Raw genomic sequence first — 56,721 nt, forward strand, 5'->3', positions numbered from 1 at the left:
CAGCCCGAGCCGGCGATGTTCATCGACGACGCCCACATCTTGCGAGCCTCGTCCTCAACGGTCTGGGCGTGCACCTCGAAGCGGCCCGCCATCGCCCGCATCTCGTGCGGGTCGGTCATAAAACGTGTTGCCATGTCGGCTGTTCTCCTTGCTGCGTGGTTACTGGGTGATGTGGTGAAGACGGTGGCCGGATCGTTTACGCGTTACGCAACCGCCGAGCCGAATGAATAGAAATGACCCCCCCTTCCCGTCAGCCGGCGGCCACCGGGTGCTGTCACGGTGAGACGGACGTCAAACCCGAACCGCGGCGTTTGAGTTGACGGAGTGCGTACTGCTTTCCGGGGCCCCGGGTGGGCAAAATCCTGCGACCCCGGGACCATCCCCTGCTGGGCGGCGTTGCTGTAACCCATGGCGGTGACGATCTATAAGCCCCGAAACGCCAGTCCGATCTACAGAGCGGCAGCTGCGTTAGCTGCCTCAGTGGCAGCGTACGAACCGGAGCTGGTGGACAGGGTGTTCACGAACATCTCGTGGATCGCGGCCGCTTGGGCGCTCACCGCTTGGTACATCTGCGCGTGCGCGGCGAACTGAGCCGCGGTCAGTGCCGACACCTCGTCGGCAGCGGCGGGTACCACCCCCGTCGTTGGGGCTGCAGCGGCTGCGTTCTGGGCGCTCAAGGTCGACCCGATAGCCTGCAGGTTCCCGGCCGCCGCGGCCAAAGCCTCCGGCTGAGTGGTCACGAACGACATGTTGTTCCCTCCTAGTTACATCCCCGACGCTGTGAGACTAGATGACTGCGGCCCCCGAGGTCGGCGCGGAAGCCCGGTGTTTGCAATTGTTCACTTAGCGGTACGGCAAATTCACTTTTGGTAACGACACAGTAACAGCGCCTGACCTCGACCGCTGCCCCTCGCGCGAGGGTCACAGCAAACGGTACCAGCCCCGGGTCGGAATAGTTGCTGGTAATCGTCGCCCGGGTTGCTATGGTCGGGTTGCCCGGCATAAAAATCTGATTGCCGATTAACTCGTCGCACAGAACGAATGCGATGACCCTTGCCGGTGGCGGGCCGCGGCGACCTCCTTTCGCCCATCTCAGCCGTTCGATCGCCCCGCTGGCTGCCCAAGGCAGATCCCGGGAGCGATCGTGAAGATTCGAGGCGCATCATTCTCCGCACACGGGTGATGGAGTGGCCATTTTCGGCTTCGATACCTCTGGGATGCGGCGCTCAGCCGGCAAACGGTGGCCGGGCCATCACGGTGGGCCGGAATCCGTACCTGGGACCGGCGACTCCGTGCCCGGCCGCGCCCGCACCGGCCAGCGGCATGCCACCGAGCAGGTTGCCGGGTCCGCCCGCCGTTTCCGGGGCGGCGCTGATGCTGCTGACCGGAATCGCACGCCCCAATGCCGGCGCGACCGGCGCTCCCGACCAAGCCACGGGCACGGACAACTTGCCACCGACCGATGCCGCGCTGCCCAGCGCCGCCACCGGATGTGCGGCGGCGGCGCCACCGCCGAGCATGCCGCCCAGTCCGCCGAGTCCGGGCAGGGCCTTGGCCGCGGCCGGAGCCGCACCACCGATGACACCCAGCGACTTGGCGATCTGCACGAAGTTGTTGCCCATACCGATGCTGAAGTACGGCAAACCCTCGGTGTTATAGAACAAACCCGCAAACGGGCTGTAGCCGTTGACGAGCGTCCCGAGGTTGGTGGGAAACGTGGTTTGCCCGGTCAACAGAAACCAGATTTCCGACAGCGGGTCCGTTGCCGTCGTGGCTTGGGTAGTCGCGTTGGTGGTCGTGGTCGCCGCGGGCTGCGCCAGCGACTGCAGGGTCTTCGAGGTGTTGGTCGCCGTCGAGTTCGCGCTGGCGTTGGTGACCGCATTGGCCTGGTTGACCTGACCCGACGGGTTGGTTACCTCGGGCGCCTTCTGGAACGGCGTCTACTTGGTCGCCGTCGCCGATTGCCCCGCATAGCTGTACATGGCGCCGGCATCCTGGGCCCAGTACTCGCCGTATTGCGCTTCCAGCTGCGCGATCAGCGGGGTGTTCTGCCCGAGGACGTTCGTCGACTGCAGCTGGGTCACCTGGATGCGGTTGGCAGCGATCAGCGGGGGCGGCACCGAGGAGGCCAGCGCGGTCTCGTAGGCCGCCGCGGCCGAACGCGCCTGCGTCGCAGCCTCTTCGGCCTGAGCGGCCGTCGCGGTCAGCCAGGCCACGTACGGTTGGGCCCCTTGCGCCATCGCCGTGGAGGCCGTGCCCAACCATTCCTCGCTATTCAGCGCCGTGATGACGTTGTCATAGCTCAGCGCGGCCGAGTTGAGTTCGGCCGCCAGCGCGCTCCACGCCGATGCCGCAGCCACAAACGAACCCGACCCCGGACCCGAGTAGATCCGCGCCGAATTGAACTCCGGTGGGAACGCCCCATAATCCACCACGAATGTGCCCCTTAACCTGTGATTTTCGAATCGAAGAGTCGAGTAGTAAAAGACGTTAATGCGCTGGTGGCCACGGCCATGCCGGTCAGCGGAGTAACGGCCTTGTGACGCGCCATTGCGCCAGCAGCCAGGGCCAGCCGTTCGGCACTGGCCGGCTGCCCGAAGTTCGGGCTCGATTGCGGATGTGAGCTGCCGGTATAGCCAGAGCCGAGTACTTTTCGGTTGCGCCCGACGCGGTGGTATTGCGGCGTAGCCGGGCGCAGGCGTGTCGAGGCCGGGGATAAAATCCGGCCGCGGCTAAAGGTGCGGGAGTTCATGCTCCGATTCCGCGTCTTATCCGGCCGATGGCGGGCGGGTCAACACGCTGTAGCGGAACCCGTATTTGTTGACGTAGCCGGAGGCGGCGCTGCGCCGGCCCAGCGAGCCGGCGGGCATCCCGCGCAGCAGCCCGTTGGCCCCCGCGCCGGGTGTTCCCGTCGCGCCGACGGCCTGGACCGGAGCCGCCTCCAGGTCGGACACCGTTGCCGGGCTGACCGCCGAGGTCAGCGTCGCCCAATGCTGCGGCACCGAGAGCATCCCCACCCGGGCGGCCTGCCCGGCACCCGCGGAGACCGCACCCACGTGCCCGACTCCGCCACCCAGGTTGCCCAGACCCAGGCTGGCAAACTGCGGGGTCGGGAACCAGGCGCCGCTCGCGCCCGCCGTGCTACCACCAGGGCCAAAGGTCAACTGCTGGGCGATCGACGAACTGAAGCTCGCCATACCATTCGAGAAATAGCCAAGGCCGGTGGTCTGTTTGAGAATGGCGCCGTACATGCTGCTGGTCAGCCCGGCGTAATTGTTGGTCGGGGTGGGCAGCCCGGAGGTCAAGAATCCATTGATCAAGTTGTCCAGCCAGGTGAACGGACCCGGCTCCGTGGCGGTCGTGGTCGATGCTTGCGTCACCGCCTGAGAGGTGGTGGCCGACAACACTTGTGGGGTCGCCAGCTGTGAGGTCGCGTTGGCGGTGCCCTGCGCGATGTTGCCCGCCGGCTCGGCGGCCGCCTGCTCGACCGCGGCGGCCTGATTGGAAACCGCTTCCGGGGTGGCGGTGCGGGGCGGTGACGTGAATGGAGTCAGCTCCCAGGCGGCCGCCGACGAGCCGGCGTAGCCGTACATAGCGGCCGTATCCTGGGCCCACATCTCCAGATACTGCGCCTCGGTGGCCGCGATCGCCGGAGTGTTCTGCCCGAAGAAATTGGTCGCCACCAGGTTCGCCAGCAAAATCCGGTTGGCGGCGATCACCGGCGGTGGCACCGTCATCGCGAACGCCGCCTCAAAGGCCGCCGCGGCCGCCCTGGCCTGTCCGGCGGTCTCCTCGGCCTGCGCGGCCAGGACGCTGAGCCAGCTCACGTACGGCGTGACCGCCGACAACATCGCCGCCGAGGCCGGACCCACCCAGGGCGCATGGGTCAACTCCGAAATCACCGAGGTGTAACCGTTGGCCGCCGAGCCGAGCTCGGCACCGAGTCCGTCCCAGGCCCCCGCCGCGGCCATGATCGGGCCCGACCCCGGACCCGCGTACATGCGACCGGAGTTGATCTCCGGCGGTAATGCCCCGAAGTCCATGGTTACGAAGCACCGGGCTCGAACGACATGTATCCCCTCGCAGGTGATCTCTCAGCGATGACCTTCAGAATTTGCTTGCCGAAAGGCTAAATGGCCGCACCGTCTGATCGCAGCGTCGCGATGCGGCCGCTGGTGCGGCGGTGCCGATTTGCGACAGCGCTGTTCCGGCGGAGCGCGCAATCGGGGTGGGGTCGGGCCGGTCTCGCCGCCACGGTCACTACCTGCAGGAACACCCTGATGAGGCCGTCCGCCACGCGTGCACTATCTCGTCATCGCGGGTCGTGTCGGGGGGACGGCACCTGCGCGAAAACCCCAGCGCGGGGTAAAAATCCGGCCGCAGATAAAGCCCACACGAGGCTCGTGCGAGGCCCCGGATGCGACTCGGCGCGAGCGCCCCTGGACTCGCCTATTCCACGACCGATGACCGGTCGGCGGTGCCGCTCGCATGAACGCGCGAAAACCCGCCCTGCCGCCGGTGTTTCGGAGACAGGGCGCGTCGCAAATCGCGCCGGCGTTGCGGCCGGCCTGGGACTATCCCGCGAAGGGCGGCCGGGCCATGACGGTGGGCCGGAATCCGTACTTGGGACCGGCGACTCCGTGCCCTGCGGCGCCCGCACCGGCCAGCGGCATGCCACCGAGCAGGTTGCCCGGTCCGCCCGCCGCTTCCGGGGCGGCACTGATAGCGCTGACCGGAATCGCACGCCCCAGCGTGGGCGCGGCCGACGGCGCCCCCGACCAAGCGACCGGCACCGACAACTTGCCACCCACCGACGCCGCGCTGCCCAGCGCCGCCACCGGATGCGCGGCAGCGGCACCGCCACCCAACATGCCGCCCAGCCCGCCGAGCCCGGGCAGGGCCTTGGCCGCGGCCGGAGCCGCACCGCCGATCACACCCAGCGACTTGGCGATCTGCACGAAGTTGTTACCCATACCGATGCTGAAGTACGGCAAACCCTCGGTGTTATAAAACAAACCCGCAAACGGGGCGTAGCCGTTGACGGCAGTCCCAAGGTTGCTGGGCAACACGCTCTGGCCGGTCAGCAGGAACCAGAGCTCGGTCAACGGATCAGTGGCCGCCTGAGTGGCCTGGGTCGTCGCGTTGGTCGTCGCGTTCGTTGCGGGCTGAGCCAGCGACTGCAGGGTCTTCGACGTATTGGTCGCCGTCGAGTTCGCCGTGGCGTTGGTGACCGCATTGGCCTGGTTGGCCTCCCCCGACTGGTTGGTTGTCTCGGGCGCCTTCTGGAACGGCGTCTGCTTGGTCGCCGTCGCGGATTGCCCCGCATAGCTGTACATCGCGCCGGCATCCTGGGCCCACATCTCGCCGTACTGGGCCTCCAGCTGCGCGATCAGCGGGGTGTTCTGCCCCAAGACATTTGTGGCCTGCAGCTGTTGCGATTGCACCCGGTTGGCAGCGATCAGCGGTGGCGGCACCGAGGAGGCCAGCGCGGTCTCGTAGGCCGCCGCGGCCGAACGCGCCTGCATGGCAGTCTCTTCGGCCTGCGCGGCCGTCGTGGTCATCCACGCGATGTAAGGAGCCGCCGCCTGCGCCATCGTCGCCGACGCGGTCCCGGTCCACTCCTCGCTGCTCAGCGCGGTGACCACGTTTTCATAGCTCAGCGCGGCCGAGTTGAGTTCGGCCGCCAGCGCGCTCCACGCCGACGCCGCGCCCACCAAGGACCCCGACCCCGGACCCGAGTAGATCCGCGCTGAATTGAACTCCGGCGGAAACGCCCCAAAATCCAACATCATTGACTCCTAACCAGTCGCGGCCGCGTTGGCCGCCTCAGTCACCGCGTACGACCCGGAGCTGGTGCTCAGGGTGTTGACAAACATCTCGTGGATCGCCGCCGCCTGAGCGCCGACGGTCTGATACATCTGCGCGTGCGCAGCGAACTGCGCCGCCGTCAATGCCGACACTTCGTCCGCAGCAGCCGGCACCACCCCCGTCGTCGGGGCCGCTGCCGCGGCGTTCTGAGCGCTCAGCGTTGAGCCGATGGTTTGCAGATTGCCCGCCGCGGCGGCCAGCGCCTCGGGCTGCGTGGTCACAAAAGACATCTAGATCTCTTCCCTTCCGTGGGCCCGGTGACATTCCGGGAATGGCTTGCTGGTCTTCTGGCGTCCATTGGCTCTCCGTTATCCGGCCGACGGCGGGCGTGTCAGCACGCTGTAGCGGAACCCGTACTTGTTGACGTAGCCGGCAGCGGCGCCGCGCCGTCCCATGCCCCCCACCGGCATCCCCCGCAGCAAACCATTGGCCGGTGAACCGGGCGACCCTGCCGCGCCGGCGGCCTGGATCGGAATGGCCTCCATCTCGGAGACCGACGCCGGGCTGACCGCCGAGGTCAGCGTCGCCCAGTGCTGCGGCACCGAGAGCATCCCCACCCGGGCGGCCTGCCCGGCACCCGCGGAGACCGCCCCCACGTGGCCCACGCCGCCGAGGTTGCCCAGACCCAGGTTCGCGAACTGCGGCGTGGGGAACCAGGCACCTCCGGCACCGGCCGTGCTACCGCCGGGACCGAACACCAACTGCTGAGCGATCGATGTACTGAACTGCGCCATTCCGTTCGAGAAGTAACCCAGACCCGACATCCGTTTGAAGATCGTGTCGTAGAAAGTGGGGGTCAACCCCAGCCAGTTGTTGGTGGGGGTCGGCAGCCCGGACTGCAGGAAGTTCTGGAGTGTGCTCGTGAGCAACCCCGGATCCGACGCGTTCGTTGCCGCCGCGGGCGCTTGTACCGCTTGAGTTGCGCTGAGCGACAACGCTTGTGGCGATGCTACCTGTGAAGCGGCGTTGGCTGTGGTCTGTGCGGTGTTGCCCGCCGGCTCGGCGATTGCCTGCTCGACCGCGGCGGCCTGGTTGGAACCCGCTTCCACGGCGGTGGTGTTGGGCGGTATCGCGAACGGAACCAGCACCGAAGCGGTCGCCGACGATACGGCGTAACCGGTCATCGCGCCGGCGTCTTGTGCCCACATCTCCATGTACTGCGCCTCGGTGGCCGCGATCGCCGGAGTGTTCTGCCCGAAGAAGTTCGTCGCGACCAGGGTCGCCAGCAGCATTCGATTGGCCACGATCACCGGCGGCGGCACCGTCATCGCAAACGCCGCCTCGAAGGCCGCCGCGGCGGCCCGGCCCTGCCCGGCCGTTTCCTCGGCCTGCGTGGCCATCGCATTCAGCCAGCTCACGAACGGGGTGATCGCCGAAACCATCGACATCGACGCCGGCCCCACCCATGGCCCGCTGGTGAGCTCGGTAACCACCGAGCTGTAGCCGCTGGCCGCTACACCCAATTCCGCCGCAATCTCATCCCAGGCGGCGGCGGCGGCCATCATCGGCCCCGACCCCGGACCCGCGTACATGCGACCGGAATTGATTTCGGGCGGTAACGCCGCGAAGTCAAACACCGTGTCCTCCTCAGTCGGCCGGAAACGCGATCTCGGCTGTCACATAGGAATCAGTGGTGGTCGTGGTCACGGCTCTGTAGACGACGCCACCGGTCGGCCGCTGCGCCCACGGGAGTCACCAACGGAGCCTCTTCGCCCCGCAACCCCATCAGCCGGGCTCCCCGGCGCATGTTGACCAGTTGGCTGTGTCCGCAAAGGCGGTCTGCCACCGCGCTTCTCGGACGTCTGGTCAGAAACGACATGCACCTTCTGCCTCGGCTAATCTCCCGCTATCAGCAACCGAGCGACAGCTCGCGAGTGCCCGAACTGCCGCCCGGCACTGAGATTAGTTCGTTACGAGGCAAACACCGACACCCAAAGCCACCTGTTCATTAATGGCCAGCCACTGTTCATTCCCGGTCGGCGGGAGTTCATAAAAGACAACGAATTGTTCATTAACCGTTTGCTTTCCGCCCGCTGCGGTAGTGCCGGCTGCGCAGTCAGTCCTCTTCGAGAATCAGCGCCATTTCGGGACAGGACGCGACGCCGTCGCGGGTGGATTGCTCCTCCCCGGGCCGGACCTCATGCTCCTCGAGAATCGAATAGCCCGACTCGTCAATGGGGAAGAGGTCTGGGTCGACGGCGTAGCACTGGGCGTGGCCCACACACTTCGACTGTTCCAGACGAACCCTCACGAGGCTTCCTCCCTAGACGGCCCGGCACGGCCGTAGACGGCTTCGCAATCGGACGGGGCTTGCACTTCACGGTTCGGTACCCAGACTAGTCGGTCGGTAAAGTGTCCAAGATGTTTGCCAATCGCTTACCGGCACCGGAAACCCCGGATTAGCGTGGGCAGGCACACCGTGTTCCCTTGCAGCGCATGCAATATTGATGTGCCGCCATGTGTGGGTATCGACGAAGTCCGACAGACAACCGGAGACCGAAGCGCATGAGCGACGGCCAACAAGGCTCGTTCTACCTACCCCGGCTTGATTTCGCCACGCTACCGATGACCGAAGACCGGGGCCTGGGGTGGAAGGCGCTGCGCGACGCCGGACCGGTCGTGTTCATGAACGGCCACTACTACATCACCCGGCGCGAAGATGTCCTGGCCGCACTGCGCAATACCAAGGTCTTCTCATCGACGGTGCTGCAGCCCCCCGGCCACCCATTGCCGGTGCTGCCATTGGCTTTTGATCCGCCGCAACACACCCGCTACCGCCAAATCCTGCAGCCGTACTTCAGCCCGCACGCGTTGAGCAAGTCGCGTCCGGTGCTGGTGCGTCACGCCAGTGACATGATTGCGGCGCTGGCCGGCCGGGGCGGGTGCGAAGTGATGGCGGATTTCGCCCACCTATACCCGTTCCAGGTATTCGTGGACCTTTACGGTCTGCCGTTGAAAGACCGTGATCGTCTCATCGATTGGAAAGACGCCGTTGTCCGCGACAAGCCGACCATCACGCGGACCGACATCGAGAAGTCCGAGCAGCTGCTGGCGTACCTGGCCGACGCCATCGCGCAGCGCCGGCAGAACCCGGGGTCGGACATGTTGTCGCAGGTGATGACCGGCAAGGGTAACTTCACCGACGTCGAACTGCTGGGCATGAGTCACCTGCTGATCCTGGCCGGCCTGGACACGGTGACCGCGGCCATCGGATTCTCGCTGTACGAATTGGCGCGCAGGTCGCAGCTGCGCAAGGAACTGCGCGACAACCCAAAGCAGATCAGGGTTTTCATCGAGGAGATCGTCCGGCTCGAACCGTCGGCGCCGGTGGCGCCACGGATAACCACCGAATTCGTCGAGGTCGGCGGCATGACGCTGCCGCCGGGCACCTCGGTGCGGCTGTGCATGGCCGCGGTCAACCGCGACGACAGCGACCCGATGTCCACAAATGAGCTAAATATGGACGGAAAAGTCCACCGGCACTGGGGGTTCGGCGGTGGGCCCCACCGCTGCCTGGGTTCTCATCTGGCGCGCATTGAACTGACGGTGGTCGTCGCGGAATGGCTGACTCAAATTCCGGATTTCGAATTGCCGGAGGACTACTCCCCAGTGATCAATTATCCCTCAAAGAGTTTCGCGCTCAAGGAATTGCCGCTGCGCTGGGGCTGAGTCTCGGTCTGACGCGGTCAGCCCAACGCAGCGGCGCGACCTTACGTGCGCAATGCGGTCGCCGCGACCTGAACGAACACACCGGTGTCCTCGGCCATCAGCAGGCCTCGACCGTGAGGCAGCGGACCACCCTTCATCTTTCCGCGGATGAATCCTTCGTCGGGGTCGGCGTCCATCACCAGCAGCGGTGCGTTCGCCTGCGCCAGTGCCCGCAACATCGGGTCGCTGCCGGCCGAAGACCAGCCACCGAACGTGCGCGTGACGAGCACGTGCAGGCCGACGTCGGCAGCCCGGGTCACCCAGGGCGCGGCCTTGTGTAGCGGCGAGTCGAATCCTGCCGGCAACTGCTGGATGTCGTCGACGATCAAGAAGATCTCCGGCCCGCTCCACCAGTTCCGCGACAGCAGCTCCGCGGCGGACAACCCGGGCGGCGGCTCGCGTCCGGCCAGCACCGCGGCCAGTTCGCCCATCATCGCCTGCACACCATCGAGGTTGTAGGCGAACTTCTCCACGTAATCGGAGCCAAGCGTGGTCAGCAGCTGACGACGCGGATCCACCAGCCACACCTGGGCCGAAGGCTGCCCCGGCGGCGGTGTCGGTGCGCTGGTCGCACCAGGCGCGTACAACCGCCCGATCTCGGACATGATCGTGGCCAGTGTCGTGGTACGCCCACATTCGCGCCGGCCGGTCACCATCAGGTGCGCGTTCTCGGCGAAGTTCAGATAGACCGGTGACAGGTCCAATTCCGAGATCGCCCAAGCGATTCCGCCCGCACCGACACCCTGGCGGGTGTCCTGCGCGGCGAGCTCGCGAAGCTGTTCCACCCCGAACGTCGCCGGCAGCCGGCGCACCGGCGGAGCCTGACCGCTCGTGATGCGGCTGACGGCTTCGACGATGCTATTGGACTCGAACCGGTTGTCAGGCGTGCCGGCCAGCGCGGGACGCGCCACCAAGGTGTGCAGACCGGACTGGGGGTCGGCATCGAGGCGGACGTAGTTGACCGCGACCATGCCGCGACCCGGCTTGACCGGAACGTCCTTGGCGAACCGGGAACGCACCAGCTTGGCGTCTTCCACGGCGGCCAGCCGCAGCTCGACCCGGGAGCCGAAACCGCTGCGCACCGGTGGCCGCAGCTCCGATTCGCGATCGGCGGTGACCACCACGTGCACCCCGAACGAGGGGCCCTGGTTAATGATCACGTTCACCTGCTCGATCAGCACCTCGTTTTCCTCGGCCAGTGCCCGGTAATTGTCGACCACCAGGTAGACGTCACCGAACCCATCGTTGGGAACCGGACCGGGCTCGTTGCCGAACTTGCGCCGGCGGAACACGTCCATCGAGGCGATCCCATACTCGAGGAAGCTGCGCTTGCGCTCCCGCACCAGGGCCAGCAGTTCGGCCACCGTGCGGCGAACGCCGTAGGGGTCGGTAGGACCGGCCACCTCCCCGACGTGGGGCAGGCGGGCGACCGTGGTCAGCGCTGTGCTGCTGTAGGCCAGGCAATAGAACTGGATCTGCTCGGGAGTGTGGGTCAGCGCCGCCGAACAGATCAGGGTCTGCAGCGCGGTGGTCTTACCGGAACCACCGGCACCCAGAATCAGCACGTTGGCACCGGGCCCCGATGTGTCGACGGTCCATGGCGGCTGGTCGTGCTTGAAGGGACGGTCGATGATTCCGATCGGGAAGACGAGATCCCGCGCGGTGCCGTAGTCCTGCTGCCAGGGGCGGCCGAGGAACCGGTTCACCAGTTCGTCGATGGCGACGGGCTGGCTCAGCGGCGGCTGCCACAGCCGGTACGGCTGGAAGTCGATCTTGCGCAGCTGGTCGATGATGACCGTGCCGACCTTGGGCGTCCGGATCCCTTCGGCGTCGTCGTCGGCGCTCTCGGCCTCGAGCAATTCGCCGTCGGCGGGGATGGCGGGAACGGTGACATCGGGCCCCCCGACACTGACTTCCAGCGGGGTGAACGAGGTGGTGAACAGTTGCGGACGGACGTAATCGATGCTGTGCACCAGCGCCGGCGCTTCGTCTCCGTCGTCGGTGAGGCCGCGCGGAAAGTAGTCCCGCCAGAGGAATTCGGCCTGGAACCGGGTGATGTCTTCCAGGCTGCGGCGGAAGTAGCCCAGACCGGCTTGGGCGGGCAGGTTCACCGCGTTCGGCACACCGGCCGCCTGCGCCGCACCGGCGGTGCGTGCCTTGAGCACCAACCGGTAACCCATGTTCTCCATGAGCTTTTCGGCGCGGCTCTCGATGGTCTGCGACGCCATCATCAGGTGGATCCAGTACGCGCGGCCCTGACGGCCGATCGAGTCGAGGACGTCGACCGCCGTCGGCATGATGCGGAACCATTCGTAGAACTCGTCGATGACGACCACGAGCATCGGCAGCGGTGCCATGTCCTGGCCACGCGCCCGCATCCGGCTGCGCACCGTGTTGTATTCCTTGGCGTCGTCGACACCGGCGCTGTCGCAGATCGCCTTACGACGGGCGATCTCACCCCACAACGCGTCCAGGAAGCGCTCCATCAACGCCTGGTCTTCTTCCAGGTCGGTGATGATCCGGGACACGTGCGGCACCCCGGCGAACGGCTTGACCGCCGACCCACCCTTGAGGTCGGCCAGCACGAACTGCAGCTCATCCGGGGGGTGGCTGAGCATCAGCGATTCGATCACCGTCCGCACCAGGGTCGATTTACCCGAACCCGTCGTACCGGACATGACGCCGTGCGGACCGTCGCCGCCTTCGTCCAGCGACTTCATGTCCAAGAACAGCAGCTCGCCATTGTCGGAGCGAACACCGAACGGTGCCCGCAACCGCGACCTGCCCATCGAGTCGTTGCGGCTACCCCACAGCGACTCGAAATCGATGCGGCCCGGATCGTCAATTCCGTAGTAGGCCATGATGTCTCGGGCGCCGATGTGCGCCACCCGCTGGCCGATCTCCTCGTATGCCTCGGCGAGCCGCCAGCGCGCCAGCTTCTGCGAGAACTCTTCGGCCTCGGCCGTGCCGATGTGGTCGGTGAGGGCAAAGAACCAGGGCTTCTCGTCGATGACCATCCAGGTGTCGCGGTCGCGGGGCAGCGCCTCGATCACACCCAACTTGTCGAACCGCAGCGTGCGCTCCGGGACGGCGGTCCACATCGCCGAGCCGGTGAGGTCGAAGAACGTCACCCCGTCGACGCCTTCGCCGCTGATCACGTACTCCCATTGCGGGTCAACGACATCGGCGATGATCACGGTGTGCGGCGTCGGGGTCTGAGCAGACGAACTGGCGTGCCGGGGCGTGAAAGATCCACGGCCGGCGAACAATTCGGCCTGCTCGGCGGCGAACTCGCGCACCGAGCTGTAGACCATCCGCGCGTTTCCCGCGGCGTCCTGGCGGCGCGGGTCACCGAAGTGCGGCAGCCACTTCACCCAGTCCCATTCGTCCAGGTTCGAACTGACCACGATCATGCGCATGTGGTCGGGCCCGTGCGAGAACGCCAGCTGGCAGACGATCGCCCGCATCAGTCCCGCCGCCTGCTCACGATCTCCGGCCAGCGAGTACCAGGGCTCGACCAGAACCGAGATCATCTTCGGCAGGTTGTAAACGACGCTTTGATAACGACCGAATTCCTGAAGCGCCTTACCGGTCACCGGCTCGAGCTCGATGTCGGTCGGCATGTTCTGGGGCTCACCCCAGGTCACCTCGGGACGCGTCATGCCGACGCCGACGCGGACCACGCCGAAGTTCAAGTCCTTGCCGTCGGGCTTGCGTTCCCACATCCGCGACGACCCGACCGCGGCAGCCAGCGTGGTGGGCGCCGGGTGGAACCACCGGTAGTTGGCGTCCATGCTGTCGGCCGACTCGTGGGCGGTCTCCCGCAGCATGTCCAGCATCAGCATGAACTGGGCGCGCATCGAGTCCAGCTTGGGCCGGCTCATCTGCTGCTGGCCGCCGAACCGGCCGCCGAACATCATCATCGCGACGCCACCGATCATGAAGATCGGGAAGATCGAGCCGGCGCCGCCGAACACGTGCGAACCGCTGGCGAAGGTCATGGCGACCATGCCGATCAGCAGGCCGACCACCACGACGCCGACCACGATCAGCCACCAGGGCTTGCCTTCGGGCGGCGGGATGCTCAGCGGCGTCGGAAGGACGATGTTTTCCGGCTTGATTACCGGAGGTTTTTCCGGCGTCGGCCGCGCAAATCCACGTTTCACTTCGGTACCGCCAACTCTCCTGGGGACATATCCATCGGTAGCGTGTCGTGCTCCACCAGCGCATCGGATCGCGACAACGTCGGTCCCTGCGGGAGCAGCCGCAGCGCCACCCACGGCGCCAGGCCCGGTTTTGTCTTCAGGCCCAACGCTTCTCGCACCTCGCGGGTGTCGTCGACCCCGAAGCGGGCACCCGCATCCGTGAGCCACCACAGCGATTCGGTGGTCTTGGCGCCGGGGTCGTTTCCGGTGACGGCCACGAAGTTCGCATAGTCGGGTCCGAAGAAGACCTGGTCCGCTTCGCGTCCGGTGGCGTCCGCCTTGACCAGCGACACCACCCTGTTGACGTCCTTCGACTCGACCGGAAGGGTCGCGCCGGAGATGACCTGGACGCGGGCACGGTTTTCACCGGAGGTCTTCTGCCACCACCAGCAGGTCGCCGGGTTCTCGCGGATGTCCATAACATTCAGGGGCGCGTCCGGGTAGGACGACAGATCCAGCTTATTGACCACCGGCATCTTGGCCAGCGCGGACGGTTCGACGGTCACCGGCTTGGTGTTGCCCGGTCCGGCGTTCTGCAGGATCTGGGCCACCAGCGGCGGCAGCGTCTGCACACCGTCGGCCAACACCAATGAATACTGTTGCGGCCCACTGATTTGCGGGGTGACGATCACCGTGCCGATAGGGCCGGGCGCGTTCGGAAACGATGCCCCGGTGCCGGCATTCTGGATCTGCGGCACCGTCAGTTCCGGACCCACCGGCAACGCGTCGTACAGGGCGCGGCTCATCGGCTTCGCCATGCTGACCTGCTCCGGGGTGAGTCCCAGCGGCAGCAGCACCGATCGGTTCGACCCGTCGATGCGTGAGCGGCGTCCGTCCCGGATCACCCAGGCGTCTCCGCCGTAGTTCAGCACCACCGCGTCCGACCCGGTCAGCACCCGCCGGTGGTTGCCCAGATCGGGATTGCCGTCGATCACCGTCACCGTCACACCCGACGGTCCCCCGGCGCCGGTCGAGTTCGCCACGGTGTCGCAGACCAACCAGGACGACGCGGCCGGGCTGGTCGGGTGGAAGCTCGACGGTGCGCCCGGGATGCCCACCATCGGACCGCGCGGCAGGGTGGCGATCTGGTTGGACTTGACCAGGTGCGGGTTGTCAGGGCGACCGGCGATGAGGCGGGCCGACGCCAGGTTCAGGGCCGGGTACAACTTCTCGCCAACGCGGACGTAGAGCGCGCCCGAGTCGCGGTCGGCGATGATCGGCGACTCGTTGATCTGGCCGGCCGGGCTGATGAAGGAGTAAAGCAACGCGCCCAGGCAGATCACTAGCGCGGCGGAGATCGATGCCACCACGGCCAGGTTCTGACGCCGGCCGGGCTCGACCTCCATGCGGACGCGCCACCGGGTCAGTGCCATCGCGGTCCGGCGCGCAAGGAACTGGTAGCCGGTCACCTGGGTCCGGGTCGACAACCCGAGGCCGTACCCCGACCCGCGCTGCCCGCGACTCTCTTCCGCCACTTAATTCACCATCCGGTCTGCCGATGCGTCTGGATATCGTCCTGATGAACTGATCCAGCGCGAATTACCTGACAACGTTAAGGCACCTGCACGGACCTCGCCACGCGGCGCCAAAGCCATTCACTTTCACATCTCTTTATGCACCCGAATCCGGCCGCGTCCACCGCGCCGGAACCGCCGGTGACGGCGGCGGCGACATGCGCCACTGAGCTGGCAGTTTCGTTTCCCCCACGGGTGAGCGCACCGGATCCTTTTCGTCTCCTGGAAGCATCGTAATGGCCGCGCGGCCTCCCGTCCTGTCGAGCGCAAAGCGCCGTTGCCTACAGACGACATACATGAATGGCAGGCCACCGCCCAGCAAAGAATGCGCTAACTTGCGCCGGGTCCGAGTCGCCGGCCCGCGAATCCTGGCAGCAAGATGGCCGTATGACAGAACTCGCGCCGTCGCTGATCGAACTCGCCCGGAGATACGGCATCGCGACGGATTACGAGGACTGGACGGGCCGGCGGGTGCGGGTGTCCGAGGCCACGTTGAAGACCGTGTTGGATTCCCTCGGCGTCGCGGCCGACACCGAGCAGGAGCGCAACATCGCGCTGACCGCCAAGCTGCGGTCGCACTGGGCGCGCCGGCTGCCGGCGACCATCGTCGGGCGTACCGGCGAGCCGATCCGGTTCTGGGCGCATGTCCCCCACGGCGATCCCGCCGAGGTGTGGTTGCAGCTCGAGGACGGCACGGTGCGTACCGGCGTCGAACAGGTCGACAACTTCACCCCGCCATTCGACTTGGACGGCCGCTGGGTCGGCGAGGCCAGCTTTCTGCTGCCCACCGATCTGCCGCTGGGCTATCACCGGGTGCACCTGCGCTCCAGTGAATCCGAGACCAGCACAGCGCTGATCGTGACGCCGGACTGGCTCGGGCTACCGGAGCGGCTCGGCGCCCGGCGCGGGTGGGGCCTGGCCGCTCAGCTCTATAGCGTGCGGTCACGGCAGTCGTGGGGGGTCGGCGATCTGACCGATCTGACCGACCTGGCGGTGTGGTCGGCATCGCGCCACGGCGCCGACTATCTCTTGGTCAATCCTCTGCACGCGGCGGCCCCGACCAAGCCGATGGAGCCTTCGCCGTACCTGCCGACATCGCGGCGCTTCGTCAACCCGATTTATCTTCACGTCGAGGCGATACCCGAATTCGCCGACCTGACCAAGCGCAGCCGGGTCCGCCGGCTGCGCTCCGAGGTCCAGCAGCACGCCGCCCACGTCGACGCCATCGACCGCGACCGCTCATGGGCTGCGAAGCGGGCAGCGCTCAAGCTGCTGCACTCAGAACCGCGGTCGGCGGGAAGGGAGCTGTCCTACACCGCGTTCCGCGACCGGGAGGGCCGCGCGCTGGACGACTTCGCCGCCTGGTGCGCGCTGGCCGAGAAGCACGGCGCCGATTGGCATTGCTGGCCCGAGGCACTACAGCACCCGGACGCGTCCGGGGTCGCGGACTTCGTCAAAAAGCATTCGGACACAGTCGATTTCCACCGCTGGCTGCAGTGGCAACTCGACGAGCAGCTTGCCGCGGCGCAGTCACAGGCGATCCGGGCCGGCATGTCGTTGGGCATCATGGGAGACCTGGCCGTCGGCGTGCACCCCAATGGCGCCGACGCCTGGGCGCTGCAGGACGTGATGGCGCTGGGCGTGACCGCGGGCGCGCCACCGGACGAGTTCAACCAGCTCGGTCAGGACTGGTCCCAACCGCCCTGGCGCCCAGACCGGTTGGACGAGCACGAATATCGACCCTTTCGCGCGCTGATCCGTGCGGTGTTGCGGCATGCCGGTGGGGTGCGCATCGACCACATCATCGGGTTGTTCCGGCTCTGGTGGATCCCGCGGGGTAGCCCACCCACCGACGGCACCTACGTTCGGTACGACCACGAAGCCATGATCGGCATCGTCGCGCTGGAAGCGCACCGCGCCGGCGCGGTCGTCGTCGGCGAGGATCTCGGCACGGTCGAGCCGTGGGTACGTGACTACCTCTTGTTACGGGGGTTGCTGGGCACCTCGATCCTCTGGTTCGAATTGGACCGCGACGACCCAAGTGCCAGCGGAGTTCCGCTCCGTGCCGAGCGGTGGCGCGAGTACTGCCTATCCTCGGTCACCACCCACGATCTGCCTCCGACCGCCGGCTATCTGGCGGGTGATCATGTGCGACTGCGCGATTCGTTGGGTCTGCTGACCCGTCCCGTCGAAAGGGAGCTCGAGTCCGACCGGACCGAGCTGGCGGCGTGGATGGCCGAGCTGCGGCGGGTCGGGTTGCTCGAGGACGGCGAAGAAGAACCCGAGCAGATCGTGGTGGCCCTGTACCGCTATCTGGGCAGGACGCCGTCACGGCTGTTGGGCGTGGCGCTGACCGACGCCGTCGGTGACCGCCGGACCCAGAATCAGCCCGGCACCACCGACGAATACCCCAACTGGCGGGTGCCGCTGACCGGTCCCGACGGGCGCGCGGTGATGCTCGAGGACGTGTTCACCGATCGCCGCACCGCCACGCTCGCCGAAGCCGTGCGTGCCGCGATCGCGCCCGTCGCCGCGGAAAGCGCGGCCCGCTAGTCGTCCCGGCTCGGGCCTTGTTAGCTTCAAAAACCATGAAGGTCTCAGTCGTGGCCCCGGTCGGCGACGGTGTCACTGCGGACCCCGACTGGATGGTGGCCTTCGCGCGCCACCTCGAAGCGTGCGGGTTCGAATCGATCGTCGCTGTCGAGCACACCGTGTTGCTCACCCACTACGACAGCGTCTATCCCTACGACAATTCGGGACGCGTCGGCCTGGCGCCGGACTGCCCCATCCCGGACCCGCTTGACCTGCTCGCTTTTCTAGCCGCCCACACCAGCCGCCTGGGGCTGGCCACCGGCGTGTTGGTCCTGCCCAACCACCACCCGGTGGTGCTGGCCAAGCGGGCCGCCACCGTCGACGCCCTGTCGGGCGGCAGACTGCGCCTGTGTGTGGGTGTGGGTTGGCTGAAGGAGGAGCTGGCCGCCTGTGATGTGGACTTCGAGAGCCGGGGGCGGCGCGCGGACGAGCAGCTGGCTGTCCTGCGGGAGTTGTGGGCGCCGCGGCCCGATGGCGCGTGCTTCACTGGCGAGTTCTTCGACTTTGACAACATCATGTGCTACCCGAAACCCGTTGCGGCGGAGCGCCTGCCGATTCACATCGGCGGGCACAGTCGAGCCGCGGCGCGCCGCGCCGGGCGCCTTGGCGACGGCTTCCAGCCGTTGGGGGTGACGGGGTCCCGGCTCGCGGCGCTCATCGCGCTCATGCGTGACGAGGCATCGTCGGCGGACCGTGATCCGTCGGCGCTCGAGGTGTCATTGGGCCACGCGGTCACCAAGATCGATGCCGAGCGCGCGGCCGCCCTCGTCGATCAGGGCGCCGACCGTCTGGTGCTGGCCATGCCGCCGACCACCGATATCGAGCACGCGAAGGACCTGTTGTCGGCGTGTGCGCAACGGCTGTCCCTGAGCTCATGAGGCTTTCGGCCGAACAGCGGGCCGCGCTGAGCGATCTGGTGCACCGGTACGCCGCCTACGTCGATGACCGCGAATTCACAGCTGTTGCAGGGCTTTTCACTGTCGATGCCGAGCTGGTGGTGCCCGCACCACCGGCCGAGCTGCGGCCAATCCAGTCGCATCGCGGCCAGCAATCCATCACCACCGGGATCGCGGCCGTCGCCGCCGTCGCCCGCACCGAGCACGCGATCATCGGTGAGGTGTACGACGCGGCCGCGCAACCCGGCACCGCCCGCGGACGGATCGCGGCCGTCGCGCACCACTGGAGCGAGCGCGATGGTGAGCTGGTGGACGTGGCGTGGCACCTGCGCTACGACGACGAATATCTGCTGACCGACGCGGGCTGGCGGATCAGCCGCAGGGCATTGACGGTCAACGCCATCGAGACCCGCCCGGTTCGCCGGCTGCTGCCGCATGACCCCGCCTAGCGTGTTGGCAGTAAATTATGCGCACACTCACAGCAAAACTCATCGGTTCTTATCTGCGGCGCAAATCGCGGTTTTCCTTGGGTAAGTGCGGCTAACGCTGCCGAGAGCCCGCCGGATTTTGCGCGCTCTGCGCGCTCCCCGGCCATTCCTGCCCGCACGGGCGCCACGACCACAGCGTTGGTTCCCGACTGGCTCCAATTAATCCAGGTGCATTCGTGTAATTTCGGCCCCGTGACGAACACCGTTGATTCCGCGGGGACCGGTGGAGGGCGAGCAGCGCAGCATGGCTCGGTATCGACGCTGGCAGTGGGCACGCCGCTGACGTCCAATCCGGACTACCGCGACGAGATACACACCGCCGAAGACATTATCGATGTGGAGCACTACGGCGGCGGCTTCGATCTCACCCGGCGGGCCACCGCCCCGAAGCTGCGCATCGGCCGCGACCGCTGGTTCAACCTGCTGTGGCTGATCCCGATCGGCTTTGCCGTGCTGATCGCCGGGATCGCCGTTGGCAAAGGCCTGCACAACGTGGCGGCGGTGCAGTCGTTCATCCACCGCTACCCGGGGTCGGACAATGCCGGCATACCCCCCGGCCTGCCGGCGTGGATCGGCTGGACGCACTTCTTCAACCTCTTCATGATGATGTTCATCATCAGGACGGGGATCCAGATTCTCTGCGACCATCCCCGGCTGTACTTCAGCCGCAACGCCACCCCCGGTAAGGACGAGTGGCTGCGGGTGGGCCCACCGGTCCCGGACGACGATCTGTGGACCGCCAACGCCGATACCGTCGCCCTGCCACCGCAGCTGGGGTTGCCCGGCTTCCGGCACTCCATCGGGCTGGCCCGGTGGTGGCATCTGGGCGTTGACGTATTGTGGCTCGTCAACGGGGCGGTCTTTTACGTGCTGTTGTTCGCCACCGGTCAATGGCGCCACATCGTGCCGATGAGCTGGGACGTCTTCCCCAACGCGGCGTCGGTGGCCATTCAGTACCTGTCACTGGACTGGCCAACCGACAACGGCTGGGTCGCTTACAACGGACTGCAGCTGTTGTCCTACTTCACCACGGTCTTCATCGCCGCCCCGGCCGCGCTGATCACCGGCCTTGGGATGTCGCCGGCGCTGTCGCAGCGCGTGCACTGGCTGAGCAAACGCCTGAGCATTCAGCACGCGCGCTCGCTGCACTTCGTGGTGCTGGTGTACTTCCTCTTCTTCATCCTGGTGCACGTGACGATGGTTTTGACCACCGAGGCCCTGCGGAATCTCAACCACATGTTCGCCTCCCGGGACGACAACAGCTGGGTCGGTTTCGGCATCTTCGCCGCGGCCATGGTGCTGACCGCGATCGCGTGGGTGTGGGCCACTCCCTTCACCATCAAGCACCCCCGGGTGGTTCAGCGGGTCGGGTACGCCCTCGTTGGACCGTTCCAGCGGGTGCTCGAGCGGCTGGACCCCAAACCCGGCGCCTTCACGGAAAAGGACATCTCGCCGCACCACTGGCGCAACGGCCGCCTGCCGGAGACCGTCGAGTACAAGGAACTCGAGCGTGACGACTTCAAAGACTGGCGGCTGAAGGTCTATGGCCTGGTCGAGAACCCGATGGAGTTCTCACTCGAGGACTTGATGGCGTTGCCCTACCACGAGCAGATCAGCCAGCACTTCTGCATCCAGGCGTGGTCAGGCGTCGCCAAATGGGGTGGCGTGCAAATGCAAACCATCATGGACATCGTCAAACCGCTTCCCGAAGCGAAATGGGCGGTCTTCTATTCGATGGGTCTGGGCGCCACGGGCGGCATCTACTACAACGCCCATCACATCGGCCAGATGGATCACCACATGACGATGCTGGCTTACAACATGAACGACCAGCAGCTCCCCTACATGCACGGCAGACCGCTGCGGCTGCGCAACGAATTGCAGCACGGCTTCAAATTGGTGAAGTGGATCAAAGGCATTGAATTCGTCGCCGACTACCACGACATCGGCAGCGGTTATGGCGGTTACAGCGAAGACCACAAGTACTTCGGGCGCCACCAAACACTCTGAGCCGCAGCCGCGCGTCACCTCCGCCAAGTCGTTTGTCCGAACGGCCTTTTGGGTAGCTCCAACACATCGGCGAAACGGATGTGACAGCGGAGGAGACGCCCATGAGGCATGGTCCTGTCGACCACGATCGGACCGCTGACCGGTACACGCATGAATGGACAGCGGCGCGAACTCCCGGGCTGCTCGTGGTAGTGGTTGCCGCGCTGGCGTTCGCGGTCTGCGTGACCAATTTCGCCCTTGGCGAGGCCGGCGCAGGTGTTGTTTCCGCCATCATCTCCATGCTGGCGTTCGGGGCCGGCCTGTCCTGGCTTGCGATGGACGGCAGGCGAATTCGCGATGCCGAGCGGGAATGGGTGCTCCGCCGACCGGTTCGATAACGCGGCCTGCAGCGGCTATCGCAGGGCCGCGAGGTTGTTCACAGACTTCTGCACATCGGAGCGCAGAACCCGGGCGACCAATCCCCCGACCGGTCCGCTGAGTACGCCGCCACCGAGATCGGCGGTGAGGTGGAACGTTGATCCAGGGTGATCATCGGTGACGGTCATCGCCACCGTGAGGCGGATACCGCCGCGCCCGCGTCCCTGCAGCTCAATCGATTTGGGCTCGTCGTATCGGGTGACCTGCCAGTGGATGACATTGCGGAAGCCCTTGACCTTGACGCACGACGAGACACAGGTGCCCTTCTCAATGGTGTCGGGAACCGGCCCCCGCCAACCGGCGAAAATCGTCATCCACTCGTCGAACCGATCCAGGTCGGATGCCAGCTTCCAAGCCGCTTCCGGTTCTACCTGCGACGACACCGCGACATCTACGGTTGCCAATGTCTTCCTCCCTGGCGATCAGAAACGCCGTCACCCGGCGCACGGGAGACAAACGCACAACCATGGCGGGGTACCCCGACACCGCCGCGCGTATTCGTGGGGCTGCCCACTCAGGGCCAGACCTGTTCCAGCTGCTGGGACACGTCGATGATCTGCGCGGCCTGCGACTGGGGCGCGTCGATCTCGGTGGCGACATATTGCGCGATGAATCGCCTTATCTCACCGTCGACACCGGCCAGGATTCGCAGCACCTCGCCACGGATCGACTTGGACGAGACGTTGACGGTGATGTCGGAAGGCCGCGGTTTGGCGACGTCGACGATCAGCAACAACGGTTCGGCAGCTCGCGCGGTCGCGCGCAATTGAATGTCCCCGGAGACCATGAAACGCTGCTTGTCGAGCCATAGGTCGACCAGCAGGTCGATCGAGAGCGGAATGTGGATGACGAAGGTGATGCTGTCGCCCAGCCGGCGCGTGACCCGGGGCTCTTGAATTTTGACGTTGGCACTGACTTTGGCGATTCTGCCGGGCCCCTGAGCGATCGGCTCCATGGCGAACTCGCTGCCGGCGATGTCGGCCAGCGCGGCAGCGACCCGCTCCGGAGTGACAGCGACCTCGAAGAACCTGCGGCCAAACTCTTCGTAGGTGACATAATCGTGATTCGTCATAGGCTTATACCGTCTCATGTCGCCTGCCGGAACGGTCGCTGATCTGCTCGCGTCGCACGAATCCCGCGTCAGACCCCTCTTCGTTAAACCAGCAAATCCGATCGATGCCCGGGGCGATCCGCGTCGATCCCGCGAATTTGTGAAGCGCATCACAGACGCGGCGCTTCGATTCGATGTGTCGGGCGGTCGCCTGCGAGGCTTGATGTTGGAGGTGTTTTCAGTCTCATGGCCCAGGAAGTAACTGAACAGCGCACGGGCCTGGCCCACGTGTCGGGGGTGCTCATCTGGCTCGGTGGCGGACACCGGCGCGAGCTGGGTGAACGCCACGAACGGTCAACGCACGCTGTCGCCGGCGCGGTCGCGTTGTTGGGCGCGGTGCTGGCCTGGCTGGTCGCGATCCTGGCGATCAGCGGGTCGGCTCGCTGGCCGCTGCCGGCCGTCGCGCCGCTCACCCTCGTCTTCGGCCTACTGGTCGGCGCCGTCACCCGCGGCACCATCCCCGGGCCGAAACGGAGCCGCCCCGGTGTGATGGGCCGCGCCGCGGTGGCGGCGGCGGTGGGCGTGGTCGTCGGTGAACTCGCGGCACTGGTCATTCTTTCCAGCTCGATCGACCATCGTCTCGATGAGCGAGCGTTGCGCAACGCCGAATCGGTCCCCGCAGTCGCGCAGGCATCGGCGTCCCTGCAGCAATCCAGGGCTGCGCGCTCCGCGCTCGACGGCGCGGTCGCGCAGGCCCGTGACCGCCAGGACAAGGCCTTGGTCGTCGCCCGCTGCGAATACCATCCCACGCCCGGCTGCCCGCAGACCCGGATCACCGGTGATCCCGGTGCCGGGCCGGAAACACGCACGGCCAACGAGCTTCTCGCCGATGCGCAGCATGAATTGGACACCGCGCTGGCGACGCGGGACAGCCGCGCACCAGACCTGGACGCCAGGATTTCACGAGAAGAGCTAGCGCTGCGCGACGCCCGGGACGGTGTCGTGGCTGATGCAGGCCGCGGCGTGGGCGCACGTTGGGTCGCGATGAACGAGTTCACTTCCGCCGATGCCGGGGCAATGACCCTGCGGCTGGTGACGATCGCTCTGTGCGTGCTGCTCTACCTGACGCCCCTGATCCTGGGTTTGTGGCGCGGTGAGACAACCCACGATCGCCGTGCCACCTCCCGCGTCGAGCGCGAACGCGCCGAACTCGACGCGGACACCGCCATCGCCGTCAAGCGCGCCGAGGTGCGCCGCGAGGCCGAAATCCTCTGGGCCGAGCACCAACTGACGCAGGCGCGGTTTGCCATTGAGGCGCAGACCGAGATCGACCGCGAGCAACAACGCCGCCGGGTTTCCGAAGCTCTGGACACTGCGGTGCACGCGCCGTCGCAGCGGGCCTTCGAGCCGCGCGACGACGACGTGTATCTGCCGATCGCCGCCGAAGCCGAGGCGGCCAGCCGGGCGATCACCCAACTGCCTGCCCCGGAACCGGCCGCCGGCTTGGGCATTGCCCAGGCCTCCGACGTTCCGGAGAACCTGCCCGCTCCCCTGTCGCCGGCCGGCGAGGTCGAAGCTCACGACGAACGGGATGCCCCCTTGATCCCGTCGATCCCGGACGCCACCAAGGCCGCGGCCCGCTGGATTCGCCCGCTGGTGCCGCCGTTCGTGGCGAAGGTGATCGACACCACCACTGCGCCACTGCGCACCGCCCGCCAGGTGTTCGAAGGCGTCCTCGAAGAAACCGAAGAGATCACGTTCACGCTCAAGCGCACCCGCAAGGTGGCGGTCAATTCCGAGGCCTCAGAAACCCAGTTGTCTGGACGCCCCGCGAGCGCCGAAACCAGCTCGCCAAGCACGGACTTCGTCACCTCATCGCGGCAACAACCCGACCGCCGTGCACGCCGACAGGTTGCGGGTCGCGATTCCCACCCGCCCTTGCGGCGGTCCGGAGATGATGCGGGCCGGTTGTCCGTGGAATCGGCGGGCGGCGGCGGTCGGCGTGCGCTGACGAAGCGCGACGGGCCGCCCGAATTGGGTCCGCCCGACGGCCCGCGCCAGCTGCCGCCGCCGAAATAGCCTGCCGTTATTCGAAATCGAAGACTTCGGAGAGTTTCGGCAGAATGCCCGCCAGGTGGTCATGCCGGTGCGGTCCGACAGGCGGTTGCCGCCGTCGTCGGCAACCGCAGCCCGAAAGCGCTACCGTCCGAACGCGCTTTCGGGTTGATGTTGTAGACGATGTCGTTGGAGTTGGAGTTGGAGGCGGCCGGGTTACCCCTCGAAAGCTCGGCCGCCCCAACGTCTTGGCGCGCCCTCAGCAGGTCAGAGCGGCGGATTGGAACAGCGGACCCCACTCGCGGCGGGCGGCAGACTGCGCGTCGACGAAGCTGGGAGTCTTCTCGCCGTCACCCGCCAAGTGGACCAGTGCCCATGCCATGGCGAATACCGGTACCTTGTGCCGTATCGCCGCGTTGTGCAATTCGTCCAAAGCGGCGTCGGAAGGACACCGGCGAAGGCCGATGAGAATTCCCCGCGCGGTGTCAAGAATGCGACCGGAGTTCGGGCCATATGAAGTTTGGGCGGGGACCCAGTTCGTCGTCATGCTGTGTGATACCTCCTGCTGCGCCCTTGCGAAACCGCTACCCGAACAGCGGCAGGAATCCGTGCGTTACGCTTCGTCGCGGTCGCAGTCCCCAAAAGGCGCCCTGTGCAATGATTTGCGGATCCGCCGCGTTGTGCCAGTCCACCATTGACATTGATACACGGCCGTGACCGTTTTGGAATCGGCTGCTCATCAAGAAAATTCGCGACACGTGGTATCGAAAAGGGCTGTGAAACAGCGCAATTAATTGCTGACCGTGTTCACCGGGCGCCCTAGAGAATGGCCTTGGCCGCCTTCGCCTTTGCGATGTCGTCCCAGTCGATGTCGAGTTCCAGCAGGATCTCTTCGGTGTGTTGGCCGTGTTCCGGGGCGCGCGCGGGGGTCGGTGGAGTCTCGTTGAATTGCACTGGCGCGGCGACGATTCGGTATTTTTCGCCGTGGTCGTCGACGTTGGTGACCACGTATCCGTTTGGTTCGACTTGCGGGTCGTTGAGGGTTTCCCGTGGCGTCGCCAGCGCACCCCACACGCCCGGCTCGTCCTCGAGCACCGCCTGCCAATGTGCGAGGTCGTGACGTGCGAAAGTATTCGCCAGCAGCGCGGTCGCCGCTGCAGCATTGGCGATCAAGTTGCCGGACGGGACGAATCGCTCATCGTCGGCCAGTTCCGCCAGGCCCATGCGCTGGCAGAAGCCCACCCAGAATTTGTCGGGCTGTAAGAACACCAGCTGGATCCACCTGCCGTCTTTGGTCTTGTACCGGTTGACGAGCGGATTGATGGCCAGGCCCGGCGGTGCGCCCGGGATCCCATCGATATCGAAGAAGTCGGCGGCCGAGATCGACGGCGCTATCGACCACATCGCCTGCGCCAGCAGCGAAGAGTCGACGATGGTCGGTTCGCCGGTGCGTTCGCGGTGAAATAGCGCGGCGCATACGCCGCCGGCCAGCGTTGCCCCACCCTGCAGGTCACCGAAGCCGGGCCCCTGGACCGCGGGCGTCTCGCTGCCGAACGGCGTGAGGGTGTAGGCGACCCCCCCGCGCGCCAGATACGTCGCGGCATCGAATCCGCCGCGATCGCGATCGGGACCGCGGACCCCCAGGCCGGTACCGCGCGCGATGATGATCTTCGGGTTGAACGAGCGGATGTCCTCGACGGTCAATCGGGCCCGTTCGAGTGCGCGGGGCAGCCAATTGGTCAAGAACACATCCGCGCTGGCCAACAGCCGGCCGAACAGCTCGCGACCCGTTTCCGACTTGATGTCGATGGCGATGCTGCGCTTGCCGCGATTGCCCAGCTCGAGAATGAAGTCGGCATCCGGGCGAGCCGCTTGCCGGGTGAACCCACCGACGACCAGCGCGCGCCCGGGATCGCCCGTGGCGACGCCTTCCACCTTGATGACGTCGGCACCCCAGTCCGACAGGGCGGCACCGGCAGAGGGCACGTAGGTCCACGACGCCAATTCGACAACCCGCACACCTTGAAGCACTCCGCCGTGCACGCCAGACATCGCCAACCCCCTCGCCGCGAGCATTCCTTGCTATTTTAGATATTCTAGCTAGTCTTGGGCGTAGTGATAGCCCATCTGCAGGTCAGCGCAGTTTTTCGTGGAAGAGATGCGATGGAGCCGATCGAAGGTCTCATTTCGACGCCCGCCGCGATGACCGCGTGCCGTAATCCGGCGCGGACGGGCGAGGATTCGATTCAGTTCCGCTGCAACATCAGTCGCCGCAGCGAATGGCGTTGGGCCCCAATGCGGGTCGTGATGTAGACACACGAACGAAGGACGGGCGATGGGCAGGGTAACGGGCAAGGTGGCCGTGATCAGTGGCGCCGCGCGGGGTCAGGGCCGTTCGCATGCGCGAATGCTGGCCGCCGAAGGGGCGGACATCATTGCCGTAGACCTCTGCACAGACATCGACACCAATGAGTACCCCCTGGCCCGCCCCGAGGACCTGGACGAAACGGCGCGGCTGGTGGAAAAGGAGGGACAGCGCGCGTACACCGCGATCGCCGACGTTCGCGACCGCGTCGCCCTGTCCGCGGCCATCGACGAGGGCGTCGCCGAATTCGGCCACCTCGACGTCGTGGTGGCCAACGCCGGCATCTGCCCACTGACCGCGGGCCTGCCACCGAAGGCTTTCGCCGACGCGGTCGACGTTGACCTGGTCGGCGTGCTCAACCTGGTCCATGCCAGCCTGAAACACCTGGAGGCCGGCGCGTCGATCGTGGTGATCGGTTCCAACGCCGCATTCATGTCGTCGATGAACACCACCGGCATCGACGGCGGCCCCGGCGGAGCCGGCTATGCCTTCGCGAAACTGGCTGCCGCGCACTACGTCAACGACTTCGCCTTAGCGCTGGCCCCGTTCTCCATCCGGATGAACGCGGTGCATCCGACGAACGTCAACACCGACATGTTGCACAGCCCGCCGATGTACCGGGCCTTCCGGCCCGACCTCAAGGAGCCGACTCGCGAGGACGCCGAACCCATCTTCCCGTTCGTCCAGGCGATGCCGATCCCCTACGTCGAGCCCGAGGACATCAGCGAGGCGGTGCTGTTCCTCGCATCCGACGCGGCCCGCTATATCACCGGCCAGCAACTGCGCGTGGACGGCGGCGGTTTCCTCAAGGTCAAGCCATGGTCGGGCGCGTGACGGCAGTGACACCAATCGGGTTGAACCACAACGGGACTACGCGATGACCGACGACCGCTCCATGCAACAGCGCCTGTACGCGCTCATGGTGCTGATGAAGGCGGCCGACGACCGGCTGTCCAAGGGGATCGGCACCGGGGAGTTCATGTGCGTGTACTGGCCGTCGCGCGGTCAGGAGGCGATCGCCGCCGCGATGGGTGTCGTGCTGCGCCCCGACGATCAGCTGGTGACCACCTACCGCGGATTGCACGACCTCATCGGCAAGGGAGTGCCGCTCGAGGAGATCTACGGCGAGATGATGGGCCGGACGGTCGGCGCGAGCCGCGGCAAGGGCGGCACCATGCACATCGCCAAACCCGAGGCCGGCGTGATGCTTTCGACCGGCATCGTCGGGGCCGGGCCACCGGTGGCCGTGGGGTTGGCGATGGCCGCCAAGCGCAAAGGGCTCGATCGCGTCACCGTGGTCAGCTTCGGTGACGGTGCCACCAACACCGGCTCCTTCCACGAGGCGGCCAACATGGCCGCGCTCTGGGACCTGCCCATGGTGTTCGTCTGCCAGAACAACCTGTACGCCGAGATGACCCCGACCGGCGACACCATGAAGCTCGAGCGGGTGGCCGACCGGGCCGCCGGCTACGGGATGCCGGGCGTTCGCGTCGACGGCAACGACCCGCTGGCGGTGAAAGCCGCGCTCGATGCCGCGCTGCAGCGTGCCCGCGGCGGTGCCGGCCCCACCTTCATCGAGTGCGTGACCTTCCGCTTCCGCGGCCACTATTTCGGCGACCGGATGCCCTACATACCCGCCGAACAACTCGAAGCGGCGATGGCTGCCGACCCGGTGCCCCGCTTCCGCGAGCATCTTGCCGACGCCGGCATCTGCGGCGAAGACGAACTCGCCCGCATCGACGACGATGCTCTCGCAACGGTGGAATCCGCGCTGCAGACCGTGATGAACGCGGATTCCCCGGCGGTCGACGAACTCGACCGGGACGTGTACGCAACTCCGATCAAATTCCCGGTGTAAAGGCATGGACGACAAAGAGATGACGATGCGCGAGGCACTGAATCTCGCGCTGGATCAGGCGCTCGCGGCCGACGAGCGGGTGTTTCTGCTCGGCGAAGACATCGCCGACCCCGGTGCATCCGGTCCGACCGCGGGGCTGTCGACTAAGTACGGGCACGAACGCGTCCTCGACACCCCGATCTCGGAGGCCGCGATCCTGGGCGCGGCTATCGGCGCCGCCATCGATGGGCTGTTGCCCGTAGCCGAGATCATGATCATGGATTTCATCGGCATCGCCGCCGACCAGCTGATCAACAACGCCGCCAAACTCCGGTTCATGACGGCTGGGCGCACGTCGGCGCCGATCACCGTCCGCACCCAGGTGTACGCCGGGCTGGCCACCGGTGCGACGCATTCGCAGAGCCTGGAGGCGTGGTTCATGCACATCCCCGGGATGAAGGTGATCGTGCCGTCCACGCCGCGCGACGGGAAAGGACTGCTGACGTCGGCGATCTTCGATCCCGATCCCTGCCTGTTCGTCGAAACCATCCGGTTGCAGAGCAGGAAGGGGCCCGTCCCCGTCGATCCCGGCTTCTCGATTCCGCTGGGGCAGGCCGACATCAAACGGCCAGGCACCGATGTGAGCGTGATCGGCTACGGACGCTGCGTGCACGACGCGCTCGCCGCCGCAGCGACGCTGGCCGAGCGGGGCGTCAGCGCCGAGGTCATCGACCTGCGCACGCTGGTGCCACTGGACGTCGAGACCATCGTCGAATCCGTCCGGCGCACTCGCCGAGCCGTCATCGTGCACGACGCGGTCCAATTCGCGGGTCCAGGAGCCGAAGTCGCCGCGATCCTGTCCACCGAGTTGTTCGGTGAACTTGCCGCGCCCATTGAGCGGGTCGCCGCGCGGTTCGTGCCCAACCCGGCCGCGGCGACGCTCGAAGCACAGGTGTATCCGTCGCCGGCGCGCATCGTGGAAGCGGCGCAGCGCACGTGCAAAAAGGCGAATGCGCATGGCTGACTTCATCATTCGCATTCCCCGGGTGTCGGTGGCGGTCGCCGAAGCCGAACTCACCGGGCTGCTCGTCGGCGCCGGTGAGCACGTCGAGGCGGGGACGCCGATCTACGTGATCGCGACTGAGAAGGTGGAACAGGAAATCGAAGCGGGAGCGTCCGGCACCGTGAGCTGGACCGGCCAGGTCGGGACCACCTACGACATCGGCGCCGAAATCGGCGTCATCACGTCATAACCAAGAAAGGTAAGTTCCATGGATCTCAACGAGACCCGCGAGAGAATCGTCTACGAAAAAGAGGGCCCGATCGCCCGCGTCACGTTGAACTGGCCGGAGAAGGCCAACGCCCAGGACCAGAAGCTGGCCGAGGAGGTCGACGCCGCGCTGCTGGACGCCGACCGCGACTACGACATCAAAGTGCTGATCATGAAGGCCAACGGCAAGGGCTTCTGCTCGGGACACGCCATCGGCAACAACGCTGTCGACTACCCGTCGTTCGTCGAGGCCGCCAAGGTGATGGGCACGCCGTGGAAGCCGCAGACCGACCTCTTCGTCAAGCCGATCCTGAACCTCTGGGAATTCTCCAAGCCGACCATCGCGCAGGTGCACGGCTACTGCGTGGGCGGCGGCACCCACTACGGGCTGACGACCGATATCGTCATCGCATCGGAGGACGCGTACTTCTCCTACCCACCCCTGCAGGGTTTCGGCATGCCATCGGGCGAATGCTCCATCGAGCCTTGGGTGTTCATGAACTGGCGGCGCGCCGCGTATTACCTGTACCTTGCCGAGGTGATCGACGCCAAGAAGGCGCTCGACGTCGGCCTCGTCAACGAGGTCGTCCCGCGCGACCAACTCGACGACCGGGTCGAGGCCATCGCCCGGCACATCGCCCAGGCACCGATGACGACCCTGCTGGCCACCAAGGCCAACCTGAAGCGAGCCTGGGAACTGATGGGCATGCGGGTGCACTGGCAGAGCTCCAACGATCTCGTCGCGCTCGCCTCGATCAGCAAGGATGTGCAAGAGCTGATTCAGACGGTGTTCAAGGACAAGGTGCTGCCCTCCGAGCAGGCCCGCCGCCAGGCCGCGGCCGCCGCCCAGACCGACGGCGCCGCAACAACTTAGGACCGCTGGTGAACATCGCCGATCACGCGATCACAGCCGCACAGTCGCCGGCCCTGGTCACCGACGGCGGCACGATCTCGTTCGGCGAACTGTATGCCCGTAGCCAGCGGGTGGCTGCCGTATTGCACGACGCGGGGTTGCGCCGCGGCGACGGTGTGGCGCTGGTCCTGCCGAACCGACCGGAGTTCTTCGAAATCACCTGGGGAGCCCAGCTTTCCGGGCTCTACTATACCGCGGTCAACACCCACTTCATCCCCGACGAGGCCAGCTACGTCATCGACGACTCGGACGCCAAGGCCGTCTTCATCGATGCCTCGATGCCCGAACTGCCCGCACACGTCCGCGATGCCAACGCCGCCGTGGTCGCCCATCTCTCGCTCGGCGGCCCCTTGCCGGGCTGGCGATCCTATGAAGACGCATTGGCCGCGGCGGGCGACGCCCCACCGGTATCGGACGGATCGGAGATGCTCTATTCGTCCGGCACCACCGGACGGCCCAAGGCGGTGCGCCGACCGCTTCCCGTCGACGGCAACGGTTCCTGGGCGCAGTCGGTGCTCGAGATGGCGCTGATTCACAAATATGGCATGAGCCCCTCGAGTGTGTACCTGTCCCCCGCGCCGCTGTATCACGCGGCGGGGGTGAACTACACCATGGCGGCCAACCGGGTGGGCGCCGCGTCGATCCTCATGCGCAAGTTCGACGCCGAGGCGGTGTTGCGTCTGATCGAGACCCACCGGGTGACCCACGCGCAGTTCGTACCGACGATGTTCGTGCGCATGCTCAAGTTGCCCGCGGCGGTCCGGGAAAGCTATGACGTGTCCAGCTTGCGGTGCGTCATTCACGCGGCCGCACCGTGCCCGGTCGACGTCAAGCACCGGATGATGGAGTGGTTCGGACCCATCATTCACGAATACTACGGCGGCACCGAGGGATTCGCGGGGACCACGATCGGGCCGCGGGATTGGCTGGCGCATCCCGGTTCGGTGGGGATTCCGATGGCCCCGGTGCACGTGCTCGGCGAAGACGGGCGGGAACTTCCCGTCGGCGAATCCGGCGAGCTCTACTTCGAAGGTGGGCCCGACTTCGAATACTTCAAGGACCCCGCCAAGACCGCATCGGTATACAACGACCGCGGGTGGCGATCGCTCGGCGACATGGGCTATGTCGACTCCGACGGGTTCCTGTATCTCACCGACCGGTCGACGTTCATGATCGTCTCCGGCGGGGTCAACATCTACCCGCAAGAGGTGGAGAATCTGCTCGTGATGCATCCGAAGCTGGTCGACGCCGCGGTGTTCGGTATTCCCAACGACGAATTCGGCGAAGAGGTCAAGGCCGTCGTGCAGCCGGCTGACGGCGTGGTGCCCGGACTCGAGCTCGAGGCCGAACTCATTGAATACTGCCGGGCTCACCTGGCCGGTTACAAATGCCCGCGCACCGTCGAATTCGACTCCCTGCCGCGCGACCCGAACGGAAAGCTGTACAAGAGACGTATCCGCGACCGCTACTGGCAGGGGCGAGTATCGCGGATCTTGTGATGACACAAGGGATGACGAGATGGCTATAGGAATGGGCAACGAGATTTCCAACGCGCAGACCCCACGCCGGGCGGGGGTCAATTGGACGCCGCTACCGGTGCCGTGGGCGGTCCAGACCGCCGATCGAATCCCCAAGCAGCGCTACTACGATCCGGAGTTCTACGCGCTGGAGGCGGAGATGTTCTGGCCACGGGTGTGGCAGATGGCCTGCCGGCTCGAGGAGATCCCCAAGCCCGGCGATTTCGTCGAATACGAAATCCTCGACGAGTCGATCATCGTCGTCCGGGTGGACATCCACAGCGTGCGGGCCTACCACAACGCCTGCCGCCATCGCGGCGTGAAGCTGGTGGAAGGCAACGGGAATCGGCGCACCTTCGTGTGCCCATTTCACGGCTGGTGCTGGGGCATCGACGGCCGCAACACGTTCGTCCTGCGACCCGAGGCGTTCGCCGAAGAGAACATGGCCGACGACGACCTGGAGTTGGTGTCCGTGCGTTGTGAGCTCTGGGGTGGTTGCGCGTGGATCAATCTTGACGACGACGCACCGCCTTTGCGTGACTGGATGGAGCCGTTCGCGTCGATCTACGATGCGTGGCAGGTGGACTCGCTGCGCGTGGAGTGGTGGCAATCGTGCCGGCTGCCGGTGAATTGGAAGCTGGCGTCGGCGGCGTTCATGGAGGGCTATCACGTCCCGCAGACCCACCCGCAGCTGCTGCCGTCCGCGCAGACCGGCGAGCCCTCCGCGGCAGTACATCCCGTCGTCGCGAGCAGCCTCTATTTCATGCGCACCCTCGGTGATGGCATGGGCGGTATGACGCACGAAAACGACATCCGCATCGCCGAGGGCCTGCAGAACATCGAGTTGCCGGCCGATCCGGCTGCGGCGATGACGGCGTGGCGCACCGCCCTCAACGATGCCGTCGTCAACTGGCACCGCGCCCGCGGCAGCGCCATGCCCGATCTCAACGACCTGGTGCGGCGCGGGATCACCGACGCGATCGGATTCGCCTTTCCGCACCACTTCATCCTGCCGACCTACAGCAGCGCATCCGCGTATCGCATCCGTCCGCTGGGGCCCGAGGAGACCCTGTTCGAGATCTGGTCTCTCACGCGGTTTCCGGCGGATGCGTCGGCCGGCAAGCCCACACCTCCGGAACCAATGGCGCCCGATGATCCGCGCTGGCCGCCCATCCCCGCCCAGGATTTCTCCAACCTGCCGAGACAGCAGAAGGGTTTGCACGCACGAGGCTTTGAGTTCATGCGGTTGTCCGATCAAATCGAGGGACTGATCTCGAACTTCGAACGAGTCATCGACGGTTTCCTGGCCGGCCTGCCGTACACCACCCTGCTGCCCGCCATCCAGAAGACCAACACCACCATCGATGTGCCGATCGCCGATCTCGGCTTCGGCTCGGAGGCACCATGACCACCCGGTGGGACCACTCCGCGGACCTGGTCATCGCGGGCAGCGGCGGGGGCGGCATGGTCGCCGGTCTGGCCGCACTGGACTGCGGGCTCGAACCGCTGATCATCGAGAAGCAGCCGCTGGTCGGCGGCTCGACGGGGCTGTCGGGCGGCATCGTCTGGCTGCCGAACAACCCGTTGATGCGGGCCGACGGCATCGCGGACTCGCACGAAGACGGCCTGGCTTATCTGGCCGACGTGGTCGGTGACATCGGTGCGCCGTCCTCACCCGAGCGACGCGAGATGTTCCTGACCGCGGGCTTCGAAATGATCAACTTCCTCACCCGCAAAAGGATCGAACTGATCCGGTGTGCGGGCTGGAGCGACTACTACCCGAACCACAAGGGGGGCAACGCGTCCGGCCGCGCCGTCGAGGGGATCCCGTTCGATGCCGCGAAGCTTGGCAGCTGGAGCGACAAGGTGCAGCCGCCGCTGGCCAAGAACTACGGATATGTGGTGCTGACCAACGAGTTACGGTCGGTCCAGTATTTCAACCGCGCGCCGCGCGCCTTCGCCGTCGCATCGCGGGTATTCCTGCGCACCGCGATGGCACGGGCCAGGCGACGTCAGATCCTCACCAACGGCGCATCGCTGATCGCTCAAATGCTCAAGGCGCTCATGGATCTCAGTGACGGGAATCCCCCGCTGTGGACCGATGCCGCGATGGCGGATCTGGTCGTCGACGACGGCCGAGTGGTCGGCGTGCGCATCGTCCGCGACGGGAAGCCGTTGAATGTCGAGGCCCGCAAGGGAGTTCTGCTGGCCGCCGGCGGCTTCGGCCACAACAAGGAAATGCGCCGCCGTTACAGCGGTAATCAGCCCAACGAAGGGAAGTGGTCGATCGCCAACGCCGGCGACACCGGTGAGGTGCTCGAGGCGGCCATGCGGCTGGGCGCCAAGACCGACCTGCTGGACGAGGCCTGGTGGCTGCCTTCGGTTTTCATCGCCAACGGCGGCGCCGTCGCCGCCTCCCTCGGATCCGGGCGCCAGCGTCCCGGGGCCATCTATGTCGACTCGACCGGCCGGCGGTTCTGTAACGAGTCCAACTCCTACGTCGAGGTCGGCAAAGCAATGTATGCGAACAAGGCCGTGCCGTGCTGGATGATCTTCGACGAGGGATATGTGCGCAGATACGTCACCAGCGCCAATCCGTTGAAGCGAAACCAGCCGCTGCCCGCCGAGCTGATCGAGTCCGGTGCCGTCAAGCGGGCCGCGAAAATTTCAGACCTCGCCCGTGAGATCGACCTTCCCGCCGACGAACTGGCAAGCACGATTCAGCGATTCAACCAATTCGCGGCCAAGGGGCTCGATCCCGACTTCGGCCGCGGCCAATCGGCCTATAATGACTGCCTCGGCGACCCCGGGTATCGGCCGAACGCCGCCATCGGCCCGCTCGACGCCGCACCGTACTACGCCACCCGGGTGCTCCCCGCCGATGTCGGGACGTGTGGCGGGGTCATCACCAACGAGCACGCCCAGGTTCTCGACGAACAGGATCGGGTGATCGAGGGTCTGTACGCCACCGGCAACACCACCGCGACGGTGATGGGGCGAACGTATCCGGGTGCCGGGGCGAGCATCGCCAGCTCCATGGTGTTCGGTTACGTCGCCGCGCGCCATGCGGCGGGACGCAAGATCGCCGGCGAGATGAGCCGCTAGGCGGCCACTCCCGCCGAGCGTGAAGTTACTTTCACTCTCGGCGCCCAGCGTGAAACTAATTTCACGTTGGGGGACAATCCTTCTCGTCGCGGTCGACGAATTCACGCGGCTTCATGCCCGACCGCATCAGCTCGGCCCGCCGCGCCTGCACATCAGAGGCGGCGCCGACCATGTTCGTCAAGATGTGACTGACCTGTAGATGCACCCGCATACCCATCAATTCCCAGGCGCGCTTTACGTTGTTCTTGACCGCCATCAGTGTGGTCAACGGGATTTGGGCGATCTTGCGCGCCATCTCCTCAACGGTGTCTTCGAGTTCGTCGCGCGGGACCACCCGGTTGAGCAGCCCCCACTCGAGGGCTTGCTGCGCGGTCAGGGTCGGCGCGAGCAGCAGCCAGTCCATGGTGCGATGCCAGTTCATCAACAGCCACGGCTCGATCATCGTGTGCCCGCCGGGTTCGCCGAGGCTTTGGGCGAGTGGCATCTGAAAATATGCGTCCTCGGAGGCGACGCAGAAGTCGGTCAGCAAGCCGAGATAAATCCCACCGCCCATGCAATAGCCATGGATCTGCGAGATGGTCGGCTTGGGAAATTCCCACAGATAAAGCGTCGGCCACAAAAACAGGTCAGCGGTGCCTTTGTAGAGGTCCTCGAACGTGTCCCCAAAATCCGGATACGGGTTTTCATCCGGGCCCCAGCGCGCCACATGGCCGCCGCAGAATCCCTTGCCGTTCGCCTTGAGAATGACGACCTTGATGTCCTTGTCGCGGTCGGCCTCGTGCAGGCAACCATCGACCTCGCTGACCAGGACGGCATCCTTGGTGTTGGCCTTGTCCGCCCGGTTCAGAATGATCCGCGCAATCGGCGGTTCGCGCTCATAAATGACCGCTTCCAGGACACGCCGCTCCATCCCGGTGACATTACCGGAGAGTGTCATTTCGGAATTCGCTTTGCGGTTGCGCAATGTTCGCGGGAGGAGTGAAGTGTATGGAGGCGCTGGACCAGTCCGTGACGAATGGAGCTGCGATGACGACTCCGTCGGACCGAGCTGCGCAGCTGGACCTGGTGGCCCGGCTGCGATCCTCCTACCCCGAACTCCCTGATGCTCCCTCGCCGGATCTCATTGACCACGAACGCTTCAACGCCTACGTCAAGACTCCTCATGACGTCGGCGGCGAGCCGGACGCTCCGATCGAATTCGAGAACAAGCAGTACGAGATTTGGGAGCACAACACCTACGTCATGTGTGAGGTGCTCGGCTGGCGCGGGATCTGGTTGTCCGAGGAACGACGGCGGATGGGTAACGTCGACCTGGGCCGCGCCATCTATCTCGGCCTCCCCTACTACGGCAGGTGGCTGCTGGCGGTCGCACGCGTCCTCGCCGAAAAACATCACATCGGCCTCAGCGAATTAGCCGAACGCATGGCCGAGGTCAAGACCCGCTACGCGGGAGGCTTACGCGGAAAACCCTTGGAGGCCAAGCCCAAGTCCGAAGGCGACCCCGCCGCTGTCACTCGCAACCGGCACCACCGACACGCCGTCGGCAAGGGCGACCCGCAGGTCTACGCCGGACAGGCCGGCGCGCCAAAGTTCAACGTCGGCGACAAGGTCGTGGTGCGCGAGCTGCCCGTGTTGCTCTACACCCGCACGCAGGAGTATGTGCGCGGCGCGACGGGCGAGATCGCGGCCGTTTCATACGAAAGCCCAGCCGCCGAGGACGAGACCTGGGACGGGGCGGACCAACAACCTGAATGGTTCTACATCGTTCGGTTCAACCTCTCCGAGTTATGGCATGGCTACACCGGACCCGGCAACGACACGTTGCAGACCGAGATCCCCGAACGGTGGCTCGAATGGGCCGAATAGCGTCGGAAAGGACTCCAGCATGACCGCCCACGAGCACGACCACGAGCGCACCGCCGCGCCCATGGTGGACGAAATCACCGACTTCGAAGTCCTCGAGATCGCGCTTCGCGAATTATGCATCGAGAAGGGCATTTTCACTGCTGAAGACCATCGCCGCTTCACGGAATTCGCCGAGCAGATCGGCCCCACTCCCGCGGCGCGCCTGGTGGCTAAGGCTTGGCTCGATCCTTCCTTCAAGGAACTAGTGCGCTCGGATGCACACGCCGCCAGCAAGGAGGTCGGCGTCGACTGGCTGGAACCGACCGGGTTCGGAACGCCGAGCGACTTCACCGCCCTGCACGTGCTGGAAGACACCCCGACGCTGCATCACGTGATCGTCTGCACGCTGTGCTCGTGCTACCCGCGCCCGATTCTGGGCAATTCGCCGGAGTGGTACCGCACGCCCAACTATCGCCGTCGCATCGTGCGCTGGCCGCGCCAGGTACTCGCGGAATTCGGCCTGATCCTTCCGGAAGACGTCGAGATCCGGGTGGAGGATTCCAACCAGAAGCATCGCTTCATGGTGATGCCCGTCCGTCCCGACGGAACGCAGGGTTGGACCGAAGACCAACTCGTCGACATCATTACGCGCGATTGCCTGATCGGCGTTGCGTTGCCCAAGCCGGGAGTGACGACCAACGTCATCACCCAGACGCGTTTGGCCGTCCACCCGGTGGTCGATTGATGCGAGGTCAAAGATGAGCACCGCGCAAACCCCACGCCCCATCAGGGATTCCACTGTCGCGCCCCTGGCGAAAATCGTTGAACGCAACCAAGTCTGGAGTCGCATGGCGGCCACGTACGGGGTCGACAACCCGGCGCCACCCTGGAAGACGAGTCTCGACGGGGTTTGTGACGCTCTCGATCAAAGCAGTTGCGGCCCAGAGCTACTCAACTTCGTCGACCGGCGCGACGAAGAGGACACGCTGTCGGCAACTGTCTACGCTGACCTGCCTTACCCGGAAAATCGGCTGGTCGCGTTGGCGCACTCGCTGGTGGCGCGCGGCGTCATCGACGAATCCGAGCTCGAAGAGCGCATGGCGGCAGTGCGGGCCAGGCTCGAATCGTGACCACGCTCCCCGGCGACGAACATCACACCCCCTCCCCCGTCACTTTTTAGTTGTTCCGCACCGGGTGCGCTATGCTGACAGCAACGTTGGCCTCTTCACCATGAATGTCAACACCGTCGTGGAACGCTTCCTCATCCTCCGGTATCAGCCCGAAACGCGTGCTTGAGACCGAATCCAGATGACCGTGCATCCGCACTAGCTTGTCTCGCGGCGATCGATTTTGCCGACCGGCAATCTCGCCACCTTGTGCTGATGGCCGCGCGACGTTCTCTGCTGCCTGGCACTACCGATGCCTGAAAGGCACCGAAAAGTGACTACCGACAAAACCTTTGCCGATCTCGGTGTGCGCAGAAAAATCGTCGATGCGCTCGCACAGCGCGGCATCACACATCCATTTCCGATTCAGGTCGAGACCCTTCCCGACACCCTCGCCGGCAAAGACGTGCTGGGCCGCGGGAAGACAGGCAGCGGAAAAACCCTTGCCTTCTCGATCCCACTAGTCACCCGGCTCTCCGAGCGGAACCGGCGCCCCTCGCGGCCATCGGGTTTGGTACTAGCGCCCACCCGTGAGCTGGCGACGCAGATCGCAGCGACGCTTGAGCCGTTGGCGACGGCCTGCGGCCTGCGGATCACCACGATCTTCGGCGGCGTTTCGCAAAGCCGTCAGGTCGCCGCCCTCAGGTCCGGCGTCGACATCGTGGTGGCGTGCCCGGGCCGGCTCGAGGACTTGATGAAGCAACGGTTGATCAGCCTCGAGGCCGTTGAGATCACGGTCATCGACGAAGCCGATCACATGGCCGATCTCGGCTTCCTGCCCGGCGTCACCCGTATCCTGGCCGCTACCCCGAATGGTGGCCAGCGGCTGCTCTTTTCGGCGACCCTGGACAACGGCGTCGACAAGCTCGTGCAGCGGTTCCTCCGAAACGAGGTGCTGCACTCGGTCGACGAGGCCAACTCGCCGGTATCCGAGATGACCCATCACGTGTTCCACGTCGCCAATGCCGAAGCCAAAAAGGAAGTCGTGCACCGGCTGGCATCCGGCACCGGACGCCGGATTCTGTTCATGCGTACCAAGCATCAAGCTCGCAAACTCGCCAAACAGCTCACCGAATCGGGCGTTCCGTCAGTCGACTTGCATGGCAACCTGTCTCAGCCCGCGCGCGAGCGCAACCTCGCGATGTTCGCCTCGGGTGGCGCCCGGGTGCTGGTGGCGACCGACATCGCCGCGCGTGGCGTACACGTCGACGAGGTCGAGCTCGTCGTGCACATCGACCCGCCCAGTGAGCACAAGTCCTACCTGCACCGGTCCGGTCGCACGGCGCGGGCGGGAAGCGCCGGTGACGTCGTCACCGTGGTGCTGCCCGAGCAGCGTCGTGACACCCAGATGTTGATGCGCAAGGCCGGCATCAAGGTCGCCCCGCAGCAGGTGACCGCCGCATCCGAGGCGGTGCAAGCGCTCGTAGGTGAGGTCGCGCCCTACCAGGCCCCCGCACCCGCCCGGGCACCGGCGCACACACCTGCGCAGCATCGGACCAACTCCGGCGGGCAGCGGCGTCGCCGGACCAGCAGGTCGCCGAGGACCAACCCCACACCCACCGAATCGGCGATGTCTCACCGCAGCGGTACGCCTGCGCGGCGGCCGGATCGTCGCCGCTCCAGCCGTGCGCAAGGAAGTACCGGCTAGCCCACCGGTCTGAGCGGTCAGCGCCGGGCCAGTAGCCACGCGTGACCGTCGCCTTCGCCGGCGTCGATCAAGTCCAGGCCGGCGAAGGCTGCGGGCAGCTCGCCGGCCACGGCGCGGAAGGCACCGGGACTGGCCCCGACCTCACTGAGCGCGGCGATCGCCAGCAGCCCGCCCGGCGACAGCCGTTCGATGATCGCCCGGTCGAGGCGAGGGTCGCGGAACTTGCAGCAGAGGATGACATCGACCGGCGTCCCCGCCGGCAGACCGCCGTCGAGATCGACGACGTCAAACCGACAGCGGTCACCCACCCCGGCACGCTGGGCCAATTCCCGCGCGTGGCTGATGGCCACCGGGGAGACGTCGAACCCCTCCAACCGCAGTCCGCGTGCTGCCAGCCAGACCGAGCCGGTCCCCTGCCCGCAGGCCAGGTCGAGCGCCCGGCCGGCCATGGGAAACAGATCCGCATAGCCCGCGAAAACGTCGGGCGGCGCAACCGAACTCAGCGGTGGCGGCCCCTTCGCCGCGTACCGTTCGTCCCAGCGACGCCGGTCCGCTTCGTCCATAGGCGCCACTCTAGAACGCGGCTTCTTCTGGACAACTGTCTGTTATTGGGATTCCGCAACCGAGCCGAACGCGATGAACGGATGTTGTTGGCGGCTGGTCGCGTTCCTACACTGGACGAGTGTCTAGAGATGTGTCGTTCCCGGTCGTTACCGGGAAAGCGGCCCCCGCGAACGCGGCTCGCCGGTCAGATCGTCGGCCCGGGCAGACCATCCGCAAGGTCCTCGATGCCGGGTTGGCGGAGCTGCGGGAATCCTCGTACGCGAACCTGACGATGCGCGCGGTCGCGACTCGCGCCGGGGTATCACCGGCCAGCGCCTACACCTACTTTCCCTCGAAAAGCGCGCTCGTCGCGGCGGTGTATCTGCGCTTCCTGCGCGACCTGCCGCTGCATACCGACGTCAACGACACCACCAAGACCCGAGTCAGCGCCGCGCTGCGGGACATGGCGGTCGTCGTCGCCGATGAGCCGGAGCTGACCGCCGCCTGTGGCGCCGCGCTGATGGCCGACGATCCGGCGGTCGCACCGATTCGGGAACAGATCGGCGAAGAAGTGACCAAGCGGATCGGGGCCGCGCTCGGTCCGGGTTGGCCACGGGCCGTGAAATCCACGCTGCAGATGACCTTCTCCGGCGCGCTGATGACCGCCCGGTTCGTCAGCTTCGCCGAGATCTCCGGGCAGCTCGACGAGGCGGTCAACCTCATCCTGGGTGCATCGGTGGCATGAAAGTTGCAGCACCTTAAGCCAATAGGTGCGGCTAACCGGTGTAGGCCAGCTTTCGCGCCGGGCTGCCGGCCCGGAGGAATTCGCCGAATCGCTGCTGGCCCAGCTCGGGCGAAGCCTTACCCGCGGCGAAGGCGAGTTTCCCCGACACCAGGACTGCTGTGACCGTGTCGTCGTTGCGGTTCACCATCCGCGACAGCCCGCCGTAGGACTGGACCGGATGCTCGGCGTAGCGGTCGAGTGATTCGTCGAGCTTGTCGGGATTGAGGACCACGATGTCGGCGCGGTCGCCTTCACGCAGCGTGCCGGCGTCGATCTCGTACCACGCGCCGAGCTCACCGGTAAGCCGGTGCACGGCGTGCTCGATCGACATGAACGGGGTTCCTTGCTTCTCGGCGTCGCGCACGTGGCGCAGCAGGCGCAGGCCCGAGTTGTAGAACGCCATGTTGCGCAAATGCGCACCCGCGTCCGAGAACCCCATCTGCACGCCTGCGCTTTGCGCCAGCTTCTTGAGCAATTCGGGCCGGTGGTTGGAGATCGTGGTGCGCCAGCGCAGCTTCTCGCCATGCTCGAGCACCAGATCCAGGAACGCGTCGACCGGATGCAGGCCGCCGCGATCCAGACCCACCTGCCCGAACGATTTACCGACTACCGATTCGTCCGGGCAGGCCACGATGTCAGCGTCGAAGAAGTCGCGGTGCCACACCCTGGGTCCGTATTTCTGGTCGTAGTCCTTGCGGAACTGACGCCGATAGTCCTCGTCGCGCATCAGCTCGTTGCGGGCGATCTCATCCTGCAGATGCAGCGCCGCTGCGCCGGAGCCGAACTCTTCGAAGATCACCAGCGAAATCCCGTCAGCGTAGACCTCGAACGGAACCGGCAGATGCTGCCAGCGGAAATCCGCGCCGAGCGCATTGACCAAGCGGGCGAGCCAGTCCATCAGGTAGATGACCGGCGGTAGGGACTTGACGTCCGCGGCCGACAGCAGGCTGGTCTTCAACCGCCGGCGTCCCACCCCGAGCGAGGTGACCAGTTGCGAAACGATCGACAACGGGTTCTTGATGTCGGGCCCCGACTGCAGGATTTTGTTGCGCCGCCGCAGGATTGCGTTCAAGCGCCGGAGTTCAGGCGCCTTCGCGTAGGTCGACGGCAGGGTGCGCGAACGGCAGACCTCGCCGTCGAGTTTGTCGAACAGCAGTTGCTGCGAGGACAACCCGACGAAGCCTTCGTCGAGAGCGTCTTCGAGCATCGACTCCATCCGCGCCAGCTCCGCCGCCGACGGGCGGGTGTCCTTGCGTGTTGCCCGGTCCAGTCCCATCGTCGCGGCGCGCATGTCGGAGTGACCGATGAACGCCGCAATGTTGGGGCCGAGATTGCGCTGTTCGAGTGCAGCCACATACTCCTTGGGGCTGTTCCATGACCGGGCTTCGTTGAGCTGCTCGATGACATAGCGCCGCGGAATCGCCTCGACGCGGCCGAAGATGTCACCCGCGTCGACGTTGTCCAGGTACACGGTGGACAGCGAGCAGGAGCCCAGCATCACGGTCGTCACACCGTGTCGCAGCGACTCGGAAAGCGCTGGCTCACAGAGCGTCTCGATGTCGTAGTGGGTGTGGATGTCGATAATGCCCGGAATCACCCACTGACCGGTGGCATCGATGAGCTGGGCGCCGGTCGTGTCGAGTGGCCCCTTGGCGATGGTGACAACGCGGCCGCCACACACGCCGATGTCCCTCAGAGCCGACGGCCCGCCCGTCCCGTCGAACCAGCGTCCGTTCGCGATCACGGTGTCGTACTGCATCGGTCGGCCTCTCTGTTGCGCCGGAGCCTCCGGATCCACAGTGATCATACATAATATGAATTCTGTCTTGCCGCGCTATCCGGGCACGCGCCGCGGTTCGCCAGCGACGATGGCGTCGCGAAGACGATATGATCCGGCTGTGGGGTTCACCGGCTACGGGTTTGCCGCCCGTTAATCATGCGCAGTCACGGTTGGGCTGGAAATACGCCTTCGTCCGATGCGGAGGCGATCGAGCGCATCCTCGACGCCGCCGACCAGATCATCGACGAACGTGGCTCGGCGATGCGTATCGCCGACGTGGCGCGGGCCCTGGGGGTGACGCGGCAGACCGTCTATCGATACTTTCCCGGAACGCAGGCGTTGTTGGTGGCCTCGGCGATGCGGTCGGCCGACGGCTTCCTCGATCGCATGGCGGCCCACCTCCAGGGGGTAACCGACCCGGTGGTGGCTATCACCGAGGGCATGGCTTTCGCCATCGAAGAGCTGGCCTCGGACAACCAGGTCGAATTCGTGCTCAACCAGCGCTACCGCGGCGGCCAGAAGGTTTCGATCATCTCCGACACCGCGCTGGCGTTCGGTCGTTCGATGCTCCATCGCTACGACATCGATTGGGAGCACTACGGTTTCGATGAAGCCGGCCTGGACGAGCTGAACGAGTTCTCGCTGCGGGTTCTGCATTCCTTCCTGGCCGACCCCGGCCGGCCGCCGCGCAGCGGTGCCGATCTGCGCCGCTACCTCACCCGCTGGATCGGGCCGGCGATCGCCTATCCGCAAATGGTCCGGGCCATGGATGCACTGGGCGCCCCGGAGCCGGCGCGAACACGCCGGCGTTCTTCGAAAGCCTCCTGACCAGAGGAGGGTAGGACCGGTGAACCCGACCATGCACATATGTCTTTATGTCCGGGCGGCCACACGCGCAACGCTCCGCCCCTCGAGCTGTTGATCAGTTCCCCCCGTTCGGCGATCCTCAAACGAGTCGACGTTGTCTACCAATCTAAGGAGGCCTGGGCGTCATGGGTTTGGCACAGGTCGCGTTGAGCAGCGCACCCATCTTCGGTGGCGCACTGCTCGCGGTTGCGGCGGGGCAATTCAAAGGCCCGGATTACCGAGAAGCGATCAAGCAGGACATGGAACTGCTTGAACGACTGCCGCCCGAAGACGTTGACAGGCGCGCCGAACTTCGGCGCACCATCGAAGGTCGCATCGATGATCTGGTCGATGCCGCGGACCGCAGCCGAGCGCTACGGCGGGCCGCGCTGTCCTACCACGGCAACTGGCGAGACGGGGTTCTGCTGCTCTGCGCCGTGCTGTTCACGATCGTCTGGTGGGACGTCAGCCACAGCAGGGATAACTGGCTGCCGATGTTCGTCGTCTTGATCCTGCTGTGCGTGCTGGCCGCAGCCTATGCGTTCCGCGGCGCGCTGCAGACGGTCCGGTCCGTTCTGCGCGCCAAGCGGCAGGGTCACACCAAGGGTTAGTGGTCGCTCGAGTCGTTGACTTGGAGGCCTTCGTCACATTCTCCGGCGGTGGACGACCGCACAACGCGCGCTCCTGGATGTCCTGTGGCAGGATCGCGATGTGAAGGCGCATCCTCTCGCTGTGTTGACTTGTGCTGTGCTGTCGCCGATTTGGACTCTGCTCGTCGGCCCGTTCGCCACGGCGTCGGCAGATCCATGCCCCGACGTCGAGGTGGTGTTCGCCCGGGGCACCACCGAACCGCCCGGTCTCGGGCGCATCGGCCAGAACTTCGTCGACACCTTGCGCTCGCACGTCGGGGGTAAGTCGGTGGGCGTCTATCCGGTCAACTACCCGGCCACCACCGACTTTCCCACGGCCGCCGACGGCATCAGCGACGCCGGAAATCATGTCGAGCAGGTGGCGGCGAATTGTCCCCGCACCAAGATGGTGCTGGGTGGCTACTCGCAGGGCGCCGCGGTGATGGGCTTCGTCACCGAAAGCGCCGTCCCGGACGGCGTGCATCTGGTGCAGGCGCTACAGCCGATGCCGGCCGAAGTCGCCAACCACGTGGCCGCGGTGGCGCTGTTCGGCAAGCCATCGGGCCAGTTCATGAGCATCATCAATCAGCCGCCGGTAAACATCGGGCCGCTGTATTCGGCGAAGACGCTCGAATTGTGTGTGCCCGGCGACCCGGTCTGTTCCGGCGCGGGCAACCCCGCCGCCCACCGCCAATACGTCGAAGCCGGGATGGTTGACCAAGCGGCCGATTTCGCTGCCAATCGGCTCTCCTAAGGCTCGATCGTGCCAGGGGGGCTTGAGCCGGCCTCGAGCGCTTGCACGGCCGCCTCGACGTTGGGCGAGGATCGTCGGCCCGCAAGGATGCACGACCTGTCCGAGCGCGCGGGCGAAGTATGGAGCGACGGCGCCCGCCGCGCACACCGCCCGGGATCGGACTCTGCCGGTCGGTTAGTTTGCTGGCGTGCCGTGCTGCCTCGTCACTGGGCCGTGCCACCGATCATCTGGTGAACGTCGCGCACCGACCACGGCCCGGCCTGGTGGTGGTCGCGGTAGCCCAGCAGCCGCGGTGTTTGGCGGTCGAAGCGACCCACGAAACCGCCTGCGGCAATGAAGATTTGACCCGTAACATCACGCGACAAATCGCTGGCGAGATAAGCGTAGAGCGGTGCGACGAACTCGGGCGGAGCGCTGTCGAGTGATGCCCGCATGGTCATTTCGTCGAGCAGCCCACGGCGGTGCAGGTCTTCGATATGTTGTTCGTATTCGGCACCCGTGGAGAGCCGTGTCCTGGCGCCCGGACACACCACGTTGGCCCGCACGCCGTGGGGCTTCAGTTCGGCGGCAATGGCCATCGTCAGGCCGTTGACACCACCCTTGCCGGCCGGATATCCCGTCCCGCCGTAGTCACCCAGAAACGCCACCGAACTGGTGTTGATGATGGCTCCGTGCCCCTGCGCGGCCAGCACGGGAGCGGCCACCCGGCAGGTGTGGAAGGCAGTGCCCAGGTGGCCGCTGATCAGGCGGTCGAACTCGTCCGGGGAGATCGTCAGGATCGACGAACCAGGGGGTTCGGCGATGCCGGCGCAATTGATCAGCGTGTCCAGCCGTCCGAACGTGCTCACGCATGCGTCGACGAGCGAGCGGGCGCAGCGTCCTTCGTCTGCGGCTCCGATCACCGCGGTGGCCCGCCCGCCCGACGCCGTGATCGCCGCGACCGTCTCCTGTACGGCGTGCTCGTCACGTCCGTTGACGACCACACCGGCACCGAGGCTGCCCAGCAGCTCAGCGACCGCTCGTCCGATGCCGCGGCTGCCCCCCGATACCACCACGCCGCGCCCCGCCAGCGGAACCTCGGTGCCGTTCATCGCACGCTCCCGCAGGGGAAAAGTCGAGGACTACGTAAAGCGTTGCGCGCGAATTGGTCTCGCCATCGGAGGTAGCCGAGCCGGCCGATCGAGGTTCCGAACATTAGGCGAACAGTACCCAGCCGAATCAGAAATGAGAACCAAGGGCGCCCGGTGCCGGATCGCGCGAGTCTCAGCGCGCCGAGCACGGGCGGTTCCCCCACGCGGCACCGGCGAATACATCACCGTCGACAAGAATCAGCCCGAACCGGCGAGAATTCGTTTGCCACACCCCCGGGTTACTTCGTCGTCGGCCGCGGCAAGGCCCGCAACCCCCAGCCGGACGACGGTGTGTTCTGTGGGCGTAAGGCCATCGCTCCTGACCCGCGGCTTGCCGATACTCCGCTTGTACACCGTGGAAACTGTTCAGAATTCATCCGAACCCGCCACCCCAAGCGATCGCCGGGCAGGGCGGAGGGGCGTATAGTCTCCAATGAAGTCCGTTATGGACGCGTCGCCGTTTAGCTAAAAGCGGTCCAGTCAGCCGCACGGCTACTGAGCTTGATGGCTCCGGCGAGTCAGCCCCAGCCAGCTCCCCGCTCATCGTGCGTTTGGGCAATCGACCGTCCGCGGATCGAGATGCAGTGGGGGCGAGGAATGCGCATAGCTGCAACCTTCCACGGCACACGGCTCTAGGAGAGTCAGTATGCAAACTTTTTCTCGCGCAACGGTTTACCCGATTCGTCGAGTGAACACGGGGTGCGTCGGCCGATGACCAATGTAATTTCTGCAACCCGTCCGGCTCCCGTACCACCGCCCACCAAGAAATCCGACGATTCGTACGACGACGTCGTCGAAATGTTCTTGGTGCTGCAGCAGTTGCCTGCCGAATCACTCGAGTACGCCCATCAGCGCGAACGCATCGTGTCCCGATGCCTGCCGCTGGCGGACCACGTGGCCAGTCACTTCGCCCGCCGGGGCGAGGGTCTCGAGGACCTGATTCAGGTCGCGCGCCTAGGGCTGATGAACGCCGTCAAACGATTCGACCCCGCGAAGGGTCCCAGCTTCATCGGGTTCGCCGTGCCCACCATGATGGGCGAGGTCCGGCGTTACTTCCGTGACTACAGCTGGGGAATGCGCGTCCCGCGGCGGTTGCGCGAGCTGCACGTGCAGATCAGCCGGACGACCGCGGACCTGTCCCAGCAACTCGGGCGCGCGCCCACCGCGGGCGAGCTGTCCCAGGTGCTCGAGGTTCCGCGCGAGGAGATCGTCGAATGCCTCGTCGCGGGAGACGCCTATCGGCTCGACTCCCTGGATGCGCCGCTCGGCGCCGACAGCTCGGGAACGCCCCGCTCGGTGGCCGACTCGGTCGGCGACATCGATCCGCAGATCGAGCACATCACCAACCGGGAAGCGCTGCGGGTGCTGGTTGCCACCCTTCCGCAGCGTGAACGCGAGGTGTTGCGGATGCGCTTTTTTGAATCCATGACGCAGAGTCAGATCGCGGAGCGGATCGGCGTGTCGCAGATGCAGGTATCGCGCATCCTGGCAAATACGCTGAGCTGCCTGCGCGATCAACTCGAGTAGGCGGCTCAATCCCTCAGGACGCTGCGCGGCGTACCTTGCCGCGCAGCCCTGTACTGTGCGACTGAAAAGGACAACCGGACTTTGTCGCCAGGACGACCTGGAAGGGAGCTGGATGCGATGAGGATGTCACGAACGGTGATCGCGGGTGTCGCAGCGGCGGCGGCACTGGCGGGGTCGATGGCCGGCTGCGGCGGCAACAAGCCGCAGCCTTCGCCGTCGAAGTCAGGTTCGGCAACCTCGGCCACCAGCTCCGCGCCGGCGTCATCGGCGCCGGCGCGGCCCAATCAGTACGCCAAGCTGCTCATCGCGCCCAGTGACATCAACGCCCCGGTCCCCTTCACCGCCGCGCCCCCGACCGACAATCCCAACGGCCAGCCGGGCGTGGCGACCACCTTCAAGGACGACGACGGTAGCCACGCGATCAAGGTGACCATCGGTGTCTACGACGATCCCGATGAGGCCACGAACGCGTTGAACACCGCGAAGGGGCAACAGGGCGGTGTGATCAAGGATCCCACCACGCAACCGTCGGACATCGGCAGTGGCGGAACGATGTTGATGGGCAATACCCCGGATCGCAGCAAGGGTGTGGTGATCCTCCTCTTCACGGAGGGCAAGGCGTTTGCCACGCTGGAATTCGACGGCCCACCCGACACGCTAGCCCCGCCGGACTTCGTCAACGACGTCGGCCAAAAGCAAGATGCGGCCATCAAGAAGGGGCTCGGCGGCTAGGGCTGCGCCGCGACCACCGAGGGACGCCATGAACGTCATCAACGGCATGCCGGCTCACGCCCTACTGCTGCATTTCGTGTTGGTGCTGGTGCCGCTGACCGCCCTGCTGGAAATCGTTTGCGGGTTATGGCCGGCGGCCCGGCGCGGCCAGCTGATGTGGCTCACGCTGCTCCTGGCCGCGGTCACCATGGTGTTGACGCCGATCACCGTCAACGCAGGCGGATGGCTCTACGACTTGAAGACAAATCCCAGCCCGATTCTGCGCGAACATGCCGAGCGGGGCAGCCTGATGTCCTATTTCTCCGCCGCGTTGCTGGCGGCCGCCGTCGTGCTTGTGGTCGTGCGGGTGATCGAACGGCGATCCGGCAGGAGTCCCGTCGCCACCCGAATACTCGTCGCGATACTGGTGCTGGCGGTGGGGGTCTCGTCGATGGTTCAGATCTACCGCGTGGGCGACGCCGGTGCGCACTCGGTCTGGGGCACCGCGATCGCGCGCCTGACAAAAGCCCCTGCAGTCTGACGACGCTGCTCGCGGCAAAACTCTTCGATACGTGCCGGGCGGCCTCGGCCGCGGTAACTGTTGCGCGCTAATCACATTCCGCGACATGGGCGCTTGTGTCGTATTACCGATTGCGGTGCGCGGTCGGCGTGAGAAGAAAGAGCCGAAACCGGCGCCGGCCTGCGCATTCCTGGGCGAGCCGATAATTCGGCCAGGACGCCAGCGCTTTGCCCCACGCTTCGTCACGCTCCGCGCCGCCGAGCAGCCGCACCGTCGCCACGAACCGATGGCCACGACGGCGGACGGTGACCCGTTGCGCCGCTTTCAGATTCGCCGACCAGGATGGGTGGCGCGAACGCCCCCAATTCGATCCGACCAACAGCAGGCCCTCGCGGAAGGGCACGTATTGGACGGTCGCGCTGCGGGCGAGACCGGTCTTGCGGCCCGAGATGGTGATCCGCACGTTGGGCAGTCCGGCCAAATCCAGCACGCCGAGCCGTCCGCTGGTCAGGAAGCGAAACACGGCTTCGAGCGACTCCACGATGTGGTGACCGTCCAGCATCAGCAGGCGGTAGGCCGTCGGGTTGCGGGCCCACCGCCGCAGCGGATTCATGGGATGACTGTATTTCCCCGGACGGTGGATCAAGGCGTCAGGACGATGAAATGCCGTTGACGAACCGACGTTTCGCAGGCCACTCGAGCCCGGCCGGCGCTAAACAAATAAATTGCTTGATTTAACCCGGCACGAGGTGTTCACTGAGGCGATGACTGCCGAGCGGGTTGCTCGCTCCGACCGGTCGACGGGCACCCGAGGGGCGATCTTGTCGGCCGCCGAAGTGCTATTCGCCGAACGCGGGATGTACGCGGTGTCGAACCGGCAGATCAGCGAAGCGGCCGGACAGGGCAACAACGCCGCGGCGTGCTACCACTTCGGCACCAGGGTTGACCTGCTCCGCGCGATCGAAAGCAAGCATCGCGAGCCGATCGAGGAGCTGCGTGCCCAGATGTTGGCCGCCATCGGCGATTCGACCGAGCTACGGGACTGGGTCGGCGCGTTGGTGCGCCCGTTGACCGATCATCTGTCCGCGCTGGGCACCCCGACCTGGTACGCCCGGTTCGCCGCGCAGGCCATGGCCGATCCGGCATACCGCCAAGTGGTCACCAAAGACGCACTGGCGTCGCCGTTGCTGGTGCAGACACTCGACGGCATCAACCGCTGCCTGCCGGAGCTGCCCAAGCGAGTGCGCGCCGAACGGATGGTGATGGTGCGCAACCTGCTCATGCACACCTGCGCGGAACACGAAGGCGCACTGGCAGAGCACGGACCGCGGTCGCGTTCGGCGTGGACGGTGGCCGGCGAAGGGCTGATCGACGCGATCGTCGGACTGTGGCGCGCGCCGGTTCACGTGGGCGCGGCCGGCGGCGAGCCAATGCAGACATCCGCGCAGGCCGACAACCGAGGAGCACGATGACCGAAGGATCCACCGCCACCGATATCCCGGAGTTTCCGATGACACGGGCGCCCGGCTGCCCGTTCGCCCCGTCGCCGAAGGTATTGGAGCTCAACGCCGACAAGCAACTGAGCAGGGTCCGGATCTGGGACGACAGCACCCCCTGGCTCATCCACGGCTACGACGCGATACGCGCGCTGTTCACCGATTCCCGCACCAGCGTCGACGACCGGCTGCCCGGCTATCCGCACTGGAACGCGGGCATGCTGGCCACGGTGCACAAGCGCCCGCGCTCGGTGTTCACCTCCGACGCCGAAGAACACACCCGGTTCCGCCGGATGCTGTCTAAACCGTTCACGTTCAAGCGAGTTGAAGCGCTGCGGCCCGCGGTACAGAAGATCACCGAGGACCACATCGACACGCTGCTAGCGGGCCCGAAGCCGGGCGACATCGTCAGCACCCTCTCGCTGCCGGTCCCCTCTCTGGTCATCAGCGAACTGCTGGGCGTGCCCTATGAAGACGCGGAATTCTTTCAGACGCAAGCCCAGCGGGGCATGGGCCGCTACGCGACCGAGGAGGACACCGCCCAGGGCGCCGCCTCGTTGGCGAAGTATCTGGCCAACCTGGTTCGGACGAAGATGCAAAGTCCCTCAGAGGATTTGGTTTCCGACCTGGCCGAGCGGGTCAACGCCGAAGAGATCAGCGTGCGCGAGGCCGCGCAATTGGCCACCGGTGTGCTGATCGCGGGCCACGAGACCACGGCGAACATGATCAGCCTGAGCATCGCGGCGTTGCTCGAGCACACCGATCAACGGGAGCTGCTGCGCCACACCGATGATCCGAAGGTCGTCGCCACCGCGGTCGAAGAGCTGATGCGCTACCTGAGCATCATCCAGACCGGCCAGCGACGAATCGCCTTCGAGGACATCGAGATTGGCGGGGAGACCATCCGCGCCGGCGACGGCATCATCTTGGACGTCGCCCCCGCCAACTGGGATGACCGCCAGTTCCCCAATCCGGGCCGGCTGGACCTGCTTCGCGAAAACGGCCCGCACGTCGGGTTCGGCTACGGCCGCCACCAGTGTGTGGGGCAGCAACTGGCCCGCATGGAATTACAGATCGTCTTGCCGACCCTGCTGCGCCGCGTTCCGACGCTACAGCTTGCCGTGCCGCTGGACGACCTTCCGTTCAAACATGACGCGCTGGCCTACGGCCTCTACGAGTTGCCCGTGACATGGTGAAACCCGATCTGTCGCTGAATGTTCCAGATCTGCGTGGCAGATTAGCCGTTGTGACCGGGGCCAACAGTGGTCTGGGGTTCGGCCTGGCGAAGCGCCTGTCGGCCGCGGGCGCTGAGGTGATGATGGCGATCCGCGACCGGGTCAAGGGCGAGCAGGCGATCGCCGAGATCCGCCGAGAGGTACCCCAGGCCAAACTCAGCATCAGGCAACTCGACCTGTCGTCGCTGACCAGCGTCGCCACGCTGGCCGAGGAACTGTCCGCGGAAGGGCGCGCGATCGACATCCTGATCAACAACGCGGGCGTCATGACGCCCCCGCAACGGCAAGAGACCAGCGATGGCTTCGAATTGCAGTTCGGGACAAACCATCTAGGACACTTCGCGTTGACCGGACGGCTGGTGGGTTTGCTGCGGGCGGCGGAATCCGCGCGAGTCGTCACCGTCAGCAGCATCGCCGCGACCCAGGGTGATCTCGACTTCGGCGACGTCAACGCGCAACGGCGATACAAGCCGATGAATGCGTACGGCATCGCCAAATTGGCGCAGCTGATGTTCGCCGTCGAATTGGATCGGCGCAGCCGCCTGAGCGGGTGGGGGTTGATGTCCAACGCCGCGCACCCCGGCCTGTCCAAAACGAACCTGCTCAGCGGAGCGTCGTACGGCCACACCGCACCGACGTTGCAGGCCCGATTGACTAGGCTGACCTGGCGGCTGCTGCCGTTCATGTGGCTCGACATCGACGAAGGCATCAAGCCGACCCTCTACGCCGCGGTATCGCCCGATGCGCAGGGCGGCAAATACTACGGACCGCGCGGCTTTTACGAAACGGTCAGGGGTGGAGTCACTTTCGCGAGCGTCCCCCGGCTGGCGCGCAGCGAGCCCGATATGCGACAGCTGTGGCAGCTCTCCGAACGGCTCACCGGTGTCAGCTATCCGGATTGACATCAGGAAGTGGTTTTAGATGGCGTTCGAGACGGCGATGCGCACACTCCCGGAAAATCAGCGTGGACAGTCGGTGTTGACGGTGCTTGACGTCTACCGTGAACCCATGGCCGCGGTAGCCGGTTCGCCGGTGCTCGGAGAGCGGTTCCGAGCTGCCGTCCACGCCGCAGGGCGTGCGATCCCCCATGTGTCGAGGGAGCTGATCGACAAATACCTGGCCGATCTAGAACGGATCGGCATGTTGACCCGGTAATCCGCACGGCAAGTGTTCTAAAGACGAAGGGACGATGATGTCCAGCCCAACCCAAGCCCTTTACCCAGACCGAGGATGCGGTTCGGGTCGTCGGCGGCAACATCAAGAAGTTCCTGGGAATCTGCGCATGACCAAGTCATTGACTGCCCACGCCTCAGTGCTCGACATCCCCGATGAGCCCGACTGGGCCCGCATGCGAACCGAGACCGGAGCGCGGCTGCGCTCCGCGATGGCCGAACACGGTGTCGACGCGCTGATTTTGCTGATGAACGGCTACGTCGGGTATGCGACAGGTACCAGCTGGCCGCTGCTGGACGCCGGCCTGTCACACGTGGAGCGCCCGGTCGCCGTCGTGCTCGCCGACGACGTGCATCCGCACCTGTTCATGCCGTTCCGCAGCGGGGCGTCCGCGGACTATCCCGTGCCGGACGATCACCTGCACGGTCCTGCCTACCTCGAATTCGACTGCGGTGTGCGGGATTTCGCGCGGAAGCTGGCCGGTCTCGTCCCGGCTGGGGCACACATCGCCGTCGACGAACTCACCGGTGCCATGCGGCGGGCGGCGGCCACGCTGTTCCCTGCGGGACCGCCGACGGATGCGGCGATCGTGCTCGGCGCCGCGCAATTGGTGAAGACCCGTGACGAGTTGTCCTGTCTGCGCAGGGTGGCCCGCATCACCGAGCAGGCGATCGTCGATGTGCAGAAGGCGCTGAGGCCCGGCGTGCGACAGATCGATCTTTCGGCCACCTTCGTCCGTCGCGCGTTCGAACTTGGCGCCACCACCAACATGCTGGACGCCATCTGGCAGGTGATGCCGAGCTCGCGGGAAGCCGGGGTGTGGACGACCCATGGTGATCTCGCGCTGCCGTTGCTCCCGACCGATCGGGACCTGGCCGCGGGCGATGTGTTGTGGACCGATATCAGCATCACCTACCACGGCTACTGCTCGGACTTCGGACGCACCTGGATTGTCGGCGATTCGCCCACGCCGAGACAGCAAAACCAATTCCGGCGGTGGCGCGCAATTTTGGATGCCGTCCTCGCGGTCACCGAAGCCGGCGCGACCTCAGGTGACTTGGCGCGCGCGGCGATCGCGGCCAACGGCGGCCGCAAACCGTGGCTGCCGCACTTCTACCTGGGCCACGGCATCGGCACCTACCCCGCCGAAGCTCCAATGATCGGAACGGATCTCGGCGAGGAGTTCGACGACAACTTCGTCTTTGCGCCCGGCATGGTTCTGGTGCTGGAACCCGTGGTGTGGGAAGACGGCACCGGAGGGTATCGCAGTGAGGAGATCGTCGTGATCACCGAAGACGGCTACGCGCCGATTACCGACTACCCCTATACCCCCTATGGCGACTGAAGTTCTGCCCGACGCGCGCCCGTTGCGTTCGGGCCGGAGGGAACGCGCGCTGGCACAGATGGAGAAGCACGAGCTCGACATCCTGGTACTGGGCCGACAGGCCAACATCCGTTACGTCACCGGCGCCCCGCAGCTGTGGATCGCCGGTACCCGGCCCTTCGGTCCGATGTGTGTGCTGGTGCGCGCCACCGGAGATATCTACCTCAACAGCACCGACGACGAGGGCGTTCCGGAGGAGATCGGCCACGATCACCTGTACGGGCTGGCCTGGAACCCGATGACGCTCATCGACGTCCTGAAAAAGATCGATGGCGCCGAGGCGGCGCGGCGGGTCGGAACCGACGCGATCACACCGACTTTCGCGGCCCTACTGCCCGAGGCGTTTCCCAATGCCGAGCTCATCGACGCCGAGCCCGCCATGCGTGCGGCGCGGCGCATAAAGACGCCCGACGAAATCGCGGCGATGGATCAGGCATTGCGGGTAGCCGAACGCGGACTGGCCAGCGCGCTAAGCGAATTTGCGCCGGGCGTTTCGGAGCGGACACTTGCCGGGGTGATGATGGAGGCGATGGCCGCGGGCGGGGTGAGCACGCCGGCGACCCAGGACGCCGCATGGGTGACATCGCGAGAACAGCCGTGGCGGCGCGCTGCCGCGCACGAGGTCGGGCCGGGCGACCTCGTCGCGTTCGCCGCCGGCGCGCTGGCGAATGGCTACGTCGCCGAAGTCGGCCGAACCTGGTCGGCCGACGATACCGTCACCGCCGAGGGCCGCGCGCTCTTCGAACGCTCGGATGTGTTGTACGACAAGATGCTTGCCGCCTGTGGGGCGGGCGCATCCACCCGTGATCTGCTCGCCGCGTACGACGTGGCGGGTGAACCGATCCCGCCGATGCCGGTCGCGCACGGGCTGGGCCTGGGGTTCGATCCGCCCGTGGTGTCCGAAACGCTCTCGGCCGCGGGCGAACACGACCGCCTCGAGGCCGGTATGGTGTTGGCGATCACCGGGTATGTGTGGCAGCAGGGCGTAGGCGCGGTGTTTCGTCGAGACACCGTGCATATCACCGAGCATGGCGTCGAGGTGCTGACCACCAGCCCGTCCTGGGGCCAGTGCGGTTAAGCTACCCCATACCGCCGTTTGGTGAGTACACCACTTCGAATTCACGTGTGCCACTGCAGTTTCACCGGTAACACCGCTCAGTTTTTTGTCGGTATCCCTTCATAAAATATGAGGCATGGGTCCGAGTAGTCGGGAAGAGATCGTCGAGGTATTCGACGCGCTCGAAAGCGACTTGGACCGTGCCTGCGGATTGTCGTTCGATGCTCTGACCACTCGAGAACGGCTGGCAATGTTGGAACGCTGCGAAAAGCTGCGCCGGCGCATACCAGCGGTGGAGCATCCGCTGATCAACTCCCTCGCCCGTGACGCCACTCCACAAGAGTTGAGCGGCAAGCTGTCCCACGCGATCGCGGAATCGACGTTGATCAGCCGCGGCGAAGCCGCCCGGCGCATTCGTGAGGCCGCCGACTTGGGGCCACGGCGGGGGCTGACCGGCGAACCGCTGGCACCGATGCTGGCGGCGACCGCGGCCGCACAACGCGACGGCACGCTCGGCGCCGGTCAGGTCTCGGTCATCCGAAAGTTCTATCACCAGTTGCCCGGCTGGATAGATTGGGCCACGCGCGAGCAGGCTGAGGCCAAACTTGCCATGGAAGGAACCCGGTATCGGCCCGAACAAGTTAGCAAGCTGGCCGACATCCTGGCCGATTGCCTCAACCCC

Annotated in this window: 51 protein-coding genes and 2 pseudogenes; 33 read left to right on the top strand and 20 right to left on the bottom strand. The window is 65.9% G+C overall.

Annotated elements, in window-relative coordinates:
* From VFW69_RS07475 to fdxE, 9 genes and pseudogenes are all read right to left on the bottom strand, one after another.
* Nucleotides 1-134, bottom strand: a pseudogene (locus VFW69_RS07475) (WXG100 family type VII secretion target); the annotation flags it as partial.
* A gap of 315 nt (nucleotides 135-449) precedes the next feature.
* Nucleotides 450-749, bottom strand: coding sequence for a PE family protein (locus tag VFW69_RS07480; protein ID WP_007771419.1), 300 nt, complete (start codon nucleotides 747-749; stop codon nucleotides 450-452).
* A 477-nt stretch (nucleotides 750-1,226) separates the two neighbouring features.
* Nucleotides 1,227-2,435: pseudogene (locus VFW69_RS07485) on the bottom strand (PPE family protein).
* Nucleotides 2,436-2,446: 11 nt separating this feature from the next.
* A complete protein-coding gene (locus VFW69_RS07490; RefSeq protein WP_526499722.1) occupies nucleotides 2,447-2,752 on the bottom strand; it encodes a hypothetical protein in 306 nt (101 codons plus the stop codon).
* 16 nt (nucleotides 2,753-2,768) lie between these two features.
* The gene (locus VFW69_RS07495) at nucleotides 2,769-4,043 is read right to left on the bottom strand and encodes a PPE family protein (RefSeq protein WP_526499724.1); all 1,275 of its coding nucleotides are present in this window, start codon (nucleotides 4,041-4,043) and stop codon (nucleotides 2,769-2,771) included.
* A 531-nt stretch (nucleotides 4,044-4,574) separates the two neighbouring features.
* Entirely contained in the window at nucleotides 4,575-5,792 is a 1,218-nt protein-coding gene (locus VFW69_RS07500; RefSeq protein WP_526499726.1) for a PPE family protein, read from the bottom strand.
* 6 nt (nucleotides 5,793-5,798) lie between these two features.
* Nucleotides 5,799-6,098: a PE domain-containing protein gene (locus VFW69_RS07505; RefSeq protein ID WP_526499728.1), complete on the bottom strand. Its 300-nt coding sequence runs from the start codon at nucleotides 6,096-6,098 to the stop codon at nucleotides 5,799-5,801.
* Between the two features lie 78 nt (nucleotides 6,099-6,176).
* Nucleotides 6,177-7,445, bottom strand: a complete 1,269-nt coding sequence (locus VFW69_RS07510; RefSeq protein ID WP_526499730.1) for a PPE family protein — start codon at nucleotides 7,443-7,445, stop codon at nucleotides 6,177-6,179.
* Between the two features lie 479 nt (nucleotides 7,446-7,924).
* On the bottom strand, nucleotides 7,925-8,119 hold the full coding sequence (gene fdxE, locus VFW69_RS07515) for a ferredoxin FdxE (protein WP_526499732.1): 195 nt from the start codon (nucleotides 8,117-8,119) through the stop codon (nucleotides 7,925-7,927).
* 254 nt (nucleotides 8,120-8,373) lie between these two features.
* Here fdxE and VFW69_RS07520 point away from each other — a divergent pair, with 254 nt between their 5' ends.
* Complete coding sequence (locus tag VFW69_RS07520; protein WP_526499734.1) at nucleotides 8,374-9,537, top strand: cytochrome P450; 1,164 nt, start codon at nucleotides 8,374-8,376, stop codon at nucleotides 9,535-9,537.
* 41 nt (nucleotides 9,538-9,578) lie between these two features.
* Here the strand turns inward: VFW69_RS07520 and eccCa are convergent, their stop codons facing one another.
* Entirely contained in the window at nucleotides 9,579-13,742 is a 4,164-nt protein-coding gene (eccCa, locus tag VFW69_RS07525; protein ID WP_526499736.1) for a type VII secretion protein EccCa, read from the bottom strand.
* Nucleotides 13,739-15,256 (bottom strand): type VII secretion protein EccB, encoded by a 1,518-nt coding sequence (gene eccB, locus VFW69_RS07530; protein ID WP_526499738.1) that lies wholly within the window; start codon nucleotides 15,254-15,256, stop codon nucleotides 13,739-13,741. The genes eccCa and eccB overlap by 4 nt, the downstream gene beginning before the upstream one ends.
* 426 nt (nucleotides 15,257-15,682) lie before the next feature.
* Here eccB and malQ point away from each other — a divergent pair, with 426 nt between their 5' ends.
* The 5 genes from malQ to VFW69_RS07555 all read left to right on the top strand — a co-directional run bounded on the left by malQ (nucleotide 15,683) and on the right by VFW69_RS07555 (nucleotide 21,658).
* Nucleotides 15,683-17,848, top strand: a complete 2,166-nt coding sequence (gene malQ, locus VFW69_RS07535) for a 4-alpha-glucanotransferase (RefSeq protein WP_526499740.1) — start codon at nucleotides 15,683-15,685, stop codon at nucleotides 17,846-17,848.
* A gap of 35 nt (nucleotides 17,849-17,883) precedes the next feature.
* Nucleotides 17,884-18,765, top strand: coding sequence for an LLM class F420-dependent oxidoreductase (locus tag VFW69_RS07540; protein ID WP_526499742.1), 882 nt, complete (start codon nucleotides 17,884-17,886; stop codon nucleotides 18,763-18,765).
* Complete coding sequence (locus VFW69_RS07545; RefSeq protein ID WP_526499744.1) at nucleotides 18,762-19,232, top strand: nuclear transport factor 2 family protein; 471 nt, start codon at nucleotides 18,762-18,764, stop codon at nucleotides 19,230-19,232. The genes VFW69_RS07540 and VFW69_RS07545 overlap by 4 nt, the downstream gene beginning before the upstream one ends.
* 306 nt (nucleotides 19,233-19,538) lie before the next feature.
* Complete coding sequence (locus VFW69_RS07550; RefSeq protein WP_526499816.1) at nucleotides 19,539-21,281, top strand: molybdopterin-dependent oxidoreductase; 1,743 nt, start codon at nucleotides 19,539-19,541, stop codon at nucleotides 21,279-21,281.
* A 101-nt stretch (nucleotides 21,282-21,382) separates the two neighbouring features.
* A complete protein-coding gene (locus VFW69_RS07555) occupies nucleotides 21,383-21,658 on the top strand; it encodes a LapA family protein (protein ID WP_526499746.1) in 276 nt (91 codons plus the stop codon).
* A 15-nt stretch (nucleotides 21,659-21,673) separates the two neighbouring features.
* On the opposite strand, the gene VFW69_RS07560 is transcribed toward VFW69_RS07555, so the two are convergent.
* Together VFW69_RS07560 and VFW69_RS07565 are read right to left on the bottom strand one after the other, a co-directional pair.
* Nucleotides 21,674-22,102 carry a type II toxin-antitoxin system Rv0910 family toxin gene (locus tag VFW69_RS07560; protein WP_526499748.1) on the bottom strand — a complete coding sequence of 143 codons (429 nt, stop codon included), beginning with the start codon at nucleotides 22,100-22,102 and terminating at the stop codon, nucleotides 21,674-21,676.
* 110 nt (nucleotides 22,103-22,212) lie between these two features.
* Nucleotides 22,213-22,770: a hypothetical protein gene (locus VFW69_RS07565; protein WP_526499750.1), complete on the bottom strand. Its 558-nt coding sequence runs from the start codon at nucleotides 22,768-22,770 to the stop codon at nucleotides 22,213-22,215.
* 225 nt (nucleotides 22,771-22,995) lie between these two features.
* Between VFW69_RS07565 and VFW69_RS07570 the strand changes: the two genes are divergently transcribed.
* Entirely contained in the window at nucleotides 22,996-24,828 is a 1,833-nt protein-coding gene (locus VFW69_RS07570; RefSeq protein WP_526499752.1) for a DUF4407 domain-containing protein, read from the top strand.
* A 235-nt stretch (nucleotides 24,829-25,063) separates the two neighbouring features.
* On the opposite strand, the gene VFW69_RS07575 is transcribed toward VFW69_RS07570, so the two are convergent.
* Both VFW69_RS07575 and VFW69_RS07580 read right to left on the bottom strand, forming a co-directional pair.
* Nucleotides 25,064-25,351 (bottom strand): ANTAR domain-containing protein, encoded by a 288-nt coding sequence (locus VFW69_RS07575; protein WP_526499754.1) that lies wholly within the window; start codon nucleotides 25,349-25,351, stop codon nucleotides 25,064-25,066.
* Nucleotides 25,352-25,623: 272 nt separating this feature from the next.
* Complete coding sequence (locus VFW69_RS07580) at nucleotides 25,624-26,880, bottom strand: CaiB/BaiF CoA transferase family protein (RefSeq protein WP_526499756.1); 1,257 nt, start codon at nucleotides 26,878-26,880, stop codon at nucleotides 25,624-25,626.
* A 259-nt stretch (nucleotides 26,881-27,139) separates the two neighbouring features.
* Between VFW69_RS07580 and VFW69_RS07585 the strand changes: the two genes are divergently transcribed.
* The 8 genes from VFW69_RS07585 to VFW69_RS07620 are packed head-to-tail and all read left to right on the top strand — an operon-like array spanning nucleotide 27,140 to nucleotide 35,811.
* A complete protein-coding gene (locus VFW69_RS07585) occupies nucleotides 27,140-28,003 on the top strand; it encodes a mycofactocin-coupled SDR family oxidoreductase (RefSeq protein WP_067123252.1) in 864 nt (287 codons plus the stop codon).
* Between the two features lie 43 nt (nucleotides 28,004-28,046).
* Nucleotides 28,047-29,027 carry a thiamine pyrophosphate-dependent dehydrogenase E1 component subunit alpha gene (locus VFW69_RS07590; protein ID WP_526499759.1) on the top strand — a complete coding sequence of 327 codons (981 nt, stop codon included), beginning with the start codon at nucleotides 28,047-28,049 and terminating at the stop codon, nucleotides 29,025-29,027.
* A 4-nt stretch (nucleotides 29,028-29,031) separates the two neighbouring features.
* Nucleotides 29,032-30,030 (top strand): alpha-ketoacid dehydrogenase subunit beta, encoded by a 999-nt coding sequence (locus VFW69_RS07595; RefSeq protein ID WP_526499761.1) that lies wholly within the window; start codon nucleotides 29,032-29,034, stop codon nucleotides 30,028-30,030.
* Nucleotides 30,023-30,259 (top strand): biotin/lipoyl-containing protein, encoded by a 237-nt coding sequence (locus VFW69_RS07600; protein ID WP_526499763.1) that lies wholly within the window; start codon nucleotides 30,023-30,025, stop codon nucleotides 30,257-30,259. Before VFW69_RS07595 ends, VFW69_RS07600 begins: the two co-directional genes overlap by 8 nt.
* 18 nt (nucleotides 30,260-30,277) lie before the next feature.
* The gene (locus VFW69_RS07605; protein ID WP_526499765.1) at nucleotides 30,278-31,150 is read left to right on the top strand and encodes an enoyl-CoA hydratase/isomerase family protein; all 873 of its coding nucleotides are present in this window, start codon (nucleotides 30,278-30,280) and stop codon (nucleotides 31,148-31,150) included.
* Nucleotides 31,151-31,158: 8 nt separating this feature from the next.
* Entirely contained in the window at nucleotides 31,159-32,688 is a 1,530-nt protein-coding gene (locus tag VFW69_RS07610; RefSeq protein WP_526499767.1) for an AMP-binding protein, read from the top strand.
* Between the two features lie 19 nt (nucleotides 32,689-32,707).
* Complete coding sequence (locus tag VFW69_RS07615; protein ID WP_526499769.1) at nucleotides 32,708-34,114, top strand: aromatic ring-hydroxylating oxygenase subunit alpha; 1,407 nt, start codon at nucleotides 32,708-32,710, stop codon at nucleotides 34,112-34,114.
* Nucleotides 34,111-35,811: an FAD-dependent oxidoreductase gene (locus VFW69_RS07620; protein WP_526499771.1), complete on the top strand. Its 1,701-nt coding sequence runs from the start codon at nucleotides 34,111-34,113 to the stop codon at nucleotides 35,809-35,811. The genes VFW69_RS07615 and VFW69_RS07620 overlap by 4 nt, the downstream gene beginning before the upstream one ends.
* 61 nt (nucleotides 35,812-35,872) lie before the next feature.
* Here VFW69_RS07620 and VFW69_RS07625 read toward each other — a convergent pair whose 3' ends face one another.
* The gene (locus tag VFW69_RS07625; protein WP_526499818.1) at nucleotides 35,873-36,721 is read right to left on the bottom strand and encodes an enoyl-CoA hydratase/isomerase family protein; all 849 of its coding nucleotides are present in this window, start codon (nucleotides 36,719-36,721) and stop codon (nucleotides 35,873-35,875) included.
* Nucleotides 36,722-36,837: 116 nt separating this feature from the next.
* Here VFW69_RS07625 and VFW69_RS07630 point away from each other — a divergent pair, with 116 nt between their 5' ends.
* The 4 genes from VFW69_RS07630 to VFW69_RS07645 all read left to right on the top strand — a co-directional run bounded on the left by VFW69_RS07630 (nucleotide 36,838) and on the right by VFW69_RS07645 (nucleotide 40,470).
* On the top strand, nucleotides 36,838-37,677 hold the full coding sequence (locus VFW69_RS07630) for an SH3-like domain-containing protein (RefSeq protein ID WP_526499773.1): 840 nt from the start codon (nucleotides 36,838-36,840) through the stop codon (nucleotides 37,675-37,677).
* 19 nt (nucleotides 37,678-37,696) lie between these two features.
* Complete coding sequence (gene scnC, locus VFW69_RS07635; RefSeq protein ID WP_526499776.1) at nucleotides 37,697-38,401, top strand: thiocyanate hydrolase subunit gamma; 705 nt, start codon at nucleotides 37,697-37,699, stop codon at nucleotides 38,399-38,401.
* A gap of 13 nt (nucleotides 38,402-38,414) precedes the next feature.
* Nucleotides 38,415-38,786, top strand: a complete 372-nt coding sequence (locus VFW69_RS07640) for a thiocyanate hydrolase (protein WP_526499778.1) — start codon at nucleotides 38,415-38,417, stop codon at nucleotides 38,784-38,786.
* 310 nt (nucleotides 38,787-39,096) lie between these two features.
* A complete protein-coding gene (locus VFW69_RS07645) occupies nucleotides 39,097-40,470 on the top strand; it encodes a DEAD/DEAH box helicase (RefSeq protein ID WP_526499780.1) in 1,374 nt (457 codons plus the stop codon).
* Nucleotides 40,471-40,487: 17 nt separating this feature from the next.
* Here VFW69_RS07645 and VFW69_RS07650 read toward each other — a convergent pair whose 3' ends face one another.
* A complete protein-coding gene (locus tag VFW69_RS07650; protein ID WP_526499782.1) occupies nucleotides 40,488-41,033 on the bottom strand; it encodes a class I SAM-dependent methyltransferase in 546 nt (181 codons plus the stop codon).
* A gap of 119 nt (nucleotides 41,034-41,152) precedes the next feature.
* Here VFW69_RS07650 and VFW69_RS07655 point away from each other — a divergent pair, with 119 nt between their 5' ends.
* A complete protein-coding gene (locus tag VFW69_RS07655) occupies nucleotides 41,153-41,758 on the top strand; it encodes a TetR/AcrR family transcriptional regulator (RefSeq protein WP_526499784.1) in 606 nt (201 codons plus the stop codon).
* Between the two features lie 31 nt (nucleotides 41,759-41,789).
* Here the strand turns inward: VFW69_RS07655 and VFW69_RS07660 are convergent, their stop codons facing one another.
* Entirely contained in the window at nucleotides 41,790-43,556 is a 1,767-nt protein-coding gene (locus tag VFW69_RS07660; protein WP_526499786.1) for an N-acyl-D-amino-acid deacylase family protein, read from the bottom strand.
* Between the two features lie 177 nt (nucleotides 43,557-43,733).
* On the opposite strand from VFW69_RS07660, the gene VFW69_RS07665 reads away from it, so the two are divergent.
* From VFW69_RS07665 to VFW69_RS07675, 3 genes are all read left to right on the top strand, one after another.
* Nucleotides 43,734-44,405, top strand: coding sequence for a TetR/AcrR family transcriptional regulator (locus VFW69_RS07665; RefSeq protein WP_526499788.1), 672 nt, complete (start codon nucleotides 43,734-43,736; stop codon nucleotides 44,403-44,405).
* Between the two features lie 164 nt (nucleotides 44,406-44,569).
* The gene (locus VFW69_RS07670; RefSeq protein WP_526499790.1) at nucleotides 44,570-45,034 is read left to right on the top strand and encodes a hypothetical protein; all 465 of its coding nucleotides are present in this window, start codon (nucleotides 44,570-44,572) and stop codon (nucleotides 45,032-45,034) included.
* 136 nt (nucleotides 45,035-45,170) lie between these two features.
* The gene (locus VFW69_RS07675) at nucleotides 45,171-45,806 is read left to right on the top strand and encodes a cutinase family protein (protein WP_526499792.1); all 636 of its coding nucleotides are present in this window, start codon (nucleotides 45,171-45,173) and stop codon (nucleotides 45,804-45,806) included.
* A gap of 203 nt (nucleotides 45,807-46,009) precedes the next feature.
* On the opposite strand, the gene VFW69_RS07680 is transcribed toward VFW69_RS07675, so the two are convergent.
* Nucleotides 46,010-46,897, bottom strand: a complete 888-nt coding sequence (locus VFW69_RS07680; protein WP_526499794.1) for an SDR family NAD(P)-dependent oxidoreductase — start codon at nucleotides 46,895-46,897, stop codon at nucleotides 46,010-46,012.
* Nucleotides 46,898-47,647: 750 nt separating this feature from the next.
* Between VFW69_RS07680 and VFW69_RS07685 the strand changes: the two genes are divergently transcribed.
* The 3 genes from VFW69_RS07685 to VFW69_RS07695 all read left to right on the top strand — a co-directional run bounded on the left by VFW69_RS07685 (nucleotide 47,648) and on the right by VFW69_RS07695 (nucleotide 49,715).
* On the top strand, nucleotides 47,648-48,463 hold the full coding sequence (locus tag VFW69_RS07685) for an RNA polymerase sigma factor SigF (protein WP_526499796.1): 816 nt from the start codon (nucleotides 47,648-47,650) through the stop codon (nucleotides 48,461-48,463).
* Between the two features lie 117 nt (nucleotides 48,464-48,580).
* Nucleotides 48,581-49,195, top strand: coding sequence for a hypothetical protein (locus tag VFW69_RS07690; RefSeq protein ID WP_526499798.1), 615 nt, complete (start codon nucleotides 48,581-48,583; stop codon nucleotides 49,193-49,195).
* 28 nt (nucleotides 49,196-49,223) lie between these two features.
* Nucleotides 49,224-49,715: a hypothetical protein gene (locus tag VFW69_RS07695; RefSeq protein WP_526499800.1), complete on the top strand. Its 492-nt coding sequence runs from the start codon at nucleotides 49,224-49,226 to the stop codon at nucleotides 49,713-49,715.
* A 103-nt stretch (nucleotides 49,716-49,818) separates the two neighbouring features.
* On the opposite strand, the gene VFW69_RS07700 is transcribed toward VFW69_RS07695, so the two are convergent.
* Nucleotides 49,819-50,307 carry a nitroreductase family deazaflavin-dependent oxidoreductase gene (locus tag VFW69_RS07700; protein WP_526499802.1) on the bottom strand — a complete coding sequence of 163 codons (489 nt, stop codon included), beginning with the start codon at nucleotides 50,305-50,307 and terminating at the stop codon, nucleotides 49,819-49,821.
* A gap of 136 nt (nucleotides 50,308-50,443) precedes the next feature.
* Between VFW69_RS07700 and VFW69_RS07705 the strand changes: the two genes are divergently transcribed.
* The 7 genes from VFW69_RS07705 to VFW69_RS07735 all read left to right on the top strand — a co-directional run.
* A complete protein-coding gene (locus VFW69_RS07705; RefSeq protein WP_526499820.1) occupies nucleotides 50,444-51,166 on the top strand; it encodes a TetR/AcrR family transcriptional regulator in 723 nt (240 codons plus the stop codon).
* Nucleotides 51,163-52,386 carry a cytochrome P450 gene (locus tag VFW69_RS07710; RefSeq protein WP_526499804.1) on the top strand — a complete coding sequence of 408 codons (1,224 nt, stop codon included), beginning with the start codon at nucleotides 51,163-51,165 and terminating at the stop codon, nucleotides 52,384-52,386. Before VFW69_RS07705 ends, VFW69_RS07710 begins: the two co-directional genes overlap by 4 nt.
* Nucleotides 52,380-53,327: an SDR family oxidoreductase gene (locus tag VFW69_RS07715; RefSeq protein WP_526499806.1), complete on the top strand. Its 948-nt coding sequence runs from the start codon at nucleotides 52,380-52,382 to the stop codon at nucleotides 53,325-53,327. Before VFW69_RS07710 ends, VFW69_RS07715 begins: the two co-directional genes overlap by 7 nt.
* A gap of 19 nt (nucleotides 53,328-53,346) precedes the next feature.
* On the top strand, nucleotides 53,347-53,580 hold the full coding sequence (locus tag VFW69_RS07720; protein WP_526499808.1) for a hypothetical protein: 234 nt from the start codon (nucleotides 53,347-53,349) through the stop codon (nucleotides 53,578-53,580).
* A gap of 127 nt (nucleotides 53,581-53,707) precedes the next feature.
* On the top strand, nucleotides 53,708-54,943 hold the full coding sequence (locus tag VFW69_RS07725) for a M24 family metallopeptidase (RefSeq protein ID WP_526499810.1): 1,236 nt from the start codon (nucleotides 53,708-53,710) through the stop codon (nucleotides 54,941-54,943).
* On the top strand, nucleotides 54,933-56,060 hold the full coding sequence (locus VFW69_RS07730) for a M24 family metallopeptidase (protein ID WP_526499812.1): 1,128 nt from the start codon (nucleotides 54,933-54,935) through the stop codon (nucleotides 56,058-56,060). Before VFW69_RS07725 ends, VFW69_RS07730 begins: the two co-directional genes overlap by 11 nt.
* A 115-nt stretch (nucleotides 56,061-56,175) precedes the next feature.
* A partial coding sequence (locus VFW69_RS07735) for a DUF222 domain-containing protein (protein WP_526499814.1) occupies nucleotides 56,176-56,721 on the top strand: 546 nt, incomplete at its 3' end.

The organism is Mycobacterium sp. (assembly GCF_036273375.1).
In the GTDB taxonomy this organism is placed as follows: Bacteria; Actinomycetota; Actinomycetes; order Mycobacteriales; family Mycobacteriaceae; genus Mycobacterium.

What these genes read in the sequence shown, in the direction of transcription:
- VFW69_RS07620 (WP_526499771.1), top strand. Translation starts at nt 34,111, where the DNA reads ATGACCACCCGGTGGGACCACTCCGCGGACCTGGTCATCGCGGGCAGC.
- VFW69_RS07625 (WP_526499818.1), bottom strand. Translation starts at nt 36,721, where the DNA reads ATGGAGCGGCGTGTCCTGGAAGCGGTCATTTATGAGCGCGAACCGCCG.
- VFW69_RS07600 (WP_526499763.1), top strand. Translation starts at nt 30,023, where the DNA reads ATGGCTGACTTCATCATTCGCATTCCCCGGGTGTCGGTGGCGGTCGCC.
- VFW69_RS07660 (WP_526499786.1), bottom strand. Translation starts at nt 43,556, where the DNA reads ATGCAGTACGACACCGTGATCGCGAACGGACGCTGGTTCGACGGGACG.
- VFW69_RS07615 (WP_526499769.1), top strand. Translation starts at nt 32,708, where the DNA reads ATGGCTATAGGAATGGGCAACGAGATTTCCAACGCGCAGACCCCACGC.
- VFW69_RS07565 (WP_526499750.1), bottom strand. Translation starts at nt 22,770, where the DNA reads ATGACGAATCACGATTATGTCACCTACGAAGAGTTTGGCCGCAGGTTC.
- VFW69_RS07630 (WP_526499773.1), top strand. Translation starts at nt 36,838, where the DNA reads ATGACGACTCCGTCGGACCGAGCTGCGCAGCTGGACCTGGTGGCCCGG.
- VFW69_RS07685 (WP_526499796.1), top strand. Translation starts at nt 47,648, where the DNA reads ATGACCAATGTAATTTCTGCAACCCGTCCGGCTCCCGTACCACCGCCC.
- VFW69_RS07490 (WP_526499722.1), bottom strand. Translation starts at nt 2,752, where the DNA reads ATGAACTCCCGCACCTTTAGCCGCGGCCGGATTTTATCCCCGGCCTCG.
- VFW69_RS07545 (WP_526499744.1), top strand. Translation starts at nt 18,762, where the DNA reads ATGAGGCTTTCGGCCGAACAGCGGGCCGCGCTGAGCGATCTGGTGCAC.
- VFW69_RS07555 (WP_526499746.1), top strand. Translation starts at nt 21,383, where the DNA reads ATGAGGCATGGTCCTGTCGACCACGATCGGACCGCTGACCGGTACACG.
- VFW69_RS07585 (WP_067123252.1), top strand. Translation starts at nt 27,140, where the DNA reads ATGGGCAGGGTAACGGGCAAGGTGGCCGTGATCAGTGGCGCCGCGCGG.
- VFW69_RS07520 (WP_526499734.1), top strand. Translation starts at nt 8,374, where the DNA reads ATGAGCGACGGCCAACAAGGCTCGTTCTACCTACCCCGGCTTGATTTC.
- malQ (WP_526499740.1), top strand. Translation starts at nt 15,683, where the DNA reads ATGACAGAACTCGCGCCGTCGCTGATCGAACTCGCCCGGAGATACGGC.
- VFW69_RS07665 (WP_526499788.1), top strand. Translation starts at nt 43,734, where the DNA reads ATGCGCAGTCACGGTTGGGCTGGAAATACGCCTTCGTCCGATGCGGAG.
- VFW69_RS07720 (WP_526499808.1), top strand. Translation starts at nt 53,347, where the DNA reads ATGGCGTTCGAGACGGCGATGCGCACACTCCCGGAAAATCAGCGTGGA.
- VFW69_RS07670 (WP_526499790.1), top strand. Translation starts at nt 44,570, where the DNA reads ATGGGTTTGGCACAGGTCGCGTTGAGCAGCGCACCCATCTTCGGTGGC.
- VFW69_RS07605 (WP_526499765.1), top strand. Translation starts at nt 30,278, where the DNA reads ATGGATCTCAACGAGACCCGCGAGAGAATCGTCTACGAAAAAGAGGGC.
- VFW69_RS07575 (WP_526499754.1), bottom strand. Translation starts at nt 25,351, where the DNA reads ATGACGACGAACTGGGTCCCCGCCCAAACTTCATATGGCCCGAACTCC.
- VFW69_RS07715 (WP_526499806.1), top strand. Translation starts at nt 52,380, where the DNA reads ATGGTGAAACCCGATCTGTCGCTGAATGTTCCAGATCTGCGTGGCAGA.
- VFW69_RS07540 (WP_526499742.1), top strand. Translation starts at nt 17,884, where the DNA reads ATGAAGGTCTCAGTCGTGGCCCCGGTCGGCGACGGTGTCACTGCGGAC.
- VFW69_RS07690 (WP_526499798.1), top strand. Translation starts at nt 48,581, where the DNA reads ATGAGGATGTCACGAACGGTGATCGCGGGTGTCGCAGCGGCGGCGGCA.
- VFW69_RS07495 (WP_526499724.1), bottom strand. Translation starts at nt 4,043, where the DNA reads ATGGACTTCGGGGCATTACCGCCGGAGATCAACTCCGGTCGCATGTAC.
- VFW69_RS07730 (WP_526499812.1), top strand. Translation starts at nt 54,933, where the DNA reads ATGGCGACTGAAGTTCTGCCCGACGCGCGCCCGTTGCGTTCGGGCCGG.
- VFW69_RS07500 (WP_526499726.1), bottom strand. Translation starts at nt 5,792, where the DNA reads ATGATGTTGGATTTTGGGGCGTTTCCGCCGGAGTTCAATTCAGCGCGG.
- VFW69_RS07700 (WP_526499802.1), bottom strand. Translation starts at nt 50,307, where the DNA reads ATGAATCCGCTGCGGCGGTGGGCCCGCAACCCGACGGCCTACCGCCTG.
- VFW69_RS07710 (WP_526499804.1), top strand. Translation starts at nt 51,163, where the DNA reads ATGACCGAAGGATCCACCGCCACCGATATCCCGGAGTTTCCGATGACA.
- VFW69_RS07640 (WP_526499778.1), top strand. Translation starts at nt 38,415, where the DNA reads ATGAGCACCGCGCAAACCCCACGCCCCATCAGGGATTCCACTGTCGCG.
- VFW69_RS07570 (WP_526499752.1), top strand. Translation starts at nt 22,996, where the DNA reads ATGGCCCAGGAAGTAACTGAACAGCGCACGGGCCTGGCCCACGTGTCG.
- VFW69_RS07505 (WP_526499728.1), bottom strand. Translation starts at nt 6,098, where the DNA reads ATGTCTTTTGTGACCACGCAGCCCGAGGCGCTGGCCGCCGCGGCGGGC.
- VFW69_RS07595 (WP_526499761.1), top strand. Translation starts at nt 29,032, where the DNA reads ATGGACGACAAAGAGATGACGATGCGCGAGGCACTGAATCTCGCGCTG.
- VFW69_RS07590 (WP_526499759.1), top strand. Translation starts at nt 28,047, where the DNA reads ATGACCGACGACCGCTCCATGCAACAGCGCCTGTACGCGCTCATGGTG.
- scnC (WP_526499776.1), top strand. Translation starts at nt 37,697, where the DNA reads ATGACCGCCCACGAGCACGACCACGAGCGCACCGCCGCGCCCATGGTG.
- VFW69_RS07680 (WP_526499794.1), bottom strand. Translation starts at nt 46,897, where the DNA reads ATGAACGGCACCGAGGTTCCGCTGGCGGGGCGCGGCGTGGTGGTATCG.
- VFW69_RS07650 (WP_526499782.1), bottom strand. Translation starts at nt 41,033, where the DNA reads ATGGACGAAGCGGACCGGCGTCGCTGGGACGAACGGTACGCGGCGAAG.
- VFW69_RS07725 (WP_526499810.1), top strand. Translation starts at nt 53,708, where the DNA reads ATGACCAAGTCATTGACTGCCCACGCCTCAGTGCTCGACATCCCCGAT.
- VFW69_RS07480 (WP_007771419.1), bottom strand. Translation starts at nt 749, where the DNA reads ATGTCGTTCGTGACCACTCAGCCGGAGGCTTTGGCCGCGGCGGCCGGG.
- VFW69_RS07580 (WP_526499756.1), bottom strand. Translation starts at nt 26,880, where the DNA reads ATGCTCGCGGCGAGGGGGTTGGCGATGTCTGGCGTGCACGGCGGAGTG.
- VFW69_RS07695 (WP_526499800.1), top strand. Translation starts at nt 49,224, where the DNA reads ATGAACGTCATCAACGGCATGCCGGCTCACGCCCTACTGCTGCATTTC.